At 72.0% G+C, this 50,472-nt stretch carries 46 protein-coding genes (1 of these 46 cut by a window edge); 17 read left to right on the top strand and 29 right to left on the bottom strand.

Going from position 1 to position 50,472, the window contains the following annotated elements; all coding sequences use genetic code 11:
* Positions 1-347: 347 nt before the first annotated feature.
* Together ACFU5F_RS15485 and ACFU5F_RS15480 are read right to left on the bottom strand one after the other, a co-directional pair.
* Positions 348-2,165 carry a hypothetical protein gene (locus ACFU5F_RS15485; protein WP_383887068.1) on the bottom strand — a complete coding sequence of 606 codons (1,818 nt, stop codon included), beginning with the start codon at positions 2,163-2,165 and terminating at the stop codon, positions 348-350.
* A 526-nt stretch (positions 2,166-2,691) separates the two neighbouring features.
* Positions 2,692-3,465 (bottom strand): PH domain-containing protein, encoded by a 774-nt coding sequence (locus tag ACFU5F_RS15480; RefSeq protein WP_383887066.1) that lies wholly within the window; start codon positions 3,463-3,465, stop codon positions 2,692-2,694.
* Between the two features lie 197 nt (positions 3,466-3,662).
* On the opposite strand from ACFU5F_RS15480, the gene deoC reads away from it, so the two are divergent.
* The 3 genes from deoC to ACFU5F_RS15465 are packed head-to-tail and all read left to right on the top strand — an operon-like array spanning position 3,663 to position 6,938.
* Positions 3,663-4,616 carry a deoxyribose-phosphate aldolase gene (gene deoC / locus ACFU5F_RS15475; RefSeq protein ID WP_383887078.1) on the top strand — a complete coding sequence of 318 codons (954 nt, stop codon included), beginning with the start codon at positions 3,663-3,665 and terminating at the stop codon, positions 4,614-4,616.
* Between the two features lie 5 nt (positions 4,617-4,621).
* Complete coding sequence (locus ACFU5F_RS15470; protein ID WP_383887064.1) at positions 4,622-6,058, top strand: aldehyde dehydrogenase family protein; 1,437 nt, start codon at positions 4,622-4,624, stop codon at positions 6,056-6,058.
* Positions 6,051-6,938, top strand: a complete 888-nt coding sequence (locus tag ACFU5F_RS15465) for an aldehyde dehydrogenase family protein (protein ID WP_383887062.1) — start codon at positions 6,051-6,053, stop codon at positions 6,936-6,938. The genes ACFU5F_RS15470 and ACFU5F_RS15465 overlap by 8 nt, the downstream gene beginning before the upstream one ends.
* Before the next feature lie 98 nt (positions 6,939-7,036).
* Here the strand turns inward: ACFU5F_RS15465 and ACFU5F_RS15460 are convergent, their stop codons facing one another.
* Positions 7,037-7,444: a hypothetical protein gene (locus ACFU5F_RS15460; RefSeq protein WP_383887060.1), complete on the bottom strand. Its 408-nt coding sequence runs from the start codon at positions 7,442-7,444 to the stop codon at positions 7,037-7,039.
* Positions 7,445-7,584: 140 nt separating this feature from the next.
* Here ACFU5F_RS15460 and ACFU5F_RS15455 point away from each other — a divergent pair, with 140 nt between their 5' ends.
* Positions 7,585-8,214 (top strand): uridine kinase, encoded by a 630-nt coding sequence (locus tag ACFU5F_RS15455; RefSeq protein ID WP_383887058.1) that lies wholly within the window; start codon positions 7,585-7,587, stop codon positions 8,212-8,214.
* A 256-nt stretch (positions 8,215-8,470) separates the two neighbouring features.
* On the opposite strand, the gene ACFU5F_RS15450 is transcribed toward ACFU5F_RS15455, so the two are convergent.
* Positions 8,471-9,229, bottom strand: a complete 759-nt coding sequence (locus ACFU5F_RS15450) for a SigE family RNA polymerase sigma factor (RefSeq protein ID WP_383887056.1) — start codon at positions 9,227-9,229, stop codon at positions 8,471-8,473.
* Between the two features lie 307 nt (positions 9,230-9,536).
* Between ACFU5F_RS15450 and afsQ1 the strand changes: the two genes are divergently transcribed.
* The 5 genes from afsQ1 to ACFU5F_RS15425 all read left to right on the top strand — a co-directional run bounded on the left by afsQ1 (position 9,537) and on the right by ACFU5F_RS15425 (position 13,523).
* A complete protein-coding gene (gene afsQ1, locus ACFU5F_RS15445) occupies positions 9,537-10,214 on the top strand; it encodes a two-component system response regulator AfsQ1 (RefSeq protein WP_013001223.1) in 678 nt (225 codons plus the stop codon).
* Entirely contained in the window at positions 10,211-11,812 is a 1,602-nt protein-coding gene (locus tag ACFU5F_RS15440) for an ATP-binding protein (RefSeq protein ID WP_383887053.1), read from the top strand. The genes afsQ1 and ACFU5F_RS15440 overlap by 4 nt, the downstream gene beginning before the upstream one ends.
* 50 nt (positions 11,813-11,862) lie before the next feature.
* Positions 11,863-12,501 (top strand): hypothetical protein, encoded by a 639-nt coding sequence (locus tag ACFU5F_RS15435; RefSeq protein ID WP_383887077.1) that lies wholly within the window; start codon positions 11,863-11,865, stop codon positions 12,499-12,501.
* A 212-nt stretch (positions 12,502-12,713) separates the two neighbouring features.
* On the top strand, positions 12,714-13,196 hold the full coding sequence (locus ACFU5F_RS15430; protein ID WP_383887051.1) for a VanZ family protein: 483 nt from the start codon (positions 12,714-12,716) through the stop codon (positions 13,194-13,196).
* Positions 13,197-13,322: 126 nt separating this feature from the next.
* Entirely contained in the window at positions 13,323-13,523 is a 201-nt protein-coding gene (locus ACFU5F_RS15425; protein WP_383887049.1) for a PspC domain-containing protein, read from the top strand.
* 95 nt (positions 13,524-13,618) lie between these two features.
* Here ACFU5F_RS15425 and ACFU5F_RS15420 read toward each other — a convergent pair whose 3' ends face one another.
* Complete coding sequence (locus tag ACFU5F_RS15420) at positions 13,619-13,990, bottom strand: ATP-binding protein (RefSeq protein WP_383887047.1); 372 nt, start codon at positions 13,988-13,990, stop codon at positions 13,619-13,621.
* 133 nt (positions 13,991-14,123) lie between these two features.
* The gene (locus tag ACFU5F_RS15415) at positions 14,124-15,287 is read right to left on the bottom strand and encodes an adenosine deaminase (protein ID WP_383887045.1); all 1,164 of its coding nucleotides are present in this window, start codon (positions 15,285-15,287) and stop codon (positions 14,124-14,126) included.
* Between the two features lie 113 nt (positions 15,288-15,400).
* Here ACFU5F_RS15415 and ACFU5F_RS15410 point away from each other — a divergent pair, with 113 nt between their 5' ends.
* Positions 15,401-16,171, top strand: a complete 771-nt coding sequence (locus tag ACFU5F_RS15410) for a prolyl oligopeptidase family serine peptidase (RefSeq protein ID WP_383887043.1) — start codon at positions 15,401-15,403, stop codon at positions 16,169-16,171.
* A 95-nt stretch (positions 16,172-16,266) separates the two neighbouring features.
* On the opposite strand, the gene ACFU5F_RS15405 is transcribed toward ACFU5F_RS15410, so the two are convergent.
* Entirely contained in the window at positions 16,267-17,238 is a 972-nt protein-coding gene (locus ACFU5F_RS15405) for a LysR substrate-binding domain-containing protein (protein ID WP_383887041.1), read from the bottom strand.
* Positions 17,239-17,301: 63 nt separating this feature from the next.
* Here ACFU5F_RS15405 and ACFU5F_RS15400 point away from each other — a divergent pair, with 63 nt between their 5' ends.
* Together ACFU5F_RS15400 and ACFU5F_RS15395 are read left to right on the top strand one after the other, a co-directional pair.
* A complete protein-coding gene (locus ACFU5F_RS15400; protein WP_383887039.1) occupies positions 17,302-18,594 on the top strand; it encodes an MFS transporter in 1,293 nt (430 codons plus the stop codon).
* A 157-nt stretch (positions 18,595-18,751) separates the two neighbouring features.
* Positions 18,752-19,756, top strand: a complete 1,005-nt coding sequence (locus ACFU5F_RS15395) for a sigma-70 family RNA polymerase sigma factor (protein ID WP_383887037.1) — start codon at positions 18,752-18,754, stop codon at positions 19,754-19,756.
* On the opposite strand, the gene ACFU5F_RS15390 is transcribed toward ACFU5F_RS15395, so the two are convergent.
* From ACFU5F_RS15390 to ACFU5F_RS15325, 14 genes are all read right to left on the bottom strand, one after another.
* Entirely contained in the window at positions 19,649-20,035 is a 387-nt protein-coding gene (locus tag ACFU5F_RS15390) for an STAS domain-containing protein (RefSeq protein WP_383887036.1), read from the bottom strand. The genes ACFU5F_RS15395 and ACFU5F_RS15390 overlap by 108 nt on opposite strands.
* Before the next feature lie 55 nt (positions 20,036-20,090).
* On the bottom strand, positions 20,091-21,374 hold the full coding sequence (locus ACFU5F_RS15385) for a thymidine phosphorylase (RefSeq protein WP_383887075.1): 1,284 nt from the start codon (positions 21,372-21,374) through the stop codon (positions 20,091-20,093).
* A 78-nt stretch (positions 21,375-21,452) separates the two neighbouring features.
* Positions 21,453-21,845 carry a cytidine deaminase gene (locus ACFU5F_RS15380; protein ID WP_383887034.1) on the bottom strand — a complete coding sequence of 131 codons (393 nt, stop codon included), beginning with the start codon at positions 21,843-21,845 and terminating at the stop codon, positions 21,453-21,455.
* Positions 21,842-23,116, bottom strand: a complete 1,275-nt coding sequence (locus tag ACFU5F_RS15375; RefSeq protein WP_383887032.1) for an ABC transporter permease — start codon at positions 23,114-23,116, stop codon at positions 21,842-21,844. Before ACFU5F_RS15375 ends, ACFU5F_RS15380 begins: the two co-directional genes overlap by 4 nt.
* A complete protein-coding gene (locus ACFU5F_RS15370; protein WP_383887030.1) occupies positions 23,113-24,249 on the bottom strand; it encodes an ABC transporter permease in 1,137 nt (378 codons plus the stop codon). The genes ACFU5F_RS15375 and ACFU5F_RS15370 overlap by 4 nt, the downstream gene beginning before the upstream one ends.
* On the bottom strand, positions 24,249-25,817 hold the full coding sequence (locus ACFU5F_RS15365) for an ABC transporter ATP-binding protein (protein WP_383887073.1): 1,569 nt from the start codon (positions 25,815-25,817) through the stop codon (positions 24,249-24,251). The genes ACFU5F_RS15370 and ACFU5F_RS15365 overlap by 1 nt, the downstream gene beginning before the upstream one ends.
* A gap of 302 nt (positions 25,818-26,119) precedes the next feature.
* Positions 26,120-27,172 carry a BMP family protein gene (locus ACFU5F_RS15360; protein WP_383887028.1) on the bottom strand — a complete coding sequence of 351 codons (1,053 nt, stop codon included), beginning with the start codon at positions 27,170-27,172 and terminating at the stop codon, positions 26,120-26,122.
* 331 nt (positions 27,173-27,503) lie between these two features.
* A complete protein-coding gene (locus ACFU5F_RS15355) occupies positions 27,504-28,562 on the bottom strand; it encodes a BMP family protein (RefSeq protein WP_383887027.1) in 1,059 nt (352 codons plus the stop codon).
* Positions 28,563-28,865: 303 nt separating this feature from the next.
* Positions 28,866-30,119: an amidohydrolase gene (locus ACFU5F_RS15350; protein WP_383887025.1), complete on the bottom strand. Its 1,254-nt coding sequence runs from the start codon at positions 30,117-30,119 to the stop codon at positions 28,866-28,868.
* A 611-nt stretch (positions 30,120-30,730) separates the two neighbouring features.
* Positions 30,731-31,033, bottom strand: a complete 303-nt coding sequence (locus ACFU5F_RS15345) for a low temperature requirement protein A (RefSeq protein WP_383887071.1) — start codon at positions 31,031-31,033, stop codon at positions 30,731-30,733.
* 229 nt (positions 31,034-31,262) lie between these two features.
* On the bottom strand, positions 31,263-32,369 hold the full coding sequence (locus tag ACFU5F_RS15340) for a hypothetical protein (protein WP_383887023.1): 1,107 nt from the start codon (positions 32,367-32,369) through the stop codon (positions 31,263-31,265).
* A 55-nt stretch (positions 32,370-32,424) separates the two neighbouring features.
* Positions 32,425-33,363: an N-acetylneuraminate synthase family protein gene (locus ACFU5F_RS15335; protein ID WP_383887021.1), complete on the bottom strand. Its 939-nt coding sequence runs from the start codon at positions 33,361-33,363 to the stop codon at positions 32,425-32,427.
* A gap of 14 nt (positions 33,364-33,377) precedes the next feature.
* Positions 33,378-34,928, bottom strand: coding sequence for a cytidylyltransferase domain-containing protein (locus ACFU5F_RS15330; protein WP_383887019.1), 1,551 nt, complete (start codon positions 34,926-34,928; stop codon positions 33,378-33,380).
* Positions 34,929-34,963: 35 nt separating this feature from the next.
* Complete coding sequence (locus tag ACFU5F_RS15325; RefSeq protein ID WP_383887017.1) at positions 34,964-36,325, bottom strand: DUF6716 putative glycosyltransferase; 1,362 nt, start codon at positions 36,323-36,325, stop codon at positions 34,964-34,966.
* A 198-nt stretch (positions 36,326-36,523) separates the two neighbouring features.
* Between ACFU5F_RS15325 and ACFU5F_RS15320 the strand changes: the two genes are divergently transcribed.
* The 4 genes from ACFU5F_RS15320 to ACFU5F_RS15305 all read left to right on the top strand — a co-directional run bounded on the left by ACFU5F_RS15320 (position 36,524) and on the right by ACFU5F_RS15305 (position 41,202).
* Complete coding sequence (locus ACFU5F_RS15320; RefSeq protein ID WP_383887015.1) at positions 36,524-37,501, top strand: glycosyltransferase family 2 protein; 978 nt, start codon at positions 36,524-36,526, stop codon at positions 37,499-37,501.
* A complete protein-coding gene (locus tag ACFU5F_RS15315; protein WP_383887014.1) occupies positions 37,498-38,832 on the top strand; it encodes an alpha-2,8-polysialyltransferase family protein in 1,335 nt (444 codons plus the stop codon). Before ACFU5F_RS15320 ends, ACFU5F_RS15315 begins: the two co-directional genes overlap by 4 nt.
* 8 nt (positions 38,833-38,840) lie before the next feature.
* Positions 38,841-40,037 (top strand): acyltransferase family protein, encoded by a 1,197-nt coding sequence (locus ACFU5F_RS15310; RefSeq protein ID WP_383887012.1) that lies wholly within the window; start codon positions 38,841-38,843, stop codon positions 40,035-40,037.
* Positions 40,038-40,227: 190 nt separating this feature from the next.
* On the top strand, positions 40,228-41,202 hold the full coding sequence (locus ACFU5F_RS15305; protein ID WP_383887010.1) for a class I SAM-dependent methyltransferase: 975 nt from the start codon (positions 40,228-40,230) through the stop codon (positions 41,200-41,202).
* Positions 41,203-41,301: 99 nt separating this feature from the next.
* Here the strand turns inward: ACFU5F_RS15305 and leuE are convergent, their stop codons facing one another.
* Together leuE and ACFU5F_RS15295 are read right to left on the bottom strand one after the other, a co-directional pair.
* Positions 41,302-41,955, bottom strand: coding sequence for a leucine efflux protein LeuE (leuE, locus tag ACFU5F_RS15300; protein WP_383887008.1), 654 nt, complete (start codon positions 41,953-41,955; stop codon positions 41,302-41,304).
* 153 nt (positions 41,956-42,108) lie between these two features.
* Positions 42,109-43,689: a methylmalonyl-CoA mutase gene (locus tag ACFU5F_RS15295; protein WP_383887007.1), complete on the bottom strand. Its 1,581-nt coding sequence runs from the start codon at positions 43,687-43,689 to the stop codon at positions 42,109-42,111.
* A 218-nt stretch (positions 43,690-43,907) separates the two neighbouring features.
* On the opposite strand from ACFU5F_RS15295, the gene ACFU5F_RS15290 reads away from it, so the two are divergent.
* Positions 43,908-44,834: a L,D-transpeptidase family protein gene (locus tag ACFU5F_RS15290; RefSeq protein ID WP_383887005.1), complete on the top strand. Its 927-nt coding sequence runs from the start codon at positions 43,908-43,910 to the stop codon at positions 44,832-44,834.
* 294 nt (positions 44,835-45,128) lie between these two features.
* Here the strand turns inward: ACFU5F_RS15290 and ACFU5F_RS15285 are convergent, their stop codons facing one another.
* From ACFU5F_RS15285 to ACFU5F_RS15260, 6 genes are all read right to left on the bottom strand, one after another.
* A complete protein-coding gene (locus ACFU5F_RS15285; RefSeq protein WP_383887003.1) occupies positions 45,129-46,445 on the bottom strand; it encodes a hypothetical protein in 1,317 nt (438 codons plus the stop codon).
* Positions 46,445-47,131 (bottom strand): RNA polymerase sigma factor, encoded by a 687-nt coding sequence (locus ACFU5F_RS15280; protein ID WP_383887001.1) that lies wholly within the window; start codon positions 47,129-47,131, stop codon positions 46,445-46,447. Before ACFU5F_RS15280 ends, ACFU5F_RS15285 begins: the two co-directional genes overlap by 1 nt.
* 330 nt (positions 47,132-47,461) lie before the next feature.
* Positions 47,462-48,559, bottom strand: a complete 1,098-nt coding sequence (locus ACFU5F_RS15275; RefSeq protein WP_383887000.1) for a hypothetical protein — start codon at positions 48,557-48,559, stop codon at positions 47,462-47,464.
* Positions 48,556-49,146: an RNA polymerase sigma factor gene (locus ACFU5F_RS15270; RefSeq protein ID WP_383886998.1), complete on the bottom strand. Its 591-nt coding sequence runs from the start codon at positions 49,144-49,146 to the stop codon at positions 48,556-48,558. Before ACFU5F_RS15270 ends, ACFU5F_RS15275 begins: the two co-directional genes overlap by 4 nt.
* Before the next feature lie 273 nt (positions 49,147-49,419).
* Positions 49,420-49,824: a hypothetical protein gene (locus tag ACFU5F_RS15265; protein ID WP_383887070.1), complete on the bottom strand. Its 405-nt coding sequence runs from the start codon at positions 49,822-49,824 to the stop codon at positions 49,420-49,422.
* A 162-nt stretch (positions 49,825-49,986) separates the two neighbouring features.
* A protein-coding gene (locus ACFU5F_RS15260; protein ID WP_383886996.1) for a hypothetical protein crosses the window boundary here: on the bottom strand, positions 49,987-50,472 show its 3' portion. 108 nt of this gene lie beyond the right edge of the window; 486 of the gene's 594 nt are visible here — the last part of the coding sequence; its start codon lies off the right edge, out of view — the gene reads right to left on this strand; the stop codon is at positions 49,987-49,989.

Genomic DNA, 50,472 nt, shown 5'->3' with positions numbered 1-50,472 from the left:
GGCCCCGGCGGATCACCGGCCGGGGCCCCCGTGCGTCCGGGCGGTCATCCGGGCCGGGCCTTCGTGCGTCCGGGCCGACGATCACAGGCCGAGGCCCGCGCGTGTACGGGCCGGTGGCCGACCGGGGAACTCGTCGCGCGCCACGGGCCGGCCAGGAAAGCCCTACGAGCCGAGACGCCCTGGACACCGCCCTACAGCCCAGGGACCGGCCTGAACACCGCCCTAAGGGCCAGTGACCCGCCGGGGAAAACGCCCTGCGGGCCAGGAACGCCCAGGGCACCGCCCGTACAGCCCAGGGGCCGACCTGAACACGGGCCTACAGCCCAGCGGCCGGCCGGGGCACCGCCCTACGGGACCAGCACCAGCGCCGCCGCCCACGCCACGGCCAGCACCAGGCCCAGCGGCCACAACGGCGCCCCCCTCCCCTCGTGCTTCCCCGCGGGCCGCAGCGCGGGCTCCTGCCACATCGCGGTGATCTCGGCCGCGGTCCGCTCGTAGGGGTGGACCAGGCGCAGTCTGCGCTCCGGCCGGCGCCAGCGTTCCGACCGGACGGACCAGGACGTGAACGACTCCTCGTAGCTGTCCACCGTCAGCACTGCGCCGGCGCACCGGACCGTTCTGAGGTCGTCCCACCCGATGTGCCGGGCCCGGCGCCAGCCGCTCAGCCACAGGCCCGCGCGGTCGGCCGTGATACGCCAGGCCAGCAGCTGCGGCAGGGTCAGGACGCCGACGAGGCCGACCGGACCGCCGACGAGGTACCGCGCCGTTCCGTCCGGGTACAGCCCGACGGAGGCCACCACGACCACCGTCAGGAGGGCGGTGGTCCAGTCGGCCCCTCCCGCCCGCCAGCGCCGTACCGGCTGCGGGTCCTCGCGCAGCCGCTCCAGGCTCCGCGTCGCCGCCTCGGCACGCAGTTCCTCGTCGACCGCGTGCCGCTTCTCCCCGGCCCGCTCCGCGGCGGCCCGGCGCCGTACGGCACGCTCGGTCAGCGGACGTACCGGGCCGCTGGAGGACGCGACGACCGGTTCCGCCGGTGAACGGCCCCCGGCCGCGTCCGCACCGTCCCGCTCGTCCGGCTTCCGCAGATCCGGCGGCCCCTGCGGCCCGTCCGGCTCCTCCGGCGCGTCGAGCCTCTCCGCCGCGCTGACGATCACGATCTCGGCGCCGTCGTGGGGCGGCCCGTACAGCACGGCCTCCCGCAGGGCTCCGGGCTGCTCGTCGTCATCGTCGGCATCCTCGATCGCGTCGAGGAGCTCGTCCCGCGCCTCCCGCCCTACGCGCTCCTCGGCCCCCTCGGACTCGTCGGCTCCCTCGGACTCGTCGGACTCGTCGTCGCCGTCGTCGTACCACTCCTCGGTGGCGACGGTGAACAGCGGCCGCAGTGCCTCCACGTCGTCGGCGGCGAAGACCTCGGTGTCCCCGTCGGCGCCGTCCCGCACGAGCACCCGCAGCACCGGCACGGGGGCGCCCCGCAGCGCGGCGGCCCGGCGACGCCCCAGCCGGCCGGAGAGCAGCGAGGTGAACCCCCAGCCGACGACGAACCAGCCGACGAGCGTGACCGCGTCCCGGTCGGTGAGGGCGTCCCGGCCGGAGGTGAGGGCGAGCAGCCCCGCGCCCAGGAGGGCCAGCACGAGCCCGAACCCCGTGAGGAACCGGCCGCGGCGCACCGGCCCCGCCCCGTCCGGCACGAGGGCCGTCGCCCCCGCGGCCGCGGCCAGGGCCCACTGCCGCTGCAGCCGCCCCTTGCTCAGCCGGATCTCGGCGGCGGCCCAGGTGAAGGTCAGGGCGATGAGGCCCAGCAGGGTCGGCACGTCGTGTGTCTTCCCCTCCCAGGCCAGCAGGAGCGTGAGCAGGGGCGCGGAGAACCGGACGACCTCGGGCCTGACCAGGGTCCACACCAGCTGCAGTGGTACCAGCACGGCGAGGGCGGCGGGCACCTCCGCGAAGTTCGCCAGCCAGAAGCCGATGACGAGGCCGCCCGGGACCACGGCGAGCAGGTGCAGGGGGCGCGCCCGGGCCGGCACCCACAGGGGCGGCCGGGTCCGTGCCCAGGCCTCCAGCTTGTCCCCGCTCCAGGCGACGCAGCCCTCGGGCACGGCGGTCGCGGCCAGTGCGCGCGGTGTGGTGGGCCCGGCCTGCGGCCAGGGCTCAAGGTTCGTGGTCATCGTCTCGTGGACACTCCGCCGCCGTCGTGGATAGGCCGTTCGCCGCGCGCGATCCGACGCGATCCAAGCGGACAGGGCTGTGAAGGCGGGACACACGGGCATGTTCCGGACCAACACGCCCGGACCCGCGGGGTGTTGACCGTCGCATACTTCCCGGACGTCTGGTCCGGCGCGTTTCCCGCCACCATAGAACAGATGTCTGGGACCGATCCGGAAAGCGCCTCGCCCGGGCGTCCGCCACCCCCCGCGGACACCGTCCGGTAAAGCGCGGACACCGTCCGGAACGAGCACAGCCACCCCGGCCCCGGGGGACCACCACCGTCGCCGTCCCCCCGGCAGGGAGCCGACCGCTACGGCCTGGCACCGACAGCGACCGCCGAGAGCCGACAGCGACGGCCGCATCCCGGCCCCGGGGGACCACCACCGTCGCCGTCCCCCCGGCAGGGAGCCGACCGCTACGGCCTGGCACCGACAGCGACCGCCGAGAGCCGACAGCGACGGCCGCAATCCCGGCCGCGCGGGTCCGTCACCCGATCGCGATCAGCACCAGCAGCAGCACGGCCCCCGCCACCACGGGCCCCACGACCTCCCAGGCCCACCGCGCGCTCGGCTCACCCTGGGACCCGAGTGCCTTCGCCCGCGCCTCGCACAGCTCCCGCAGATCGGCCATGACCTGGTCGGTCTCCGCCCGCATGGGCCGCCCGGCCGGGGCGGCCCGCCCCACGCTCCCGCCCCCGTACTCGGCCCTGTTCTCACCCTTGGCCGCCCGGCGCTCCTCCCGGGCCTGGTGCCGGGCGGCCTTCTTGCGGCCGCGCAGCGAGACGGGGATCGCCCAGAGCTGGTACTTGGCGCCGCTCGTGTCGATCACCTCGTTGGTGTAGCCGGAGCGCAGGGACACGACACTCGCCCAGGGCAGCTCGACCACCCGGAACGGGTTGCGCACCCGCAGCCGGTCGTCGTTGGCGAACACGGCGGGCCGCACCGAGAACGCGACCACCAGGGGTACGGCCACCAGCATGGACGCCAGCGCCAGCCAGGGCGTACGCCCCTCCCCCGACGCCACCGCGTCCCCGCCGAGCCACGCCATCAGCCCGAGCAGCAGCACCCCGCCCGTCAGTCCGGCGGGCGAGCGGTAGACCCGGTCCTTGTACACCGGCTTGGCGGGCTTCGACGCGGGGGCCGCCGCTGCCGCCGGAGCCTGCTCGGTCTTCGGGGTCTCCGAAGCCGTGCCGGCCTCCGCGCGCTCACGAGCCGCCGAGGTGTGCTCCGGCTCGGGCGACGATTGATCCGAGGTGCTCATACGTCCGATTCTGCCCGACGCCCCGGAACTGTTCGCAGCCCACCCGGCCCGCGCCGCGCGGGAGCGCAGGGAACCGCGCGACCGGCCGCCCGCCGCACGCCCCGCTCCGCCACCCGGTGTCCCCGGGTCGCGGGCACCGGCAATCAATCCGGGGGCTGTACACCAGCTACGCGCGTAGATATGCTCGTCTGGTGACCATGTCCACAGCTGCACCCCACGCTCTCGCCGACGTCACCGCGTCCGACAGCACGCTGCGCCGCTTCCTGCACGGGCTGCCCGGCGTCGACCCGGTCGGCCTGGAGGCGCGTGCCGCCTCCCTCGGCACCCGTTCCATCAAGACGACCGCCAAGGCGTACGCCATCGACCTGGCCATCTCCATGGTCGATCTGACGACCCTGGAAGGCGCGGACACCCCGGGCAAGGTCCGGTCCCTCGGCGCCAAGGCGGTCCTCCCCGACCCGGGCGACCGCACGACCCCCGCCACGGCCGCCGTCTGTGTCTATCCGGACATGGTGCCCACGGCCAAGGCCGCCGTCGCCGGCTCCACCGTCAAGGTCGCCTCCGTCGCCACCGCCTTCCCGGCCGGCCGTGCCGCGCTCGCCGTGAAGCTGGCCGACGTCCACGACGCCGTCTCCGCCGGGGCCGACGAGATCGACATGGTCATCGACCGGGGCGCGTTCCTCGCCGGGAACTACCTCAAGGTCCACGACGAGATCACCGCCGTGAAGGAGGCCTGCGGCTCCTCGGCCCGCCTCAAGGTCATCTTCGAGACCGGCGAGCTGTCGACCTACGACAACATCCGCCGCGCCAGCTGGCTCGGCATGCTCGCGGGCGCGGACTTCATCAAGACCTCGACCGGCAAGGTCGCGGTGAACGCCACCCCCGCCAACACCCTCCTCATGCTGGAGGCCGTCCGCGACTTCCGCGCCCAGACCGGCGTCCAGATCGGCGTGAAGCCCGCCGGCGGCATCCGCACCACCAAGGACGCGATCAAGTTCCTCGTCCTGGTCAACGAGACCGCGGGCGAGGACTGGCTGGACAACCACTGGTTCCGCTTCGGCGCGTCCTCGCTCCTCAACGACCTGCTGATGCAGCGCCAGAAGCTGGCCACCGGCCGCTACTCCGGCCCCGACTACGTGACGGTGGACTGATCCCCATGGCTTCCGCATTCGAGTACGCACCGGCCCCCGAGTCCCGGGCGGTCGTCGACATCGCCCCCTCCTACGGCCTGTTCATCGACGGCGAGTTCACCGAGGCCGCCGACGGCAAGGTCTTCAAGACGGTCAGCCCCTCCTCCGAGGAGGTCCTCTCCGAGATCGCCCGCGCGGGCGAGGCGGACGTGGACCGCGCGGTGGCGGCGGCCCGCAAGGCCTTCGAGAAGTGGTCGGCCCTCCCCGGCACCGAGCGCGCGAAGTACCTCTTCCGCATCGCCCGCATCATCCAGGAGCGCAGCCGCGAACTGGCCGTCCTGGAGACCCTGGACAACGGCAAGCCCATCAAGGAGACCCGCGACGCCGACCTCCCCCTGGTCGCCGCGCACTTCTTCTACTACGCGGGCTGGGCCGACAAGCTCGACCACGCCGGCTACGGCGCGAACCCCCGCCCGCTGGGCGTGGCGGGCCAGGTCATCCCCTGGAACTTCCCGCTCCTGATGCTGGCGTGGAAGATCGCCCCGGCGCTGGCCACCGGCAACACGGTGGTCCTGAAGCCCGCCGAGACGACCCCCCTGTCGGCGCTGTTCTTCGCGGACATCTGCCGCCAGGCGGGCCTGCCGAAGGGTGTCGTCAACATCCTCCCGGGCTACGGCGACACGGGCGCGGCCCTCGTCGCGCACCCGGACGTGAACAAGGTCGCCTTCACCGGCTCCACGGCGGTCGGCAAGCAGATCGCGCGGACGGTCGCGGGCACCCGCAAGAAGCTCACGCTCGAACTGGGCGGCAAGGGCGCGAACATCGTCTTCGACGACGCCCCCATCGACCAGGCCGTCGAGGGCATCGTGACCGGCATCTTCTTCAACCAGGGCCAGGTCTGCTGCGCGGGCAGCCGCCTGCTGGTCCAGGAGTCGATCCAGGACGAGCTGCTCGACTCCCTGAAGCGCCGCCTGTCCACCCTCCGTCTCGGCGACCCCCTCGACAAGAACACGGACATCGGGGCGATCAACTCCGAGGAGCAGCTCACCCGGATCACCTCGCTCGTCGAGCGCGGCGAGGCCGAGGGCGCCGAGCGCTGGTCCCCGGCCTGCGAACTGCCCTCCGCGGGCTACTGGTTCGCCCCGACGCTGTTCACGAACGTCACCCAGGCGCACACCATCGCGCGGGACGAGATCTTCGGCCCGGTCCTGTCCGTCCTCACCTTCCGCACCCCGGACGAGGCCGTCGCCAAGGCCAACAACACCCAGTACGGCCTCTCGGCGGGCATCTGGACCGAGAAGGGCTCCCGGATCCTGGCCGTCGCGAACAAGCTGCGCGCGGGCGTCGTCTGGTCCAACACGTTCAACAAGTTCGACCCGACGTCGCCGTTCGGCGGCTACAAGGAGTCGGGCTTCGGCCGCGAGGGCGGCCGCCACGGCCTGGAGGCGTACCTCGATGTCTGACCGCCTGTCTGTTTTCAAGACCTACAAGCTGTACGTCGGCGGGAAGTTCCCGCGTTCCGAGAGCGGCCGGGTGTACGAGGTGACCGACGCAAAGGGCAAGTGGCTGGCGAACGCGCCCCTCTCCTCCCGCAAGGACGCCCGGGACGCGGTGGTCGCCGCCCGCAAGGCGTTCGGCGGCTGGTCCGGCGCGACGGCGTACAACCGGGGTCAGGTCCTCTACCGCGTCGCCGAGATGCTGGAGGGCCGCAAGGGCCAGTTCGTGCACGAGGTGTCCGACGCCGAGGGCCTGTCGAAGTCGAAGGCCGTCGCCCTGGTGGAGGCGACCATCGACCGCTGGGTCTGGTACGCGGGCTGGACCGACAAGATCGCCCAGGTGATCGGCGGCGGAAACCCGGTGGCGGGCCCGTACTTCAACCTCTCCTCACCGGAACCGACGGGCGTGGTGACGGTCCTGGCGCCCCAGGAGTCGAGCTTCCTGGGCCTGGTCTCCGTGCTGGCCCCGGTGATCGCGACCGGCAACACGGCGGTCGTGATCGCGAGCGAGCGGTCCCCTCTCCCGGCACTGTCGCTCGGTGAGGTGCTGGCCACCTCCGACGTCCCCGGGGGTGTCGTCAACGTCCTCTCCGGGCGTACGGCGGAGATCGCGGCGCCCCTCGCCGCCCACCAGGACGTCAACGCGATCGACCTGGCCGGCGCGGACGACGTCCTGGCGAAGGAGCTGGAGATCGCCGCGGCCGACAACCTCAAGCGCGTCCTGCGTCCACAGCCTGTGGACGACTGGTCGGCCACGCCCGGCCTCGACCGCATGACGGCGTTCCTGGAGACCAAGACGGTCTGGCACCCGACGGGGTCGCTGGGCGCTTCGGGCTCCGCGTACTGATCCGGGACGCGGGGAACCGCGGGACCCTCGGGACGGAGTGAACCGTCCGGGCCGGTCCCGCGGTTCCCCGCGCGCGTCACGGGGTGCGCAAGGGGTGCTCAGCGCAGCCCGCCCACCACCTGCCCCAGCACCGGGATGCTCCCGATCGACGGCGCCTGCGCCACCGGTCCGGTCAGGGCGGTGGACGTCAGCGGCTGGAAGTCGGCCAGTTGCGTGCCCACCCCGTTGTCGAGCGGGTCGACGCCCGTGCCCGCCAGCGGGTTGGGCTTGAGCCCCGCGACCGGGCCGGTGACGTACCCGACGGTGCCGGTCAGGGCCTGCAGACCCGCCTGCGGGTCGACCTGGCCGAGCGAGGTGGGCCGGGTGCGCAGCACGTCCACGACCGGGGCGGCGCCGTCGGCCGCCGCGGCCGTACCGGCACCCGCGCCGAGCGCGAGCCCCGCGGTGGTGACGGCCAGCAACACGCGCCGGGCGCCGGGGGTCTGGGGAGCCAAGAGTCGAGCCATCAGCGGTGCCACCTTGTCCTGTGCGTTTCCGTTTCGGAAAGTAATCATAGAGACACAAACGGTAGTTGAGATGTGATGTGCGCTCCAAGGGCGACCCGCCGACTCGGCGGGAGCCGCGTGATGCCTCACACTGGACTCTCGTGAGTTCGCATCCTCCGATACCGACCCGGGTCGTCCTGCTGACCGGTCCGTCCGGCTCAGGCAAGTCCCTCCTCGCCGCCCGCTCCGGCCTGCCCGTGCTGCGGCTGGACGACTTCTACAAGGAGGGCGACGACCCGACGCTGCCACAGGTGGAGGGCAGTACGGACATCGACTGGGACCACCCGCTGTCCTGGGACGCGGACACGGCCGTCGCGGCGATCGAGGAGCTGTGCCGCACAGGCCGTACGACCGTGCCGGCGTACGACATCTCGCTCAGCGCGCGGACCGGCGCGGAGGCCCTGGCCATCGGACCGACGCCGGTGTTCATCGCCGAGGGCATCTTCGCCGCCGAGATCGTCGGGCGCTGCCGTGAACTGGGGCTGCTGGCGGACGCGCTGTGCCTGACCCGCGGCGCGGTGAAGACGTTCCGCCGCCGCTTCCTGCGCGATCTGCGCGAGGGCCGCAAGTCGGTGCCGTTCCTGCTGCGGCGCGGCTGGCGGCTGATGCGCCTGGAGCGCTCGATCGTGGCCCGTCAGACGGAGTTGGGCGCCCACCCGTGCGACCGGGACGAGGCGCTGGGGCGCCTGGCGGCGGCCGCCGCGGGCCGCGGCGCGGCGGCGACGGCCTGAGGCCGGGCGACGGGCGACGAACACCGGGGCACACATGAAAACGGGACTGGACGGACCCCCCGGCCCTCCAGTCCCGCCTTCCCCCGTATCCCCCGTGCTTCCCCCGTGTTCCCCCGTTGCACCGTCGTGGTCCCCCCGGACCCCGCCGGTCACCCCCCGGCCGTCACGTCGGCGCTCCCCCGCGCCACCGTGACGTCCCTGGCCTCCCCCGTGCTCCCCCCGCTTTTCCCCCGTTACCTGCTCCCCCCACAGACCTTCAGGCGACAAGCTCCCCGAAGGACTCCTCCTCGTCACGGCCGAAGCTGAGGACCTCGTCCTCGCGCAGCCGGCGGAGCGACCGCCAGATGCTCGACTTCACCGTGCCGACACTGATGTCGAGGATCTCTGCGATCTCCGGGTCGGTGCGGCCCTCGTAGTAACGCAGGACCAGCATCGTCCGCTGGAGTTCGGGGAGCCGGGCGAGCGCCTGCCACAGGACGGCGCGCAGTTCGGTGCCGCGCATCGCGTCCGTGTCGCCGGCGGTCTCCGGCAGCTCCTCGGTCGGGTACTCGTTCAGCTTGCGGCGGCGCCACGCGCTGATGTGCAGATTGGTCATGGTGCGGCGGAGGTAGCCCCCGACCGCGGCCTTGTCACTGATCCGGTCCCAGGCCCGGTAGGTCGAGAACAGCGCGCTCTGCAGCAGGTCCTCGGCCTCGAAGCGGTCCCCGGTCAGGTGGTAGGCGGTTGCGTACAGGGAGGCACGACGCTCCTGGACGTAGGCGGTGAACTCCGCCTCCGACACAGACCTGCGCTCCCCCGTGTCCTCCCCGTACGCGGTCCCCGTTCCCCCGTGGGTGACCCCCGTGGTGCTTGCCCCCACGTGCGCGTCAACCACCGTCATGTACGTGGTGTGCTGACGCCCGGTGCCGCGAGCGCACCCCCGCCCGCTCACGGCACCGGACTTCTCCGTGCTCCGGACGACGTCGTGGAGACGCGTGACAACTGCGCCAGTGCTGTTGCCGTGCAGCGTGTTCATCTCGCGCCCCCCGTCGTGGACTTCCGGTTGTGGTGCTGTGCAGTGGTGCTGTTCGTGCTCCCCGGCTCCGCCCTGTGGTGCTGTCGGGCGGCGTTTCCTTGCCTGTGCCGAGAAGATTGCCCGTTCACCTTCATGGCCGTGTCCGCCGACTGTCACAGAGCTGTCACAGGGGTCGGGCCCAGCCGGGGCACAGGTCGATCACAGAGAAGAGTCGTACGGCTACGCGAACGGCACGATCGTGTGCGGGTGTCGGGCGGGAGCGCTCCAACGGTCGATTCGGCGCCATGCCATGGGCCAGAATGAGCCCGTGCCTTCCCTGTTGCTGATCGAGGACGACGACGCCATCCGCACGGCCCTGGAGCTCTCACTGACGCGCCAGGGGCACCGTGTCGCCACCGCCGCCACCGGCGAGGATGGCCTCAAGCTGCTGCGCGAACAGCGGCCTGATCTGATCGTTTTGGACGTGATGCTGCCTGGGATCGACGGCTTCGAGGTGTGCCGGCGCATCCGGCGCACCGACCAGCTGCCGATCATCCTGCTCACCGCGCGCAGCGACGACATCGACGTCGTGGTGGGCCTGGAGTCGGGCGCGGACGACTACGTGGTCAAGCCCGTGCAGGGTCGGGTGCTGGACGCCCGTATCCGCGCGGTGCTGCGGCGCGGCGAGCGCGAGGCGAACGACGCGGCGACCTTCGGCTCCCTCGTGATCGACCGCGCGGCCATGACCGTGACGAAGAACGGCGAGGACCTCCAGCTGACGCCCACCGAGCTGCGGCTGCTGCTGGAGCTGAGCCGCCGCCCCGGGCAGGCGCTGTCCCGGCAGCAGTTGCTGCGTCTGGTGTGGGAGCACGACTACCTGGGCGACTCCCGCCTGGTGGACGCGTGTGTGCAGCGGCTGCGCGCCAAGGTCGAGGACGTGCCGTCCTCGCCGACCCTGATCCGTACCGTGCGCGGCGTGGGCTACCGGTTGGACACTCCTCAGTGACGAAGGCTTCGGGGGGGATCCGCGGCTGGGCCGCGGCTCGCAGGAAAGTACAGTCCCGGATCCGTTTCACCAGTCTCCGGCTGCGGCTGGTGGTCGTCTTCGGCCTGGTGGCGCTCACGGCCGCCGTGTCGGCGTCCGGCATCGCGTACTGGCTCAACCGCGAGGCCGTGCAGACGCGTGCGCAGGACGCGGCGCTCAACGACTTCGAGCGGGAGATGCAGAGCCATGTGAGCACGCTGCGCCCGAACCCGACGCAGGACCAACTGCGCTTCGCGGCGCGGAAGATGGCGGACGGCGGCGAGCGGTCCAGCGTGCTGCTGGTCGCCGAGGACGCCGACGGCCGGACGGTCTCCGGGGCCTCCACCGACAACGCGCTCACCGGCTTCACGCTGGAGGACGTGCCGGCGTCCCTGCGGAAGGCCGTCAACAAACGGCAGAAGCTCACCTCCGGCAACAAGCACGCGTACCACGTGTACTGGCAGCGGGTCATCGACGGCGACACCCCTTATCTGGTGGGCGGCGCGAAGATGATCGGCGGCGGGCCGACCGGGTACATGCGCAAGTCCCTCGCGGAGGAGGCGAAGGACCTCAACTCGCTGGCCTGGTCACTCGGTATCGCCACGGGTCTGTCGCTGATCGGCTCGGCGCTGCTCGCGCAGGCGGCCGCGACGACGGTCCTGAAGCCGGTGCAGCGCCTCGGTGTCGCCGCCCGGCGGCTCGGCGAGGGCAAGCTCGACACCCGGTTGCGGGTCTCCGGCACGGACGAACTCGCCGACCTCTCCCGGACCTTCAACCTCGCGGCGGAGTCGCTGGAGAAGAAGGTCGACGACATGAGCGCCCGCGAGGAGGCGTCCAGACGCTTCGTCGCCGACATGTCGCACGAACTCCGGACACCGCTGACGGCGATCACCGCTGTCACGGAGGTGCTGGAGGAGGAGCTGGACGCCGACACGGGCAGCCTCGACCCCATGATCGAACCGGCGGTACGGCTCGTCGTCAGCGAGACCCAGCGTCTCAACACCCTGGTGGAGAACCTGATGGAGGTCACCCGCTTCGACGCGGGCACGGCCCGTCTCGTCCTCGACGACGTCGACATCGCCGACCAGATCACCGCCTGCATCGACGCCCGCGCCTGGCTGGACGCGGTGGACCTGGACGCCGAGCGCGGAATCATCATCAAGCTCGACCCGCGCCGCCTGGACGTGATCCTGGCGAACCTGATCGGCAACGCGCTCAAGCACGGCGGCTCGCCGGTGCGCGTCCTGGTGCGCGAGGGCGACGAGAACGACGCGGACCTGCTGATCGAGGTGCGGGACCACGGCCCGGGCATCCCCGAGGACGTCCTCCCGCACGTCTTCGACCGCTTCTACAAGGCGAGCGCCTCCCGCCCCCGCTCCGAGGGCAGCGGTCTCGGCCTGTCCATCGCCCTGGAGAACGCCCACATCCACGGCGGCGACATCACCGCCGCCAACTCCCCCGAGGGCGGCGCGGTCTTCACCCTCCGCCTGCCCCGGGACGCGGCCTCGCTGATCGCGGACGAACGGGACGGCTACCGGGCCGACGACGACCCGCAAGGTCCCGAGGGGGCCGGTCAGTGACGATACGAGGCACCCGGCGACGGGAAGACGGGGGAACGCGGGGCGTGCGAGTGCCAGAGGTTCGGGAAGGTGCCGCACGCGCGCGCGGCGTACGGGTGCTGGCGGCCACGGGGGCGCTTGCCGGACTGCTGGCCGGCTGCGGCATCCGGGCCACCCAGGTGCCGACGGACTTCGGCCCGGCGCCCTCGATGGTGCCGTGCGAGCTGTCGGCGACGGACATCACGACCCAGACGACGCCCTCCGGCATGCCGGTGGAGGTGTTCCTGCTGTGTTCCGGTGCGCTCGTGCGGGTCAACCGCTCGGTGGAGGTCGCCGAGGGCACCGAGGAGGCCCGGCGGCGCGCCGCCGTCGCCCAGGGCCTGCTGGACGCCCTCTCCACCGACCCGACCGCCATAGAGGACGAGGCCGGCTACAGCACCGCCGTCCCGCCCGGCCTCACGGTGGCGGGGCCCAGGCCGGACGACCCCGAGGACGCCCTGCGCCTGTCCACCGCCCCCGACGCGCTCCCCCGGTTCGCCCTCGCCCAGATCGTCTGCACCTTCGCGGACTCGGCGGCCGCCGGCGACAACGGTTCGGTGGTCCTCGGCAGCACGAGCGCCGAGACGCTGCGCCGCTACGAGTGCGACCCGGAGACCCAGTCGGCCCCGGGGGCGGGGAACCCGCCGTCGACGGAGGTCAACGGCTCCTGAGCCGAGGGGGTCGAGGGGATTCCTAGCCGGATGACCTGTGGCTGCAGCGCCCCGTGCCTGGATCACTGCGGAAGGGCAGGCGAACGAGCCTCGAAAAACTCCCTGCAACCGATCGTGCCGGGGGCCGCGTCTTGGGGGGCGTGCAGCCTCAAGGTACGAACGGCGGTAGCGCCGGGATCCGTGTCCGTGCGGCGGGGGGTGTTCTCCTCGCCGTGCATCTCGCGGTCGTTGCCTGGATCACGCTGCGTCCGCTGGACGTCACCTGGATGAGTCCCGCGAATCTGCGGCCGTTCGCGGGGATCAGAGCGGATCTGGCCCTGGGGTGGCCGGAGGCGGCCCACCGGATCGGTGAAGGGCTGGCACTCCTCGCTCCTCTGGGTGTCCTGCTGCCGATGGCGCACGGAAGGCTGGCCGGGTCGCCGCTGGCGTCGCTGGCCCGGTCGGTGGCGGCCGGGGCGCTGTTGTCGCTGGCCATCGAGTTGTTGCAGACCGGGGTGCCGGGGCAGGTCGTCGACATCGACTCGATCCTGCTGAACTCGGTCGGCGTCGGACTCGCCCATCTCGCGGTGGTGCCGGTCGTCAGGTCCGCGCTGCGGCGGAGGGAGCGCACCCGGGTGGGTGCGGCGCGCGTGCGCCCCGAAGAGGTGTCTCAGGGTCGGACCCCGACGATTCCCAGGGTGGGGATGGCTCCGTAGAGGGACGCTTCGTCCGCTTCGTCACCGTAGCGTCGAAGGTGTGGAAAAGAGAGCGGTGTCCCCGAGCAGGGTCCCGCCCCACCGTCGGCCCGTGGGCCGGCGTCCTACACCGACGAAGGAGCCCTCATGAGCCGCCTTGCCCGCCCCACCGAAGGCCGGATGATCGGCGGAGTGTGTGCCGCGCTGGCACGGCGCTTCGGCACCTCCGCGACCACGATGCGCGTGATCTTCCTGGTGTCGTGCCTGTTGCCGGGCCCGCAGTTCCTGCTCTACATAGCCCTGTGGATCCTCTTCCCCGGAGAGGGCAAGGCCCGCACGGCCTGGTGACACGTTTCGGCCCGTGGTTCACACGGCCCGGTGCCGCGCGCACCGACGGGGCGCACCCCGCAGGGATGCGCCCCGTGCCGATGTCGTGGTGCTGCTCAGGCGCCGCCGAGGGGAAGGCCGTTGACGCCGAGACCCTTGGTGGGGAGGGCCTGGCCGACGGGGAGGCCGCCGAGCAGCCCGGCGACGGGGGCGGTGGGGCCCTCGGCGAGGACGTTGGCGGCGGCGGGCTGGGCGGCCTCCAGGCCGGCGCCGAGCGCGCTCTGGCCCTGGGCGAGGGCACCGGTGGCGGTCGGCAGCGCCTTCGTGACGTTCTCCACGGGCAGCGCCTGGGTGACGGTGCCGAGGGCCTGGGAGGCCTCGGGGGCGACCGGCGCGCTCGGGGCGGCGTTCGCGGCACCCGCGCCCGCAGCGGCGATGGCGGCACCGACGACGGCGACACCGAGGGTCTTGGCAGCAGACTGCTTCATGTTGAATGCGTCCTTGGAATGCGTTTGACGGGTGGTGAGCGGTGCCGAAACGTAAACACCAAAGTCCCGCCGGAGGCAAACATCGAAAAGCGGCCGCGTCGCCGTGGACACGACCGCTCCCCGAGACCTCCGTTCAGCTCGATTCTTCGACAGAACCGCTGGTGGAGGCCGTTTGCCGGAACAGCCATTCGGATTTCAACTCGGCGTACCCGGGCTTGATGACGTCATTGATCATGGCCAGTCGTTCATCGAAAGGAATGAATGCTGACTTCATAGCATTGACCGAGAACCACTGCATGTCGTCGAGCGTGTAGCCGAAGGCGTCGACAAGATGCTCGAATTCACGGCTCATGCTCGTGTACGACATCAGGCGGTTGTCGGTGTTCACGGTGGCCCGGAAGTGCAGGCGCCGCAGCAGCCCGATGGGGTGCTCGGCGTACGAACGGGCGGCGCCGGTCTGCAGGTTGGAACTGGGGCACAGCTCCAGCGGGATGCGCTTGTCGCGGACGTACGAGGCGAGGCGCCCGAGCTTCACGGAGCCGTCCTCGTGGACCTGGATGTCGTCGATGATGCGGACGCCGTGACCGAGCCGGTCGGCGCCGCACCACTGCAGCGCCTGCCAGATCGAGGGCAGTCCGAACGCCTCACCGGCATGGATCGTGAAGTGGTTGTTCTCGCGCTTGAGGTACTCGAAGGCGTCGAGGTGCCGGGTGGGCGGGTAGCCGGCCTCCGCGCCCGCGATGTCGAAGCCGACCACACCGAGGTCGCGGTAGCGGTTGGCGAGTTCGGCGATCTCCAGGGAGCGGGCCGCGTGGCGCATGGCGGTGAGCAGCGCGCCGACACGGATGCGCCGGCCGTCGGCCCTGGCCCGGCGCTCACCCTCGCGAAAGCCCTCGTTGACGGCCTCGACGACCTCTTCGAGACCGAGCCCGCCTTCGAGGTGCTGTTCGGGGGCGTAGCGGACCTCGGCGTAGACGACGCCGTCGACGGCGAGGTCCTCCGCGCACTCGGCGGCGACCCGGACGAGCGCGTCGCGGGTCTGCATGACGCCGACGGTGTGGGAGAAGGTCTCCAGGTACCGCTCCAGCGAGCCGGAGTCGGCGGCCTCCCGGAACCAGACGCCGAGCCGGTCGGGGTCGGTCTCGGGGAGCTGGGAGTACCCGCTGTCGCGAGCGAGTTCGACGATGGTTCCGGGACGCAGGCCGCCGTCGAGGTGGTCGTGCAGCAGAACCTTGGGCGCCCGGCGGATCTGGTCCGGATCCGGGGTGTTACCGGTCGGGTCGTTCTGGTTCGTCATTTTCGTACGATACCTCCTACGCGCGTAGAGCACCTGTCGGATGATCGCGTCGATACGTAACGGTGACCCACAGGACGGGTGGCGTACACCATCTCTTCTGACACTGTTCTGTCATGGCGCAGCAAGCAATGCCGGTCCGTACGCCCCGACTTGGGCGGACGATCGGCCCGGAGCCGAGCACGGTCGGCGGGGTGGTCCTTCTCCTCCCGGCCGGTGACGAGGCATCCACCCGCAGACCCTCCCCCATGCTGGCCGCGGCCTCCGTGCGCGCCCTCGGCCGCCGGCTCGCCCGCGCGGGCCGTACGGAGGGGCTGGCGACCCATGTCGTGCACTACCGCTACCGGGGCTGGAACGGTGCCGAGGCGCGGCTCGCGCGGGATGCCGAGTGGGCCGTGGACGAGGTGGTGCGGCGGTACGGAGACGTGCCGGTGTGTCTGGCCGGGCTCCACATGGGGGCGCGGGCGGCGCTGCACGCCGGTGGGCACGAGGCCGTCAACTCGGTGCTGGCCATCGCCCCCTGGTTGCCCGAGGAGGACGTGGCGGCGCCGCCCGAACCGGTGAAGCAGTTGTCGGGGCGCCGAGTGCTGATCGTGCACGGGACGAACGACGAGCGGGTGGATCCCGAGCTGTCGTTCCGGTTCGCGGCGCGGGCGAAGAAGACGAACCCCGACATCTGCCGGTTCGAAGTGCACGCGGACCGGCACGGGTTGACCCAGTACCGGGACGAGGTGCACGCGCTGGCCGCGGACTTCGTGATGGGGGTGCTGTTCGGGAGGGCGTTCGCCCGGCCTGTGGAGGACGCGCTCGCTGCTCCGCCGCCGTTGGGGTTGCGGATGCCGCTCGCCTCCGGCTTCGGGGGGCATCACTCGCGTCAAAGTGGTTGATGTCGTCTCGCGGCTGCGGGCCGTGGGTGACTGATCGCGCCCACGCGGCGGAGCCGCATATCGATACAGCCCCGCGCCCCTGACTCTGCTGCGGCTCAGCTGGGCAGCAGGTTGCCCCGTCTCGACAGCAGGAACTTCTTGAAGGCCGCCACCGGGGGTGTGTCCGGGTGGCCGTCGAGCCAGGCCACGCCGATCTCGCGGGCCGCTCTCGGGGCGGTGACCGTCAGCTCGACGACTCCCGGCCGGGGGACGGCCGGAGGGGGCAGGAGCGCCACGCCCAGGCCCGCGGCCACCAGCCCTCGTAGCGTCTCCGCCTCCTCTCCCTCGAAAGCGATGCGCGGTTTGAAGCCGGCCGCCTCGCAGAGGTCGTCGGTGATGCGGCGCATGCCGTAGCCGGGCTCCAGGGTGACGAAGGTTTCGTCGGCGGCCTCGGAGAGGCGGACACGTTTGCGGGCGGCGAGGCGGTGGTCGGCCGGGACGACGAGCCGGAGCTTCTGTTCGTCGAGGCGGCGGGCCACCAGGTCGGGGGCGTCCGGGACGGGGGACGTGAGACAGAGATCGAGTTCGCCCGCGCGCAGGCGTTCGAGCATCGCCTCGCCGTAGTTCTGGACGAGGCTGAAGCGGACCCGGGGGTGCTCGGCACGGAAGGCCTGCAGCAGGCCCGGCACGGTCTCGGCGCCCATGGTGTGCAGAAAGCCGAAGGCGACCTTGCCGGTGGCGGGGTCGGCGTCCGCGCGGACCTCGTCGGCGGCGCGCTCGATCTCGGCGAGGGCTCGCTCGACGGAGGCGTGGAAGGTGCGCCCGGCGTGGGTGAGGGAGACCGTGCGCCCCCGGCGGGCGAACAGGTCCACGCCCAGGTCCTGTTCGAGGCGGACCATCGCCCGGGACAGCGTCGACTGCGGGACACGCATCTCGCGCGCGGCCCTGGTGACGTGTTCGGTGCGGGCGACCCCGGCGAAGTAGGCGAGGCGGGGGGCGAGCCTCAGGACGATGTCCTCGATGCTCTCGATGTCTTCTGTGTCACCGGACGGTGACAGGCGCGGCTCTGACCTCTGCTGATGCATCACGGGAACGATTATGGGGGTTCCATGCATTGGACGGATGAGCGGCGGCGTCCGTAGTTTCGAAGCATGCCTTCCGCAAGTACCGGGGCGTCCACCACCGTGGGCGCCGCCTCAGCCGTGGCCCCCACCGCCTCCTCCCCGTCCGCCGCCGACACCCGAGTGGCCCCGGGCGGGCCCGGCTACCGCCGGATGAGCCTGGCGCTGTTCCTCGCGGGCGTCGCGACCTTCGCCCTGCTGTACTCCACGCAGGCCCTGCTGCCGCTGATCTCGGACGGCTTCGGGAGCACGGCGAGCGCGGCGAGCTGGACGGTGTCGGCGGCGACCGGGGCGCTGGCCCTGTTCGTCCTGCCGATGAGCGCGCTGTCCGAGCGGTTCGGGCGGCGCACGGTGATGACTGCGTCGCTGGTGGTCGCGGTGACGGTCGGGCTGCTGATCCCCTTCGCGCCCTCGCTGGGCGCCCTGGTGGTGCTGCGGGCCGTGCAGGGTGCGGCGCTGGCCGGGGTGCCGGCCTCCGCTACCGCGTACCTCGCCGAGGAGGTCCGGCCCCGGGCCCTCATCACGGCGATCGGTCTCTTCGTCGCCGGCAACAGCGTCGGCGGGATGAGCGGCCGTGTGGTCACCGGATGGGTCGCGCAGGAGTGGGGCTGGCGGGTCGCGCTCGGCGTGCTCGGGGTGATCGCCGTGGGCTGCGCGGTCGCCTTCCGGCTGCTGCTTCCCGCGCCGAGGCACTTCGTGGCGGGGTCGCTGCGCCCGGCGGTGCTGGCCCGCACGGTCCGCGCCCACCTCTCCAACCCGCTGCTGCGGCGGCTGTACGCCATCGGCGCCCTGTTCATGACGGTCTTCGGCGGCGTCTACACGGTCATCGGCTACCGCCTCGCCGGGGAACCCTTCTCGCTGCCCCAGGGCATCATCGGCTCGATCTTCCTGGTCTACCTGGTGGGCACGGTGTCGGCGTCGACCGCCGGGAAGTTGGTCGGCCGCCTGGGCCGGCGTGGTGCCCTCTACCTGGCGGGTGCCACGACGGCCGCCGGACTGCTGGTCTCGCTGTCCGACTCCCTCCCGGTGGTGCTGCTGGGGCTGGTCCTCATCACCGCCGGCTTCTTCGCGGGCCACGCCGCCGCGTCGTCGGCGGTCAGCCACACCGCGAAGGAGGGCCGCGCCCAGGCTTCGGCGCTCTACCAGTCCGCGTACTACGTGGGCTCCAGCGCGGGCAGCACGCTGGGTGCGATCGCCTTCCACGCGGGAGGCTGGGGCGGCACGGTCGTCCTGGGCCTGCTGGCCGTGCTGGGGGTCGTGGGCATCACGGTGGCGGGCACCCGCGCGGCCCGCGCCCGGCGCGCCCTGACCCCGGCCTGCTGATCCGTCGGCGGCCCCGCGGCACCCCGCAGCGGTTCCCGCGAATGGCTCCCGACCCTTGTGACCTGCCCCTTCCGCCCTTCCCCAGGCCATTGTCAGTGGGCTGCGGTAGCTTCCGAGGTGTTGGTACGCACAGGGATGCCACAGGGGTGGGTTGGCCATGGGTGACGGTACGGCGACGGCGACGGCGGAGCTCGATGTCCGGTTGGAGAAGCACCGGGTCGAGCTGACCGGGTACTGCTATCGGATGCTGGGCTCGTCCTTCGAGGCGGAGGACGCCGTGCAGGACACGATGATCCGCGCCTGGCGCAGCTACGAGAAGTTCGAGGGCCGGTCGTCGCTGCGGTCCTGGCTGTACCGGATCGCCACGAACGTGTGCCTGGACATGCTGACCGCGGGGAACAAGAGGGCCCGGCCCATGGATCTCACCGATGCGACGCCCCTGGCCCAGGCCGCCCTCTCCCCCCGGCCCGACAACACCTGGCTGGAGCCCGTGCCGGACGCCCGGGTGCTGCCGACGACCGACGACCCGGCGGAGGCCGCCGTGGCGAAGGAGTCGGTGCGGCTGGCGTTCGTCGCCGCGCTGCAGAAGCTGCCGTCGAAGCAGCGGGCCGTGCTCATCCTGCGTGAGGTACTGGCCTGGAAGGCGAGCGAGGTCGCCGAGCTGCTCGACACCTCCGTCGCCTCGGTGAACAGCGCCCTCCAGCGGGCCCGCGCGACCCTCGCCGAGGGCGGGCAGGCCGCCGCCGACGTCTCCGACCCGCTGGACGAGGAGCAGCAGAAGCTGCTGGACCGCTATGTGGCCGCCTTCGAGGGGTACGACATGGCGGCGCTGACGGCCCTGCTGCACGAGGACGCGGTCATGACGATGCCGCCGTTCGACCTCTGGCTGACCGGCACGGGCGACATCACCGGCTTCATGACGACGCTCGGCGCGGCCTGCGCAGGCTCACACCTGGTACCCGTCGCGGTGAACGGCCTGCCGGGCTTCGCGCAGTACAAGCCGGACCCGGACAGCGGCGGGTTCACCGCCTGGGCGGTGCAGGCGCTGGAGATCTCAGAGGGCCGGATCGCCGGATTCCACTGCTTCCTGGACACCGCCCGCTGGTTCCCCCTCTTCGGCCTCCCCCTCCACCTCGAAGGCAAGCCCGACCAGCCGCAGTAGCGCGCGCAGCGCGGGGGCGGGGTCCCGTAGGCGTATCCGGCCCCCGGCCCGCCGTGCGGCGAGCTGCATCCGGGCCAGGGCGTCGACGGCGGCCAGGCCCGGCGGGCCGATACCGGCGACGTCGCACACCACGGTCCCGCCCCCGGTCTTCTCCAGTCGCGCGCGTACCTCGGCACAGAGCCGAGGCACCTCGTCCCGGGTGAGAGGGCCTGGCAGCACGAGTACGGCGGGTGTCGTCGCGTCCACGATCGGTAGACCGGGGAGAGCCCCGGAACTCATCGCGGAGGCGACGACACCCGCCGTGGCCTGCCCTGATCCGTCGGGCGCGGTCGCCTCAGGCGATGCGGTCCAGCACGATCGGCCTCGGCTCGTACGCGGTGCCGGGGGCGCCGATGTCGTACGAGCCCGCGACGGCGTCCAGGGCGTAGTCGAAGCGCTCGGGCGTGTCGGTGTGCAGGGTCAGCAGGGGCTGGCCCTCGGTGACCGTGTCGCCGGGCTTGGCGTGCAGCTCGACGCCCGCGGCGGCCTGCACCGGGTCCTCCTTGCGGGCGCGACCGGCACCGAGGCGCCAGGCGGCGATGCCGATGTCGTAGGCGTCGAGGCGGGTCAGGACGCCGGAGGCGGTCGCCGTCACCACGTGCTGCTCGCGCGAGGTCGGGAGCGGGGCGTCGGGGTCGCCGCCCTGGGCCGCGATCATGCGGCGCCAGGCGTCCATCGCCGAGCCGTCGGCCAGCGCCTTCGCCGGGTCGGCGTCCTTCACGCCGGCCGCGTCGAGCATCTCGCGGGCCAGGGCGACGGTGAGTTCGACGACGTCCGCCGGGCCGCCGCCCGCGAGGACCTCGACCGACTCGCGGACCTCCAGGGCGTTGCCCGCCGTCAGGCCCAGCGGGGTCGACATGTCCGTCAGCAGGGCGACGGTCTTCACGCCGTGGTCGGTGCCGAGGCCCACCATCGTGGAGGCCAGCTCGCGGGCGTCCTCCAGGGTCTTCATGAAGGCGCCCGTGCCCACCTTCACGTCCAGGACCAGCGAGCCGGTGCCCTCGGCGATCTTCTTGGACATGATGGAGGAGGCGATCAGGGGGATCGCCTCGACCGTGCCCGTGACGTCACGGAGCGCGTAGAGCTTCTTGTCCGCCGGGGCCAGGCCGTCGCCCGCCGCGCAGATGACCGCGCCGACCTCGTCCAGGACGTTCAGCATCTCCTCGTTGGAGAGCAGGGCGCGCCAGCCGGGGATGGACTCCAGCTTGTCGAGGGTGCCGCCGGTGTGGCCGAGGCCGCGGCCCGACAGCTGGGGGACGGCCGCGCCGCAGGCCGCCACCAGGGGGGCGAGCGGGAGGGTGATCTTGTCGCCGACGCCGCCCGTGGAGTGCTTGTCGGCGGTGGGGCGGGACAGGGACGAGAAGTCCATGCGCTCGCCGGAGGCGATCATCGCGGCGGTCCAGCGGGCGATCTCCCGGCGGTCCATGCCGTTGAGGAGGATCGCCATGTTGAGGGCGGCCATCTGGTAGTCGGCGACCTCGCCGCGGGTGTACGCGTCGATGACCCAGTCGATCTGCTCGTCGCTGAGTGCGCCGCGGTCCCGCTTGGTGCGGATGACCGAGATGGCATCCATGGACAGCTTCGTCATGGCTTTCCTTCCGAGGTTCTGCAGAAAGTGTGCGGCCCCCCTGAGCAACTCAGGGGGGCCGCACAGGAGTTACTTGGTGAGATGGTCCGGGCCGAACGCCTGGGGGAGCATCTCCGAGAGCGGCAGGATGCCCGCCGGGGTCTCCAGCAGTAGGTCCGGGCCGCCGAACTCGTAGAGCAGCTGCCGGCAGCGGCCGCACGGGACGAGGATGTCGCCCTTGCCGTCCACGCAGGTGAAGTGGGTGAGACGGCCGCCGCCGCTGTTCTGCAGCTCCGAGACCAGCCCGCACTCCGCGCACAGGCCGAGGCCGTAACTGGCGTTCTCGACGTTGCAGCCGGAGACGATCCGGCCGTCGTCGACGAGGGCGGCCACGCCGACCGGGTAGCCGGAGTACGGGGCGTACGCCCGGGACATGGCGTCCCGGGCCACCGTGCGCAGCCCGGCCCAGTCGACGGCGGTCACTTGCCCTGTCCCTTCCGGTACGGCAGGCCGTCCGCCTTCGGCATGCGCAGCCGCTGGGCCGAGAGCGCGAGGACGATCAGGGTGATGACGTACGGCGTGGCGGCGACGACCTGGTTCGGGACCTCGTTGGTGGTCGCGTACCAGGTGTAGACGAGGGCGCCCACCACGAAGGTGATCGCGGCCGGGACGTACTTCTTGCGGACGGCCTGCCAGATCGCGCCGATGACCAGGAGCAGGGCGCCGAGCAGCAGCAGGGCGTGGACGTTCTCGGAGCCGCCGCGCAGGTTGAGGCTGTCGGTGTAGCCGAAGAGGCCGGCGCCGAGGGCGAGACCGCCCGGCATCCAGTTGCCGAAGATCATCGCGGCGAGACCGATGAAGCCGCGGCCGCTGGTCTGGCCCTCCAGGTAGAAGGGGTTGGCGACGATGGAGAGGAAGGCTCCACCGAGGCCGGCCAGACCGCCGGAGATGATCACGGCGAGGTACTTGTACGTGTAGACGTTGACGCCGAGGGACTCGGCGGCGATCGGGTTCTCGCCGCAGGAGCGCAGCCGCAGGCCGAAGGCACTGCGCCACAGGATCCACCAGGTGGCGGGGATCAGGGCGACGGCGACGAGGGTCAGCCACGAGACGTTGGTGACCAGACCGCCGAGCAGGCCGGCGAGGTCCGAGATGAAGAACCAGCCCTTGGAGTTGAGTTCCGTCAGCGCGTCCGACAGTCCGGGGATGGTGAAGTCGCCGATGGACTCGACCGGCGGGGACTGCTTGGCGGAGCCGCCCTGGTGGCCCTCGAAGGCGAGGGGCGCGAGGTAGCGGGTGGCGCCGAGGGCGAGGATGTTGATGGCCACACCGGAGACGATGTGGTTGACGTTGAAGGTGACGGTGACGAAGGCGTGCAGCAGACCGCCGATGCAGCCGCCGATGATGCCGACCAGGACACCGGTCCACGGGCCCCACTGGAAGCCGGCCCAGGCGCCGAACCAGGTGCCGAGGATCATCATGCCTTCGAGGCCGATGTTGACGACGCCCGCGCGTTCGGCCCACAGGCCGCCGAGACCGGCGAGGCCGATCGGGACGGCCAGTTCCAGCGCGGTGGACATCTGGCTGACGTTGGTGATGCCGTCGGCGCCGGTGATGATGCGGACGATCGAGGTGAGTGCGAGGACGCCGGCGATGACCAGCAGCAGGACGGGCAGCGACAGCTTGCGTCCGGTCGGGGCGGCCGGCTGCAGCGAGGGCTGGTTGACGTCGGTCGCGGTGGTGCTCGTGGTCATCGGCCCGCCACCTCCTTCTTGACGTTGTTGTTGTCGGAGGCGTCCGCGCCCAGGACGTGGCCCGCGGCCAGCTCGGCGCCGACCCGGCGCTGCTGACGGCGCAGGCCCCACTCGCGCACGGTCTCGTAGGAGACGACGACCGAGAGCACGATCAGGCCCTGCATGATGACCGCGATCTCCTTGTCGTAGCCGTGGAAGTCCAGCTCCGGGGACGCCTTGTCGAGCCAGGCCCACAGCAGGGCGGCGAAGGCGATGCCGACGGGGCTGTTGCGGCCGAGGAGGGCGATGCCGATGCCCAGGAAGCCGATCCCGGTGGGGAAGTTCAGGCTGTACGTGTGGGTGTCGCCGAGCAGGATCGGCAGGCCCGCGAGGCCCGCGACACCGCCGGAGATCAGCATGGCCGTGAGGACCATGCGCTTGGGGTCGACACCGCTGGCCGTCGCGGCCGACTCCGAGGCGCCGGAGGCGCGCAGGTCGAAGCCGAAGCGGGTGCGGTTGATGACGATCCAGTAGCCGACGCCGAGCAGGACGGCGAGCAGCACCAGGCCGTAGATCTCGCCGGCCGCGCCCATGTCGATGCCGGGGACCCAGCCGGACTCGGCCATCTCACCGGTGGTGTTGTTGTTGCCGACCTTGACGCCGAAGACGTTCGGCAGCCAGAGGTAGCCGATGACGGAGGTGGCGATCGCGTTCAGCATGATCGACGCGACGACCTCGCTGACGCCCCGGGTGACCTTGAGGACACCGACGATGCCGGCCCAGAAGGCGCCCGTGAGGATCGCCGTGAGCATCAGCAGCGGGATCTGCAGGGCCGCGGGCAGGTCGACGTGGGCGCCGACGATCGCGGCCATCATGGCGCCGAGCAGGTACTGGCCGTCGACACCGATGTTGAACAGGTTCATCCGGAAGCCGATGGCCACCGCGAGGGCCGCGACGTAGTACAGCGAGGCCTGGTTGATGATCCGGACCTGGATGTCGGAGAACGTGGCCTGCTCGAACATGATCGTGAACGGCTCGACCGGGTTCTTGCCGGAGGCGAGCAGCACGATCGCGGTCAGCACGAAGGCCACGGCCAGCGCGAGGACCGGTCCGGCCACCGCGAGGAGCACGCGCTCCTTGTCGAACTTCTTCATCAGCGGGCCTCGTCTTCCTCGGACCCGGACGTGTCCGCCGAGGTCTCGGGGGTCTCTTCGTGTGCGAGGTGGCCGGTGGCGGCACCGGTCATGGCCGAGCCCAGCTCCTCGGGGGTGATGGTGGCGGGGTCGGCGTCGGCGACCAGCTTGCCGTTGTAGATCACCCGGAGCGTGTCGGACAGGCCGATCAGCTCGTCCAGGTCGGCGGAGATCAGCAGGACGGCCAGGCCCTCGCGGCGGGCCTCGCGGATCTGGTCCCAGATCTGGGCCTGCGCGCCGACGTCCACACCGCGGGTGGGGTGGGCGGCGATCAGGAACCGCGGCTTGTGGCTCATCTCGCGGCCGACGATCAGCTTCTGCTGGTTGCCGCCGGAGAGGGAGGCGGCGGTGACGTCGATGCCGGGGGTGCGGACGTCGTACTCGGCGACGATCCGGCGGGTGTCCTCCTGGGCGGCCTTCGGGTCGAGCCAGACGCCCTTGGCGTTGGGCCGCTCGGTCACATGGCCGAGGATACGGTTCTCCCAGAGGGGTGCCTCCAGCAGCAGACCGTGCCGGTGGCGGTCCTCGGGGATGTAGCCGATGCCCTGTTCACGGCGCCTGCGGGTGGGCCAGGCGGTGATCTCGTCCTCGGCGAGCGCGATCGTGCCCGAGTCGGCGGACTTCAGGCCGATCAGCGCGTCGACCAGCTCGGTCTGGCCGTTGCCCTCGACACCGGCCAGGCCCAGGACCTCGCCCGCGTGGATGGTGAAGGTGATGTCGTCGAGCAGGGCCTTGCCGCCGACGGCCTCCAGACGGAGGTCCTTGACGGTGAGGACGGGACGGTCGGTGACCGTGGACTCGGCCGTCTCGGGGGTGGGCAGCTCGCTGCCGACCATCAGCTCGGCGAGCTGGCGCGGGGTGGTCTCGGCGGGGACGGCCGTACCGACGGTCGTGCCGCGCCGGATGACGGTGATCTCGTCGGCGACGGAGAGCACCTCGCCCAGCTTGTGCGAGATGAAGATGACCGCCAGGCCCTGTGCCTTGAGTTCGCGCAGGTTGGCGAAGAGGGAGTCGACCTCCTGGGGCACCAGGACGGCGGTGGGCTCGTCCAGGATCAGGGTGCGGGCGCCGCGGTAGAGGACCTTGAGGATCTCCACGCGCTGGCGCTCGGCGACGCCCAGCTCCTCGACCAGGACGTCCGGGCGCACGCCGAAGCCGTAGCGCTCGGAGATCTCCTTGATCTTGCGGCGGGCCTTGGCGCCGATGCCGTACAGCTTCTCGCTGCCGAGGACCACGTTCTCCAGGACCGTGAGGTTGTCGGCGAGCATGAAGTGCTGGTGGACCATGCCGATGCCACGGGTGATGGCGTCGGCCGGGGACGAGAACGAGACCTGCTCGCCGTCGACCGCGATGGTGCCCTCGTCCGGCTTCTGCATGCCGTAGAGGATCTTCATCAGGGTCGACTTGCCGGCGCCGTTCTCCCCGACGAGGGCGTGGACGGTGCCCTTGCGCACGGTGAGGTGGATGTCGTGGTTGGCCACGACGCCGGGGAATCGCTTGGTGATCCCGGCGAGTTCGACGGCGGTCACCTGACCGTTGACCGCCACGTCGGCCGGAGGGCTGCTGGACGCGTTGATGGCGCACTCTCCTGGGAAAGGGGGTCGTCTACGCGCGTAGCGCCCCTACGGCATCGGAAGCGGGCGACACGCCCGAGCGGTGCCGGGGGAACCGGGGCGAGACACCCCGGTTCCCCCGGGGCCGCTCGGACAACGGGGCACAGGGAGCGACACTCCCCGTACCCCGTCGAGCGCGCGTAACCCCGCGGTTACTGGAGACTCCGGAGGTGCCTGAACACCACCGGAGCCGTGCGACTGCTCGTGGTACAGCCGGCTCAGCCGGTCTTGACCTTGATCTCGCCGCTGATGATCTTCTCCTTGGCCGTGGCGATGGCCTCCTGGAGCTCGGTGTCGCTCGTGAACTTCGGGTGGGAGTCGGCGAGGCCGACCTCGCCGGTCTTCAGATCGCCCCTGACGATACCGGTCCCGGGCTTGCCGTCCTCGACCGACTTCGCCAGGTTGTACACCGCCTTGGCGACGTCCTTCGTCGCCGAGGTCAGGATGGAGTCCTTGTACTTCGCGAGGGCCTCCTGCCGGTACTGGTCGGAGTCGACGCCGATCGCCCAGATCTTGTTCGCGGCGGCGGCCTCGATCACACCCTGGCCGGACAGACCGGCCGCCGCGTAGACGACGTCGGCCTTCTTCTCGATCTGGCCCTCGGCGGCCGTCTTGCCCTTGTCGGGGCTGGAGAAGCCGCCCTCCTCGGCCGTCTGGGTGAGGTACTGGGTCAGCACCTTGACCTTGGGGTCGGTGTCCTTGACACCCTGCGCGAAGCCCGCCTGGAACTTGTGGATCAGCGGGATGTCCACGCCGCCCACGAAGCCGACGGTGTTCGTCTTCGTGGTCTTGGCCGCGGCGACACCGGCGAGGTACGAGGCCTGCTCCTCGGAGAAGACCAGGTCCGCGACGTTGTCCAGCTGGACCGTGGAGTCGTCCACGATGCCGAAGGTGGTCTCCGGGAACTGCTCGGCGGCGGCCTTCACGGCCGTCGCGTACGCGTAACCCACACCGACGACCGGGTTGTAGCCCTGCTTGGCCAGGGAGACAAGGCGCTGCTCCTTGTCCGCGTCCGTCTCGCCCTCGGTGGGCTCGATGTCCTGGGTGTCGTACCCGAACTCCTTCTTCGCCTTCTCCAGGCCCGCGAACGCGGCGTCGTTGAAGGACTGGTCGCCCTTGCCGCCGACGTCGTAGGCGATCGCGAGGCCCTTGTCGCCCTTGGCGTCGGCGGAGGACGAGGCGTCCGTCGACGTACCGCCGCAGGCGGAGAGGGCGAGGGCGAGGGAGGCGGTCGCTGCGCCTGCGACCGCGAGGCGGGAAACCCGGCGCATGTGTGGTGCTCCTGTCGTACAGCGCCGGGGGGTACTGCTCAGTGGTGCTTCACAGCATCGGCGCCTTATATGGCTTTCGCCGCAGAGTAACGCGCGTAGACCCTTGGGGTGAAGCCTGGGGGACCACGTTGTTATGGGGCCGTGTTCCAAGGGTGTGCGGGGGTGGTTGGGGGTGTTGGGGGCCAAGTGTCGGGTGCGGGCGCATCGTGGCTGGTCGCGCAGTTCCCCGCGCCCCTTTCGGGGCTGCCCCCGGACCGCGCGCCGGGAAAACGCGCAGCGGGCGGGTGCACAAGCACACCCGCCCGCTGCCGGCGTTCGTCGCGGATCGGACCTACTCGGTCTTCACCTTGATGGAGCCGTCGATGATGCCTTCCTTGGCCTTGGCGACCGCGTCGGTCAGGCCGGCGATCTCCGCCATCTTCGGGTTGGAGTCGGCCAGGCCGACGCCGTCCACCTTGAGGTCGAAGGTCTGGACACCGGTGAGCGGCTTGCCGTCCTCGACCGACTTGGCGAGGGCGTAGACCGCGCCGCCGACGTCCTTCAGGGCGGAGGTCAGGATGTAGTCCTTGTACTTCGCGAGGGCTGCCTGGTTGTACTGGTCGGAGTCGACACCGATCGCCCAGACCTTGGCCGCGGCAGCGGCCTCGATGACACCCTGGCCGGAGAGACCGGCGGCCGCGTAGAGCACGTCCGCCTTCTTCTCGATCTGGCCCTCGGCGGCGGCCTTGCCCTTGTCGGGGCTGGAGAAGCCGCCCTCTTCGGCCGTCTGGGTCAGGTACTGCGAGAGGACCTTGACCTTGCCGCCGCTGGTGTCCTCGACGCCCTGCTTGTAGCCGGCCTCGAACTTGTGGATCAGCGGGATGTCCACGCCGCCCACGAAGCCCACGGTGTTCGTCTTGGTGGCCTTGGCGGCCGCGACGCCGGCGAGGTACGAGGCCTCCTGCTCGGCGAAGACCAGGGACGCCACGTTGTCACCCTCGACGACCGAGTCGACGATGCCGAAGGTGGTCTTCGGGAACTGCTTGGAGGCGGCCTCCATCGCGGGACCGTAGGCGAAGCCGACGCCGATGACCGGGTTGTAGCCCTGCTTGGCCAGGGACTCCAGACGCTGCTGCTTGTCGGCGTCCGTCTCGCCCTCGGTGGGCTCGATGTCCTCGGTCTTGTACCCGAATTCCTTCTGAGCCTTCTCCAGGCCCGCGAACGCGGCGTCGTTGAAGGACTGGTCGCCCTTGCCGCCGATGTCGTACGCGATCGCGAGACCCTTTTCGCCCTTGCTGGTCTCGCCGCCGTTGCTGCTGCTCTCGCTGCTGGTACCACCACAGGCCGTGGCGGCGAGCGCCAGCGACGCGACCCCCACCGCGACGCGGGTCAGTTTGGAAATCCGACGCATCTTGAAGTTCCCCATCTTCTGCAAAGCCCCGCGACCGGGTGCTCAGTTCGGCGCACATTAACGCGCGTAGACCCTCCTGGGAACGGGGTTTCGACTGGCCGTTATCCATTCGTGCCGGTGGCCGTTACGTCCTCGTGAACCATGGGATCGAAAGGGATCTCCTGGACACTGCGCCTCTCCCGCCCCTCGCGTTCCGTGTACGGGGGACGACTTCAGCGTGACGGTGCGCGCTCCGTACGGTGGTCGTACGGTCACGCGCACCAGGCTGCCGCGAGGGTGGGCGGGGCGCAACCGGAGCAGGCTCTAGAGGCCGGCGTGGTCGAGGGCGCGCATGCGGGCGTCGAGGAGGGCGGCCGCGGTGAAGAGTTCCACGCCCACGGTGATGGCGTGCTCGTCGGCGTCGAAGTCGCCCTGGTGGAGGTCGCGGACGGTGAGGTCGCCCGGACGGCGGACACCCAGCCGGGCCATGGCGCCGGGGACGTGCTCCAGGTACCAGGAGAAGTCCTCGCCGCCGAGGCTCTGCTCGGTGTCCTCGACGGACTTGGCACCCCGGCGGGCGACCATCGAGTCGTGCAGCAGTTCGGTGACGACGGGGTCGTTGACGACCGGCGGGACGCCCCGGATGTAGTTGATCTCGGGCTTGGCGCGGTGCATGACCGCGACCTCCTGGACCGCCTCGTGGATCAGGTCGGGGGCCTGCCGCCAGGCGTTGATGTCCAGGCAGCGGACGGTGCCGGAGAGCTCCGCGTGCTGCGGGATGACGTTCGGCGCGTGGCCCGACTCGATGCGGCCCCAGGTCACGACGAGCCCGGCACGGGCGTCGAAACGGCGGGCGACCAGCGCGGGCACGTCCGTGACGACGCGGGCGGCGGCGGTGACGAGGTCGGTGGTCAGGTGGGGGCGCGCGGTGTGGCCGCCCGGCCCGTCCAGGGACAGCTCCAGCCGGTCGCACGCGGAGGTGATGGGGCCGTGGCGCAGGCCGATGCAGCCGGCGTCGACCCTCGGGTCGCAGTGCACGGCGATGATGCGGCCGACGCCGTCGAGTGCGCCGGTCCTGATGACGTCGGCGGCGCCGCCGGGCAGGACCTCCTCGGCGGGCTGGAAGATCAGCCGGACGGGGCGGGGCAGCTGCCCCCTGCGGTGCAGGTCGGCCAGCACGAGGCCGGCGCCGAGGACGACGGTGGTGTGCACGTCGTGGCCGCAGGCGTGGGCGCGGTCGGGGACGGTGGAGCGGTAGTCGCAGTCCACCTTGGTGTCCGGGATGGGGAGGGCGTCGATGTCGGCGCGCAGCGCGAGCGCGGAGCTGTCGGCGCCGTTCCAGTCCCCGATGTCACAGATGAGTCCGGTGCCGCTGTCGAGCACGCGCGGGCTGAGACCGGCCTTCTCCAGGCGGGCCTTGATCGCGGCGGTCGTGCGGAACTCCTGGTTGCCGAGCTCCGGGTGCATGTGCAAGTCGCGGCGGAAGGCGACGAGTTCGGCACGCAGGGCTTCCGGCAACGTACCGGGGAGCGATGTTTCGGCTTCCCCCGGCAGATCTGCCTCGGACTCTCGGGACATCAGTTGGTTCACCCTCTGAAGGGTAGGGCGATCGGGCGACCTTCTCACCCTCGATCAACAAAAAATCAGCCCGTGAGGGGAAGATTTCCGGTCGCACGACGCATACGTATTGGCAGGGGTGGGTATACCCGGCCGCCTCTTCGCGGGCGGGCTGACCTCGGAGAAGAAAGCGCCGGGGTTGCCCGCGAATCCCTCTGTCCAAACGTCCGGGGGTGCCCGGACGATTCCCACACTCCACGGATACCACGTCCGGCCCACCGCACTGTCCCGGAACCATCACCGCCGCGTGATGGTTCGGCCACGACATGTGTGCGACGAGGTGGGTGGGGAGACGGCGTGACGGCACCGCAGAAGGGCTTTGGCCTGCGGCTGCGGGGGTGAGGCGTGGGGTCACGGAGGTGGGGCGCGGGAGGGTGGCGCGGGGGTGGCAGTGGTGACAGGGATCACGGGGTGATAGGGCGGCGCGAGGGTGATGCGGGGGCGCGCAGCGCTTTCGGGGGCGCCGCCTCGGATCCCCGTGCCCCGTACGCGGCGGGGTCCCGGCCCGACCGTGGATCAGGAGGGCCGTGGTGCGCGGGCGTGGATCAGGAGGACCGTGGTGATCGTGGCTGTCAGGGCGGCGAGGGCTGCCAGGGCCGGGACGAGGGCGACCAGAGGGCCTGCCGCCAGGCAGAGGGTGCCGCCAGGCAGAGGGTGCCGCCGGTGAGCAGGGCCGGGGCGCGGCGGCCCGTGGTGCGGAGCAGGATCGCGGCGGAGCCCGGCAGGAACAGGCCCGTACCGCCCGCCAGGGCCCAGGCGGGCAGGTCGCGCAGGGGCTCGGCCAGGCCGTAGTGGTCCGTGTCGGCGACCTGGTGCAGGGTCGTCTTCAGGCCGAGGGCGGTGATGACGACGCCGGCCACCAGCGGGCGGTGCAGGAAGGTGTACGCGTCGCGGGCCAGGATCGTACGGTCGTCGCCGGTCAGTTCGGCCGGACGGTGTTCGGCCGGCTCGCTCGTCCGCCGTGGGCGTGAGCCGCGCGCGTTCGCCGTGTGTCGTCACCGCTCCCCCTTCGGGGGCGGCGCCTCGCCTCCCCCGGCCAGGCGGCACGAAGGCACGGACCGACGGGGGAAGCGACAGCTCCGGATACGCCCGGAGGGGAACCGCTCAGACCGGCACGACCGACGTCAGCCGGTGGACGTCCCGCGCCGTGCCGGTGACCCCGGACAGGAAGCCCTGGGCGCGCGGGGAGGCGTTCTCCGTCAGCCAGCTCGGGTCGATGTCGCAGACCGCCACGCGTACGTCCGTACCGGCGAGCGCGAGCGGCAGGGTGTGGACCACCGTCGAGGGGAAGCTGAGGATCGTCCGGCCGATGGGGCCCCGGCGGGCGATGAGTTCGAGGGGGAGGTCGGGGCGCATGATCTCCAGGCCCGTCGCCGCGGCGAGGGTGTGCAGTTTCTCGGCGCTCTCGCGGCGGTGGGCGAAGTAGCGGGTGGCGCCGTGGGCGGTGGCGAGGGAGCGGACGGCTTCGAGATAGCGGTCGCCGTCCACCACGCCGGTCTCCACGAGGGACGTGCCCACGAGGTCGGCGCCCTTGGTGATGCGGGGCGGGCCGAAGCGGGCCCGGGTCCAGGCGAAGTCGTTGGCGGTGACGAAGACGCCCTCGGGGGTCTCGTCGATCGGCATCGAGGAGAAGACCTCGACGCGTCTGCCGGCGGCCGGGGTGAGGCGTTTGCGGGCCTTGGCGGAGACCGGGGCGAAGATCAGGTCACGGGGTCCGGGGCGGCCGCCCTTGCGGTGCCAGCGCACGAGGCGTTCGCCGCGGGCCAGCTGGGAGACGAACTCCATGGTCGCGGTGCCGTCGTCGACGACGACGACGTCCCGCGCCCGGGTGATGGTCAGCAGGAGCTGCACGTACCGGGAGAAGGGGTCGCCCAGCACGATGCGGCTCGCGGCGCGCAGCAGCGGGGCGAGGCCGCCGATGGTGCGGAAGGGGGCGGCGGTGCCGCCGCGCGCCTCCTCCCAGCGCACGTCGTGGCCCTCGTCCCGGGCCAGCTCCGCCATCCGGCGCAGCTGGCCGCGGGTCATGGGGTCGTTGGGCGACAGCACCACGAGGGTGAGTCCCGCGCCGCCCCTTCGGAAGGGCCCCACGCCGGGGTCCTCGGGGGTGCCTAGGGCGTGGGCGTGCGCCCACTCCAGCACGTTGAGCAGCTGTACCGGGCTCTCGACGAAGGCGAGAGTGTGGGGGCCGGCGGTTCCGGCGCGGGGGCTCATCGACGTACGACCGTCCCGTAGTGAGGGAGACCCGTGGTCAGGGTGGGAAGGTGGCTCAGACCGCGACCGGCTCGCCCGCCGCCGCCGCGATCTCCGCCTCGGCGACGACGCCGGAGACACGGCGCAGCTTCTTCATGGGGCCCAGCTCGGACTCGTAGACCTTCTTGACGCCGTCGCCGAGGGAGGCCTCGATGGTGCGGATGTCGCGGACGAGGCGGGTGAGTCCGCCCGGCTCGACGGAGGCGGCCTGGTCGGAGCCCCACATCGCGCGGTCGAGGGTGATGTGGCGCTCCACGAAGGTGGCGCCGAGGGCGACGGCCGCGAGGGTGGTCTGCAGGCCCGTCTCGTGGCCGGAGTAGCCGATCGGGACGTTGGGGTACTCGGCCTGGAGGGTGTTGATGACGCGGAGGTTCAGTTCCTCCGCCTTGGCCGGGTAGGTCGAGGTGGCGTGGCAGAGCAGGATGTTGTCGCTGCCCAGGACCTCGACGGCGTGGCGGATCTGCTTCGGGGTCGACATGCCGGTGGAGAGGATGACCGTGCGGTTGGTGGAGCGCAGGGCGCGCAGCAGCTCGTCGTCGGTGAGGGAGGCGGAGGCCACCTTGTGGGCGGGGACGTCGAACTTCTCCAGGAAGGCGACGGCCTCGGTGTCCCACGGGGAGGCGAACCAGTCGATGCCCTTCTCCTTGGAGTACTCGTCGATCTGGCGGTACTCGTCCTCACCGAACTCCACGCGGTGGCGGTAGTCGATGTAGGTCATGCGGCCCCAGGGGGTGTCGCGCTCGATGTCCCACTGGTCGCGGGGGGTGCAGATCTCGGGGGTGCGCTTCTGGAACTTGACGGCGTCGCAGCCGGCCTCGGCGGCGGCGTCGATCAGCTTGAAGGCGTTCTCCAGCTCACCGTTGTGGTTGATGCCGATCTCGCCGACGACGTAGACGGGGTGGCCGGGTCCTGCGGTCTTCGAACCGAAGGTGCGCAGACGGGAGTTGGTGCTCATGACGGAGGATTTCCTTAACTGGTGAGGGAGTCGAGAGAGTCGAGGGAGGGGCCGAGGATCCAGCCGGCGATCTCCCGGATCGCGCCGTCACCACCGGGGACGGTGGTGACCGCGCGTGCGGCGCCGCGCACGACGTCGTGGGCGCTGCCGACCGCCACGGGCCAGCCCACGAGGGCGAAGCACGGGAGGTCGTTGACGTCGTTGCCGACGTAGAGCACGCGCTCCGGCGCGATGCCCTGCTCCTCGCACCACTGCTTCAGTGCGAGGTCTTTGCGGTCGATGCCGTGGAGCACCGGGAGCTTGAGCTTCCGGGCTCGGGCGGCGACGACCGGGTTCTGTTCCGAGGACAGGATCAGCATCTCCAGGCCGCTCCTGCGGAGGGCCGCGATGCCGAGTCCGTCGCCGCGGTGCACGGAGACGAACTCCCGTCCGTCGGAGTCGATCAGCACCCGGTCGTCGGTCTGGGTGCCGTCGAAGTCGAGGACCACGGCGTCGATGTCGTCGTGGGTGGGGAGGGCGCCGGGCCGGTGCGCGTCGAAGAGGGGCGCGAGGGCCTGGGCGCGGGCGAGGTCGTGCGGGTCGTCGATCTCCAGGACCCGCGCGGGGTCGGTGCGCACGAGCTCCGTCCGGCCGAAGAACCGGTGCTGGTACTTGCGCAGCCCGGCCGCGTCCATGGCGTAGGCGGCGCCGGTCTCCAGCAGGTCCTGCGGGCGGTCCTGGCGGCGGGGGCGGAAGGACTTGTCGTGGTTGACGCCGTGGCCTCCGGCAGTGGGGCCGGGGGTGAAGTGGGCGTCACCGGACGGGTCGTCGCCCGGCGCGGCGGTGGCGGCTGCGCCGGGGCGGGCGGTGCCGTACGCCGGGGGCGTGTGGCCGGCGGCCCGCACCTCGGGGCGGGTCTCGTCGGTCTCGCCGCCGTACGCGGGCGCCGGCGCGACGGCGGGGCGCGGGGCACCCTCTTCGGCCTGCACGCCGCCGGATGCCGCCAGGGGCTCGCGGTACGCCGGCGCGGGCCCTTGGTGGGCGGCCGCGGGTCCGTGGTGGGCGGCCGCGGCCTCTCCGTACCCGTTCGTGCCGTCCGCCGGCTCGTCCGTCGTGTCGCGCCAGACGAAGCCGTGGAACGGGGCGACGGTGAGCGCGGTGTCCGCGCCGTGCTCGACGAGGGCCCGGGCCACGCCGTCGATGTCCTCACGGAGGATGAACGGGCTGGTGCACTGGACGAGCAGGACGACGTCGACCGTGGCGCCGTGGAGGGCCTCGTGGGCGTCCAGGGCGTGCAGGACGGCCGCCTCGGAGGTGGCGGTGTCGCCGGCGATCGCGGCGGGGCGGAGCACGACCTCGGCGCCGGACTCGCGGGCGGCGGCGGCGATGGCGTGGTCGTCGGTGGAGACGACGACGTGCGTCACCAGCCGGGCGGCGAGGCACTCGCGGACCGCGCGGGTCACCAGCGGCACACCGCCGACGGGGGCGAGGTTCTTCGCGGGGACGCCCTTGGAGCCGCCGCGCGCGGGGATCACGGCGAGGACGCGGCGCGCGGAGGCCGCTCGGTCCGCTTCCGGGTGGGGCATGGGCTGTACTCCTTGCGCAGTGGACAGGTGGCGGCTCACAGCTCCCCCATCCGGCGGATGACGGGCGCGACGCGCTGCACTCCGTGGCGGTAGGCGCCGCGCGCCGCCCGGCGCACGATCTGCCGTACGGGCCCGGCCTGCCGGTCGGCGGCGGGTGCCCCGGGCAGCGGTGCGCCGTCGGGGCCGAGGTGGTGGCGGGCGAGGATGCCGGGGAGGTAGCCGGGCGCGGTGACGGGCGTGTAGTACGGCGCGAGCGGCGGCAGTTCGGGCCCGGCGACCAGCTTCGCGACGCGGGCCCGGGCCGCGTCGAAGGCGGTGGCGTACGAGCCTGCCCCCGAGTTCGTCCCGGAGGTGCCCCCGGCCATCACACCCTGCCGGGCCACCCACCGCGGGTCCGGCGCCGGCTCGTACCCGGCGTCGAGCTGGTCCCAGGAGGCGAGGCAGCCGGAGCCCACGAAGTGGTGGTTGCCGAGGGTCTCGCGGATGCCGAGGTCGGTGAGGACGACGGTGGGGATCCGGCGGTGCAGCGACTCCAGGGCGGCCGTGGAGCTGACGGTGACCAGCAGGTCGGTGGTGTCGAGGACCTCGCCCATGTTCCCGTAGGCGAGGCGGAAGTTGGCCGGCAGACCGCCGGGCAGCTTCTCCGCCAGCTTCTGGTAGGGCAGCTCCTCGATGTGCGTGGTGTGCTCGCCCGGTTTGGAGCGCAGCTTCAGCAGCACCTCACGGTCGGGGTGCAGCCGCGCGTGCCCGATCAGGCGGTTCAGCAGGTACGTACGGTCCCTGCGGTTGTCCGGGACGGACGGCTGCACGGCGAAGACGACCGTGTAGGGGCGCCGCTCCGCGGCCGGGTCATCGGCTCCGGTGTAGGGCCTGCCGCCGAGGAAGGGCAGCGCGACCTCGGTGACCGAGGAGGCGTCGGCGCCCACGCCCTCGTAGACCGCCCTGAACCGGTCCGCGTCCTGGCGGGAGTTGGCGAGGACGAGGTCCGCTCCGTGCCGCAGCAGCAGACCGTCGGCGAGCTTCTCGTAGACGACACCGACGTAACCGGTGACGACCACCGGCCGCTTCGTACGCCCGTCCCAGGCCCGGCGCAGGCCGTGCAGCATCGCCTGGACACCCCCGCCGACGAGGGAGAGCAGGACGATGTCGTACGCGGCCTCCTTCATGGCGCGCAGGAATTCGAGGCCGGTCACCTCGCGCAGGGAGTCGGAGCGGACGCCGACCTCCCGCAGCTGACGGGCCGTGGGAGTGGCCCGGCCGCGCAGGAGGAAGCCGTCCAGGCGGACCTCCGACGCCTCCGGAGCGAGCCGGTGCGCGGTGAGCGCGCCCCATTTCCACCGGGTGTCGGAATCCGCGAGTACGGCGACTCGCAGGGTGTTCGTAGCACTTGCTGGCACATCGAAGACGCTAGGAAGCGATTCCGTTGAACGGCCCAACCCGAATACAACAAAGGGTTAACAGCACGCCGCCGAACGGCGAATCGGGACGCGAATGACGGCGGAATGCGCCTGGTTCACGGTTCCGCCACGCGTCGTTCACCTGACATCAAGCGGGTGGTCAAGACGAATGCCGGAGGGCCCCCTAACGTCACGGGGGTGGTCAAGCTCTCCGTCATCGTGCCGTTCTACAACGTGCAGCAATACGCGCCCGACACCCTGAAGAGCCTCGGAGCAAATGCTCGTGAGGACTTCGAATTCATTCTCGTCGACGACTGCTCGCGCGACGAGACACCGGACATTCTCGCGCGCGCGGAGCGCGAGTTGCCGGGGGCGGTGTATGTCAGACACGAACAGAACGGAGGACTGGCGACCGCGCGCAACACGGGCATCGACAACGCCCGCGGCGAATACCTGACATTCCTGGACGGGGACGACTGGCTCGCCCCCGGCTACTTCCCCCGGCTGCTGGCCGCCATCGAGGACCTGGGCTGCGACTTCGTGCGCACGGACCACGTCCAGTGCACCGGGCGGGCCCGTTCCGTCCACCGGGTGCCCAACGGGCGCCGGGGCGTGGTGATGAACCCGCGGGACGCGATCCTGCCGGCCGACCGCTCCACCTCCGTCGACTACGCGTTCGCCTGGGCGGGCATCTACCACCGCCGGCTGGTCGACAAGGGCGTCCTGCACTTCACCCACGGGCTGCGTACCGCCGAGGACCGGCCGTGGATCTGGAAGCTCCACCGGGAGGCCGAGTCCTTCGCCACCGTGGGGCTGCTGGGCGTCTTCTACCGGCGCGGAGTGGCGTCCTCCCTGACCCAGATCGGCGACGTACGGCAGCTGGACTTCATTCGCGCGTTCGACCAGGTCATCGCGGAGACGGCGAAGGACCGGGACGCGGACAGGCTTCTCCCCAAGGCCGTGCGCACCTATTGCGCGATCATCTCCCACCATCTGGGATCCATCGAAAGGTTCGAGCCGGCGGTGGCACGGAAACTGAAGTCGATGAGCGCCGTCGCGCTGCGCCGCATGCCGCAGGACGTGCTCGACGAGGCGCTCGACTCCATGGACGTCCAGCGCGCCACCCGGCTGCGCCGGCTGCGCCGCCGTCCCGCCGCCACGGGGGTCGCCGCATGACCACGCAGATCTTCATGGCGTCCACGCTGTACGGCACGGCCACGCTGGCCGCCGCCCTGGACACCGAGTGCTTCCGCCCCGCCGCCCGGCGCATCCTGCTGGTCTCCGACAACGGGGCGACGCCGGAGACGGCCACCGGCCTGGACGAGATGCCCGGCTTCGAGCGGCTGAGCACCCGCTTCGACGAGGTGATCTCCTGGAACGAGACCATCTCCCCCTTCCACCCCGGCGGCTGGTCCCCGCGCCAGGACGACGTACCGCTGTGGGAACGGCATCTGCGGCTCCTGTGGAACCTGGGGGACGACGACGTCGAGCTGGCCGTGGAGTCCATCCAGGTCCACCCGGCGCTCGGCTTCACCCAGATCTTCACCGGCGCCCCCGTGACCGTGTACGCGGACGGCCTGATGAGCTACGGCCCCACCCGCAACAAGATCGACCCGCTGGTCGGCACCCGCATCGACCGTCTCCTCCACCTGGACCTCGTCCCGGACCTCAAGCCCCTGCTGCTCACCGAGTTCGGGGTCGAGCCGGAGATCGTGCCGACGGACGCCTTCGTGAAGGTGCTGGCGGAACTCGCCGACACCGGTGACGGGTCGCCCGCCGTCGAGGAGCCCGCGCTGCTGCTCGGCCAGTACCTCTCCGCTCTCGGCATCCTCACGGCCGAGGAGGAGGAGAACCTCCACGTGCGGATGCTGGCGGGCGCGGTGGCGCTCGGGCACACCAAGGTCGTGTTCAAGCCGCACCCCAGTGCCCCGGCCCGCTGGTCGCGCGGTCTGGAGAAGGAGGCGGAGCGGCTCGGCGCCGAGCTGACCGTGCTGGACACGCCGGTCCTCGCCGAGGTGCTCTACCAGCGGATGCGTCCGGCCCTCGTCGTCGGCTGCTTCTCCACGGCCCTGCTCACCGCCTCCGCGCTGTACGGCCTGCCGGTCGCCCGCGTCGGCACCGGCACGCTGCTGGACCGGCTCGCCCCGTACGAGAACAGCAACCGGGTGCCCGTCACGATCGTGGACGCGCTGCTGCCGGAGCTGGGCGACCGGGACGCGGTCGCCTCGCAGCGGCCTGGCACGGCGGTCGCCGACCTCGACGCCCTGGTCCGGGCGGTCGGCTTCGCGATGCAGCCGAAGATCTACCCGTCGCTGCGGGGCGCGGCCGAGGCGTATCTGACGAGGCAGCTGAACGCGCACACCCTGCGGTACTTCAAGCGGCGCCGGCTGACGTCGCTGGGGCTGCCCGGCGGTGTCCCCGTCCAGCTCGCGTTCATCCCGCGCAACGCCACCGTGCGAAGAGTCGCGCGACGGGCCCGGTCCCTCAAGCGAGCGGCCCTGGGGTGAGCCCTCCGGTGACCACCTCGACGACAGCGGATGATCGTGTCGAGTCCCGGGTGGGGGTGGACGGGGGCAGGTCGCGCAGCACCCCGGGCCCCGGTCGGGGCCAGCGCTCCGGCGGGGACCCGCGCTCGGGCGAGGGCCCGGCCGAGGCTCGGCCCCGGCTGTACGCCCTCGACGGGCTGCGCCTGCTCGCCGCCCTCTCCGTCGCGGCCTATCACTACGGTGGGCGCGACGGAGAGATCGGCAAGGCGTGGGGGGCCTCGCCCGCCGTGCAGTTCCCCACCGCCCACGGCTGGTTCGCGTACGGCTGGGCCGGGGTCCAGGCGTTCTTCGTGATCAGCGGGTTCGTGATCTGCGCGAGCGGCTGGGGGCGTTCGCTGCAGTCGTTCCTCGCCTCCCGCGCGGCTCGTCTGCTACCCGCGTACTGGGCGGCGGTGATCCTGGTCGCGGCCGTCTTCGCCCTCCCGGGCATCGGCTTCGCGCGGGTGTCCGTCAGCGAGTTCCTGGTCAACCTCACGATGCTGCAGATGCCGCTGGGTGCCGATCGGGTCCTGGGCGTGTGCTGGACCCTGTGGGCGGAGGTCCGCTTCTACGTCCTGTTCGCGCTGTGCGTGGTGGTGCCCGGGGTGACCCGCAGACGGGTCATCTGGTTCTGCGGCGGCTGGACGCTGGCCTCGGTGCTGGCTCCGGCCGCGAAGGAGCCGCTGCTGGACATGGTCCTGATGCCGCAGTACGCGTCGCTGTTCATCGGCGGCCTGGGCCTGTATCTGGTGCACCGCGACCGCCGGGACACCGCGGCCTGGCTGATCGTGGTGTTCAGTCTGCTGCTGAGCCAGTACCGGACGGTCGAGGACATGTGGCACGCCCCCGGCCCGGAGTTCTTCTCCTACCGCTCCCAGCTGGGCATCGTCCTCGCCGTCTGCGTCGGCTTCGTGGCCGTGGCGGCGGTCGCACTGGGGCTCCTGCGGCGCGTCGACCGGCCCTGGCTGGCCACCGCGGGCGCCCTGACGTACCCGTTCTACCTCGTGCACGAGCACCTGGGCTGGCCCGTGGTCCGGGGGCTGCACCAGGGGCTGGGCGTTCCGTCGTCGGTGACCGTCGCCCTCACCCTGGCGCTCATGCTGGCGCTCGCCTGGCTGCTGCACCGCTGGGTCGAACGGCCGTTGCAGCCCTGGCTGCGCGAGTCACTCGGGGGACGCCGTGGCTGAACCTTTCCTGAACCTGGAATTGGCCGACTGTTCATCCGGACCGAGGATTCGGCATCGCCTTTCCGGTAAGGCTCCGCAGCATCCATGAATGGTCCCTGGCCGTCGCACGGGTCCACCGACCTGTTCACCCCCTCACCCGTTCGCCTGTTCGCCCGTTCGTCTCGTCGACGCGAGAGAGTCTTCTGTCCTCATGACCTCTGAAACGACTCCCGAAACGACCTCCGGAACGGCCTCCGGAACGACCTCCGGAACGGCCTCTGAACACGAAACGATCCGGCTCCCCCGTGAACTCGACGACGTTCCCGGCTGGTTTCCGGTGCTCGACCAACTGCTTTTCGACTGGCTGCTGGACCGGCAGGAGAACGCGGAGGAAAAGGGCGATCTCCTGGAGGTCGGGGTCTACATGGGCAAGAGTGCCGTCTTCCTCGGCCGGCATCTGCGGGAGGGCGAGGCCTACACGGTCTGCGACCTGTTCGAGAGCGACGCACCGGACGACGCCAACGCGGCGGAGGCCACCAAGTCGTACCGCAGCACACTCACCCGCCGGGCCTTCGAGGCGAACTACCTCTCCTTCCACGACGAGCTGCCCCGCGTCCTGCAGGGCCCCAGCTCGATCGTCCCCGGCGAGGTCGAGCCGGGCTCCTGCCGTTTCGTGCACATCGACGCCTCCCACCTGTACGAGCATGTCGAGGGCGACATCACCGCCGCACGGGAGGTCCTGCGCCCCGGCGGCCTGGTCGTCCTCGACGACTTCCGCTCGGAACACACCCCCGGGGTCTCCATCGCCGCGTGGGAGGCCGTCCTCAACCGGGGTCTCAACCCGGTCTGCCTCAGCACGCAGAAGCTCTACGGCACGTGGGGCGACCCGGAGCCCGTCCAGGAGGCCCTCCTGGAGATGGTGGGGCGACGGAACGACTGCCACCTCAGCAACCAGCGGGCGGCCGGCCATCGCATCATCCGCCTCAAGTCCAAGGGCATGAAGGCCCCGGTCTTCCCGAAGTCCCGCCACTGGACACCCCAAGGCCCTCCGGCGCCGGCCCCGCAGCCCTCGTCCCGCCCCCGCCGACCCCGGAACCCCGCCCGCGAACTCGCCGTGGACCTCCTGCCCCCGCTGCTGACGAGGACGATCAGAAGGGCGAGGTCGGGAGGAAGGCGAACGGGCTGAGGCGCGGACGGACCGGCGCACGGGGGTGGTGGGCGTCGCGCCCCGTGAGGGGCGCGGGGAACTGCGCGAGCAACCACACGCGGCCGTCGGCCGCACACGCTAGGCGCTGCTCGCCAGCGACAGCTTGACCGCGAACCCGAGGAACATCGCCCCCGCCGCCGAGGTGGCGCCCGCCGACAGCACCCTGCGCCGACGGAAGGTGGCGGCCAGCCTGGTGCCGCTGAATATCAGCGCGCTCAGGTAGAGGAAGCTGGCGAGCTGGGCGAGCACGCCCAGCACGACGAAGGAGAGGGCCGGGTAGGCGTACGCGGGGTCCACGAACTGCACGAAGAAGGCGACGAAGAACAGGATCGCCTTGGGGTTGAGCAGACTGGTGATCATCGCCCGCCGGAACGGCCGTTCCCCTTCGACCGCCTCGGTCCCGGCACCCTCGGCCGACCGCTCGTGACGGCCGCGCCACATCCCCCACGCGGCCCGCAGCATCCCCACCGCCAGCCACGACAGATACCCCGCGCCCGCGTACTTCACGATGCCGAACAGCACGGCGTTGGCCTGCAGCAACGAGGCCACCCCCGCCGCCGACAAGGTCATCAGCACGGCGTCCCCGACCCACACCCCGGCGGCGGCCCGGTACCCGGTCCGTATCCCGCGCCGGGCGGCCACGGACAGCACGTAGAGGGAGTTGGGGCCGGGCAGGAGGACGATCAGGACGAGCCCTGCCAGATAGGTGGGCAGGTCAGTGACACCGAACATGGAAAGGAGTGTCGCACGGGGGTACGACACCCGGCCCGGCGATAGCGGCCGGAACGCGGAGCGCGCGAACGCGCCGCCGCAGAACGCCCCGCTTCAGAACGCGTCGCTTCCGAACCCGTCGCTTCCGAACCCGTCGCTTCCGAACCCGTCGCTTCAGAACGCGTCGCTGGGGACGTACGTGCCCCAGACCTCCCGCAACGCGTTGCACACCTCGCCCACGGTGGCGCGGGCCTTGAGGGCCTCCCGCATCGGGTAGAGGACGTTGTCCTCGCCCTCCGCGGCCTTCTTCAGGGCCGCCAGCGCGGCATCGACGGCCGCCCGGTCCCGCTCGGCCCGCAGCTTCGCCAGCCGCTCCGCCTGCTGGGCCTCGATGGCCGGGTCCACCCGCAGCGGCTCGTAGGGCTCCTCCGCGTCGAGCTGGAACCGGTTGACGCCGACCACGACCCGTTCACCGGAGTCGGTCTCCTGAGCGATCCGGTAGGCGGAGCGCTCGATCTCGCCCTTCTGGAAACCGTGCTCGATGGCGGCGACCGCGCCGCCCAGGTCCTCGACCTTCCGCATGAGTTCGACGGCCGCCGCCTCCACGTCGTCGGTCATCCGCTCGATGACGTACGAACCCGCGAAGGGGTCCACCGTGGCCGTCACATCCGTCTCGTAGGCGAGCACCTGCTGCGTACGCAGCGCGAGGCGCGCGCTCTTGTCGGTCGGGAGGGCGATCGCCTCGTCGAAGGAGTTGGTGTGCAGGGACTGGGTGCCGCCCAGCACCGCCGCGAGGCCCTGGACGGCCACCCGCACGAGGTTCACCTCCGGCTGCTGGGCGGTCAGCTGCACCCCGGCCGTCTGGGTGTGGAAGCGGAGCATCAGGGACTTGGGGTTCCGCGCGCCGAACTCCTCGCGCATCACCCGGGCCCAGATCCTGCGCGCCGCACGGAACTTGGCGACCTCCTCCAGGATCGTGGTGCGGGCGACGAAGAAGAACGACAGACGGGGGGCGAAGTCGTCGACGTCCATCCCCGCCGCGACCGCCGTGCGCACGTATTCGATGCCGTCGGCCAGGGTGAACGCGATCTCCTGCGCGGGGGAGGCCCCCGCCTCGGCCATGTGGTAGCCGGAGATCGAGATGGTGTTCCACTTCGGGATCTCGGCCCTGCAGTACTGGAAGATGTCCGCGATCAGGCGCAGGGACGGCTTGGGCGGGAAGATGTACGTCCCCCGCGCGATGTACTCCTTCAGCACGTCGTTCTGGATCGTGCCGGTGAGCCGTTCGGCCGGTACTCCCTGCTCCTCGCCGACCAGCTGGTACATCAGCAGCAGCAGGGCGGCGGGCGCGTTGATCGTCATCGAGGTCGAGACCTTGTCCAGCGGGATGCCGTCGAACAGCACCCGCATGTCCTCGACCGAGTCGATCGCCACACCCACCTTGCCGACCTCGCCGTGCGCGAGCGGGGCGTCGGAGTCGTGGCCCATCTGGGTGGGCAGGTCGAAGGCGACCGACAGCCCCATCGTGCCGTTGGCGATCAGCTGCCGGTAGCGCGCGTTGGACTCCACCGCCGTACCGAACCCCGCGTACTGACGCATCGTCCAGGGACGGCCGGTGTACATCGACGGGTAGACACCACGGGTGTAGGGGTAGGCGCCCGGTTCGCCGAGACGGTCCGCCGGATCCCAGTCCCGCAGCGCCTCAGGCCCGTACACCGGCTCGATGGGCAGTCCGGACTCCGACTCGCGCGCCATGGTGTGTGCCTCCGTCTCGTCGTCGGCTCGGATGCCCGCTTGTTACTCGCCAGTACTGATCCTCGCGACGGACTGTAGCGGCGAGTCAGCACCCGGTGGAGTGGCCCCGGCTGGGACCTTGCTCACAACCATGCCCGTTTGTTCGCGACGGGTCACGTCCGGGAAACCTGTCCCGAGAGTGACCGGACGCGGCCGATCATGAGACGACGGGGGCCCCGATGCGTACCAAGGACATGCGGAGATCGATGGCCGCGCTCGCGGCACTCACCCTGGCCGGCGCCTGCACGGCCACGGGGATCGAGGTGCACGGCGACCAGCGCGGGCCCGTACACGTCGACGTGACGGACACACCGAGCGGCACCCCCAAGGAGGGCGGGGACGCGATCGGCGGCGAGAGGTCCGGTGAGGACGCCGACGGTGACCGCGGCGGTGACAGCGACGGCAAGGGGAGACGGGGGCAGACCCCGCCGCCCAGGGCCTCCCCCTCCCCCACTCCCACTCCCGCCGTCGCCCCCACGGTCCTCTGGGCCAAGGGGGACGAGGGACTGGACGTACGGGAGCTGCAGGCCCGGCTGCGGCAGATCGCGTGGCTCTTCGTGGGGCCCACGGGGACGTACGACGACCTGACCGTCCAGGCGGTCAGGGGCTTCCAGGGCAAGCGCGGACTGCCGCGGACCGGGAAGACGGACAGCGTCACCTGGGCGCGGCTGCTGGCCATGACGCGGGAGCCCGGCAAGTGGGACCTGTACGCGTACGGCGGGCAGCCGGCCGCGTCGCCCGACCCGCGCTGCCTGACCGGACGGGTGCTGTGCATCAGCAAGACGAGCCGCACGCTGCGCTGGATGGTGGACGGCCGGACCCTGACGACGGTCGAGGTCCGCTTCGGCTCGGAGTACACACCGACCCGCGAGGGCCTCTTCCACGTCTACTTCAAGTCCCGTGACCACTGGTCGACCCTGTACGACACCCCGATGCCGTACGCGATGTTCTTCAGCGGCGGCCAGGCGGTCCACTACTCCGCCGACTTCGCGGCGCGCGGCTACTACGGGGCCTCGCACGGCTGCGTCAACGTCCGGGACAAGGCGGCGATCGCGCAACTGTTCGCGCAGGTCAGGAACGGCGACAAGGTCGTCGTCTACTGGTGACGACAGCGAAGGAAGTGACGTGTGTCACAGGACGCATAGCGGGAGGGTGTCCGGCGCGTCAGGAGGAGTACGGGGGTCACGGGGGACCACGGGGGAATCACGGGGGTAATGGGGCGCGGGCGGGACCGGGGGAACGTGTCCCGCCCGCGCCGAGGTGCACGAGCCGTAGGTACGGGGGGAACCCCGGCTCTGTGCGACGGCCGATGACCAGTCGGCTCACTCATTACTGCGCCGGGGCGGCCCAAAGTGTTACCCGTTCCGCGAAAGAATTCGTAGCGGATACGAAGACGCAGGTCAGGCCGGGTGTGTGAGCGTCACACCGGTGGGGGCGGGGCTCGTGCGGGGGGAGCCGATCGGGGTCACCGCCGCGAACCGACCGCGGTGACCGTTGCCGCCGTCGCCCTTGCCGCCCTTGTTCCCCGTGCCGCCCTGGTGGCTCTTGTTCTTGCCACCCTTCCCGTTCCCGTTCCCGTGCCGGTGGCCGCTGCCGTCGCCCTTGGCCTTCCCGCTGCCGTTCCCGTGGCGGCCCTTGCCGTTCCCGTCTCCGTTCCCATGGCGGCCCTTGCCGCGGTGGGAGTCGTCGTCATCGTCGGAGCCGTTGCCGGTCCGCGCGCCCTGGTCACCGCCGCCCGTCGGGCCGCCGGTGTCCGACGCGCCGGTCCCGGTGCCCCCGCCCGCTCCCGTGCCGCCCCACCGCTTCTCCTTGCCGGAGTTGCCGGAGTTGCCGGGGATGCCCGTGCCGCCCGCCAGGAGGCCTTCGCAGTACCGCTTCAGCTGCCCCCTGCCCCGGCCGCCCGCCGCGTCCTCCAGGGAGCGTCGGCGGTCGGCGTCCAGCTCCTTGCCGTCGCGGACGTCACGGCAGGCGGAGAGCATGTTCTTCCGCCACTGCCGGGTGGACTCGCCGCCCTGCCCGCCGTCACCGGACCGCTCGTCCTCGTCGGTGCCGCCGGTTCCGTCCCCGGCGGGGGAGTCGCCCTTCGGGGTGGCGTCCGCGGACGGGTCGGGCGTCACCCCGCCCCACGCGCCACGCCTGTCGTCGCCCTTGCCGTTCGGCGTCGGCGACATCAGCGGCCGGTCCGGCGACCGGCCGGCGGAGACGGTGGCGGAGGGTTCCGCTTCCTCGCCGCGGAACGCGCTCAGCGCGCCGCCGCCGGCCACCACCGTGACCCCGCCGAGCATCCCGGCGGCCACCGCGGCGACCAGCCCGAACCGCACGGGGCGGCCCCAGCGGGCCCGGCGGCCGTCCGGCCCGGAGGGCGTCCGCACGGGACGGCCGAGGTGCACGAGACCCGCGTCGGCCGTGGGCGAGGCGGTGGCGTGCGGGCGGCCGCCACGACCGTGATCCGCGGCCCGGCCGCTCTCACCGGAGTGGGCCGCAGGGCTCGGGCGGGCCGTACGGGCGGTCCGGAAGGCAGCCAACGCGGCTTCCTCACCAGGGAGTTCGGGATCCCGCGTGGGCTCCGGCGCGACCTCGGCGGCCAGGGCGTCGAGCGCCTCGGCGAGCCTGTCGGCACGAGCGCGGGTGTGAGCGTCGACGGCTTCGAGCGGTTCCCCGCTCAGCAGCCGCTCCGCGGCGTCGCGGTTCAGCCACCTGTACTGCTCGTCGGCCATCACACATCCTTCTGCGTCCGCGAACGCGTATGCGTCACACCGGCGGACGTGGCCGTGCGCACACGCGCGGCTCTCGGCCGGGGTACGGCGTCCAGCGGGTCGCCGGATTCCGGGTCGGCCTCCGAAGCCGTCTCCGGATTCTCCCCGATCAGTTCGGCGAGGCGTTTCAGCCCCCGGTGGGCGGCCGTCCGTACGGCGCCCGCGCGCTTGCCCAGGGTCTCCGCGGCGGTCTTCGCGTCGAGGCCGACCACGACACGCAGGACCACCGCCTCCGCCTGGTCCTGGGGCAGCTGGGCGATGAGCGAGAGCGTGCGGCCGGTCGCCAGGGCCTCCATCGCCTCGCCGGCCGTGTCGGACTCGGCGGGTTTGGCGGTCAGCTCGGTCTCGTCGCCGCCTATCGCGGGCCTGCGGCCCCGCATGCGTATGTGGTCGAGGGCCCGGTTGCGGGCGATCCGTGCGGCCCAGCCGCGGAACCGGTCGGCGTCTCCGCTGAACCTCTCCAGGTCACGGGCTATCTGCAGCCAGGACTCGGAGGTGACGTCCTCCGCGTCCGCGTCACCGACCAGCGTCCGCACGTACCCGAGCAGCCGTGGGTGCACCGAGCGGTACACAGTCCGGAACGCGGTCTCGTCCCCGTCCTGTGCCGCAAGCACCGCGGCGGTCAGCTCCGCGTCGTCCCCCAGCACCCACGCGCCCCTTCCTCGAGCGATGGTCGCGGTCGTCCCGGGACCGCTGTGGTTGCGGTGGTCTTCCGCCATCCACGATCCGGCGCGAAAGGCACGTTACGGCCTGAAACCGCTGACCGTCCATGTCCGTAGAACATGCAACTAACTCGTGATGCAGAGAGGTGTGACAGAAAACGCGAGGGCGGCGCTGTAGGTAGTACGGGTCGCCGCGCGGCCCGTGCCGCGCGACGGTCGGGGCCTCTCCTGTGGGGGGTGGCGGCCCCGGCCGTTGCCATCGGCGGAGTCGGCCGGGTGTCTTGCGAGTACGGGGGTCTTGCGAGCACGCCGGCCTCACTTCGTTTCCGGGGCCCGCACCTCGCCGCGCGGCTTCCGACCCGTACCGCCGGGGCCGCGTTCCGTGCCGGGCGGGTTCCTTACCCCGTCCGGTGAGCCGGGCTCGTTCGACGAACCGGGCTCGTCCCGTGAACCGGGCCCGGTGGGCGCCCCCGACGCGCCGGGGCGCGGGGACGGTCCCCGCGTCCCACCGTTGCCACTGCCTTTGCCCATGCCGCCGCCATCGCCGTTGCCGCCGCCATCGCCGTTGCCGTTGCCGTGGAGCCCGCTGCCGTCGGCGTGCTGCCGGCCGGGTGTGTCGGGCTGCCGGGACGCGGCCGGTTCCCGGTCCGGACCACGGCGGTCGGCCGTGGCGGGGCCGGGACGGACGGGAGCGCCGTCCGTCGTACGGGGACGCCGGTCCCCGCCCCCCTCGCCCGCGCGCTCGCGGCCGGCACCCTCGTCGTCACGTGCGGCCGAGCCGATCGCCGCGAAGGCGACTCCGCCGAGGGCGAGACTGGCCAGCAGCACGGCCAGGGTGGTGCGGATCGACAGCTGCACGCGACGGCGCGCGTTCGGCCGCCAGTCGTCGCGCCGCCGGGTACGAGCCGTGCGCGCCCCCGTCTCCCACACCGCCCGAAAGGCCGCCACCGCCCGCGCCTCCCCCGCGCTGCCGGCCCCCGCACCGGCGCGGACGGCGGCGGCGAGGAGGGCCCCCGGGCCGGCGGCGCCGGAGGCGTGGCCGTCGCCGACGGTGTCGCTCGTAGCCCGGCAGGCGCCGGGCCGTCGGTCGTCAGGGCCCTCGCCGTCACGCCGGTCCCCGCCCGGACCGGCACCGGCGCGCCGGCCGCTGCCGGGCCCCGGGTCATCCCCCCGGCAGCCGCCGTCGGAGGCTCGGCCGTCGGCGCGTACGCCCTCACGGCCGCCGCCGGCATGCCGGTCACCGGCCCGACCGGCACCGGCCTCTCCATGGCCGCCACCATCGCCCCGGCCGCTGCCGGGCCCCTGCGCCGGATCCGTCCTCCCCGACGGCATCTCGTGCCCTTCCCTGTCGGCGTGCGCGTGGCCGCGGTGGCCGGTGTCCTCGGCGCCCGGGCCGTCGTCGCTGTCGGTCATCTCGACTCCCCCAGCGTCCGGGAGCCGTCATCCGTCACACCCTCGGTCCGCAGGAGCTGCGCGAGGCGTTTCAGTCCCCGGTGCGTGGCCGTACGGACCGCGCCGGGGCGTTTGCCCAGGACACGGGCGGCGGCGGGACCGTCGAGGCCGACGACGACACGCAGCAGTACGGCCTCGGCCTGATCGCGCGGCAGCCGGGCGACGAGGGCGAGCGCCTGTTCGGTGGAGAGGGTCTCCAGGGCCTGGTCCTGGGTGCTGTGCGTGCCCGGCAGTTCCAGCAGGTCGTTCTCCAGGGCGGTCGCCCGGGGCCGCACCTTCTGGCGCCGCAGATGGTCCAGGGCCCGGTGCCGGGCGATGGTCGCGCTCCAGCCCCGGAAGCCCGCGCCGTCCCCCTTGAACCGCCCGAGGTCCCGCGCGATCTCCAGCCAGGCGTCCGAGGCGACGTCCTCCGCGTCGTCCCCGACGATCCCGCGCAGGTACCCCAGCAACCCGGGCTGCACGAGCCGGTACGCCACCGCGAACGCGGCCTCGTCCCCGGCCTGGGCCCGCGCGACGGCCGCGCCCAGCTCCCCGTCGTACGCCTGCACGCGCCGAGGTTCCCCTCCCTGGCCGCAGGCTGCCCGAGCCAGTGCCGCGTCGGTGCCGGGATGGCGGTGCGGGGACCGTCCCGGCCGCCGCCAAGCCCCCATGGTCATCTGCGTCGCGCTCCGCGGAAGTGTCACACCGTCAACCGCCGCCACGGTGCCCCTTCCGACGGCGCGCGGCGCCCGTCCGGTGGCGCGGACAGACACGCGAGGGACCCCGCTCACCCGCGGCGGCGAACCTGCCCACGTCAGCCGGACGACGCGAACCTGCCCACGTCAGCCGGACGACATCGCGTCACGGCACAGCAGCCGCAGCGAGCCCTCACCGGCGAAACAGCGCCGGGCCTCGTCCAGCGGATCCCAGTACCGGCCGTCCCGGGTCCGTACCCAGAACTCCCCGCCCGACTGGACCCACTCGCCCCCGGCCCATCGCACGACGACCTCGCCCCCGTACGCCCCGAACCCCCGCAACGCCCGCTCCACGGCGGCGTAGGGCGCGCCCTCCCGTCGTATCTCCTCGATCATCCGGTCCACCCGCCACAGGCTCTGCGTCGAGTAGTCGAGACGCACCCGGGCGCCTTCCCGCATCATCGCCACCGCGTCGGCCGCCCACCGGAGGGGTTTCGCCGCGCTCGCGGGCCGGCTGTCGTGGCCGCCGGGCGTGCCGAGGCTCCCCGGCACGCCGGGGGCGCCGCCCGAACTGAATGTCTGCTGTGCGCTCACACTCGGGAAAGCGCCCGCTCCCCACGAGACGTTTCGCGATTTCGGTGTGTGCGCGACACCGGCGCAGGACCGCCACACCCGGCCTCAGGACACCCACAGGACCCGCCAGGAAAGCGAGGTTTACCGCCGCGCCCCACGCGCCCGCCGTGACACGACCGCCCGCAGCACGCGCCGCCCCTCGGTGGCCGCGCCCAGGGCCTGCCGCACCCCCGCCGCCCCGTGCTGCGCGAGCAGTTCGAGCACGACGACCTGACGGCGCAGTTCGGCGGCGACGAGGTGGGAGGCGCCCTCGGTACGGCCCGCACGGCAGTCCGCCACCGAGTCGTCTCCCCCGGCGTCCAGCGGATCGAGCAGCTGATGGATCCTCAGGGCGGAGACGGAGCAGATCTCCGCCCACTCGCGCAGCGCGTCCCCGGACCGCTCGCCGGGCACCGCGTCGAGCATCCGACGGGCCAAGAGAACCGCCTCCACACCCGAGTCGGCGGCACCGCCACCGGCATCCACCTCCACGTCGGCATCGGACGAGGCCAGTTCACCCCGCACCTTCGCGACCTTCTCCCCCCACGCCTCTCCGTCGTCCACCAGCCCCGCCCAGAGCGGACGCAG

It is taken from the genome of Streptomyces sp. NPDC057438, from assembly GCF_042802995.1.
Lineage (GTDB): Bacteria > Actinomycetota > Actinomycetes > Streptomycetales > Streptomycetaceae > Streptomyces.
Note: the sequence above shows the minus strand (reverse complement) of the source record. Positions and strands in the feature narration are given on the sequence as shown.

Bases quoted from the DNA above. Each gene is read 5' to 3' on its own strand.
- ACFU5F_RS15485 (WP_383887068.1), bottom strand. From the start codon at position 2,165: ATGACCACGAACCTTGAGCCCTGGCCGCAGGCCGGGCCCACCACACCG.
- ACFU5F_RS15480 (WP_383887066.1), bottom strand. From the start codon at position 3,465: ATGAGCACCTCGGATCAATCGTCGCCCGAGCCGGAGCACACCTCGGCG.
- deoC (WP_383887078.1), top strand. From the start codon at position 3,663: ATGTCCACAGCTGCACCCCACGCTCTCGCCGACGTCACCGCGTCCGAC.
- ACFU5F_RS15470 (WP_383887064.1), top strand. From the start codon at position 4,622: ATGGCTTCCGCATTCGAGTACGCACCGGCCCCCGAGTCCCGGGCGGTC.
- ACFU5F_RS15465 (WP_383887062.1), top strand. From the start codon at position 6,051: ATGTCTGACCGCCTGTCTGTTTTCAAGACCTACAAGCTGTACGTCGGC.
- ACFU5F_RS15460 (WP_383887060.1), bottom strand. From the start codon at position 7,444: ATGGCTCGACTCTTGGCTCCCCAGACCCCCGGCGCCCGGCGCGTGTTG.
- ACFU5F_RS15450 (WP_383887056.1), bottom strand. From the start codon at position 9,229: ATGAACACGCTGCACGGCAACAGCACTGGCGCAGTTGTCACGCGTCTC.
- ACFU5F_RS15425 (WP_383887049.1), top strand. From the start codon at position 13,323: ATGAGCCGCCTTGCCCGCCCCACCGAAGGCCGGATGATCGGCGGAGTG.
- ACFU5F_RS15420 (WP_383887047.1), bottom strand. From the start codon at position 13,990: ATGAAGCAGTCTGCTGCCAAGACCCTCGGTGTCGCCGTCGTCGGTGCC.
- ACFU5F_RS15415 (WP_383887045.1), bottom strand. From the start codon at position 15,287: ATGACGAACCAGAACGACCCGACCGGTAACACCCCGGATCCGGACCAG.
- ACFU5F_RS15410 (WP_383887043.1), top strand. From the start codon at position 15,401: ATGGCGCAGCAAGCAATGCCGGTCCGTACGCCCCGACTTGGGCGGACG.
- ACFU5F_RS15400 (WP_383887039.1), top strand. From the start codon at position 17,302: ATGCCTTCCGCAAGTACCGGGGCGTCCACCACCGTGGGCGCCGCCTCA.
- ACFU5F_RS15395 (WP_383887037.1), top strand. From the start codon at position 18,752: ATGGGTGACGGTACGGCGACGGCGACGGCGGAGCTCGATGTCCGGTTG.
- ACFU5F_RS15390 (WP_383887036.1), bottom strand. From the start codon at position 20,035: ATGAGTTCCGGGGCTCTCCCCGGTCTACCGATCGTGGACGCGACGACA.
- ACFU5F_RS15375 (WP_383887032.1), bottom strand. From the start codon at position 23,116: ATGACCACGAGCACCACCGCGACCGACGTCAACCAGCCCTCGCTGCAG.
- ACFU5F_RS15370 (WP_383887030.1), bottom strand. From the start codon at position 24,249: ATGAAGAAGTTCGACAAGGAGCGCGTGCTCCTCGCGGTGGCCGGACCG.
- ACFU5F_RS15360 (WP_383887028.1), bottom strand. From the start codon at position 27,172: ATGCGCCGGGTTTCCCGCCTCGCGGTCGCAGGCGCAGCGACCGCCTCC.
- ACFU5F_RS15355 (WP_383887027.1), bottom strand. From the start codon at position 28,562: ATGCGTCGGATTTCCAAACTGACCCGCGTCGCGGTGGGGGTCGCGTCG.
- ACFU5F_RS15350 (WP_383887025.1), bottom strand. From the start codon at position 30,119: ATGTCCCGAGAGTCCGAGGCAGATCTGCCGGGGGAAGCCGAAACATCG.
- ACFU5F_RS15340 (WP_383887023.1), bottom strand. From the start codon at position 32,369: ATGAGCCCCCGCGCCGGAACCGCCGGCCCCCACACTCTCGCCTTCGTC.
- ACFU5F_RS15335 (WP_383887021.1), bottom strand. From the start codon at position 33,363: ATGAGCACCAACTCCCGTCTGCGCACCTTCGGTTCGAAGACCGCAGGA.
- ACFU5F_RS15330 (WP_383887019.1), bottom strand. From the start codon at position 34,928: ATGCCCCACCCGGAAGCGGACCGAGCGGCCTCCGCGCGCCGCGTCCTC.
- ACFU5F_RS15315 (WP_383887014.1), top strand. From the start codon at position 37,498: ATGACCACGCAGATCTTCATGGCGTCCACGCTGTACGGCACGGCCACG.
- ACFU5F_RS15305 (WP_383887010.1), top strand. From the start codon at position 40,228: ATGACCTCTGAAACGACTCCCGAAACGACCTCCGGAACGGCCTCCGGA.
- leuE (WP_383887008.1), bottom strand. From the start codon at position 41,955: ATGTTCGGTGTCACTGACCTGCCCACCTATCTGGCAGGGCTCGTCCTG.
- ACFU5F_RS15295 (WP_383887007.1), bottom strand. From the start codon at position 43,689: ATGGCGCGCGAGTCGGAGTCCGGACTGCCCATCGAGCCGGTGTACGGG.
- ACFU5F_RS15290 (WP_383887005.1), top strand. From the start codon at position 43,908: ATGCGTACCAAGGACATGCGGAGATCGATGGCCGCGCTCGCGGCACTC.
- ACFU5F_RS15285 (WP_383887003.1), bottom strand. From the start codon at position 46,445: ATGGCCGACGAGCAGTACAGGTGGCTGAACCGCGACGCCGCGGAGCGG.
- ACFU5F_RS15275 (WP_383887000.1), bottom strand. From the start codon at position 48,559: ATGACCGACAGCGACGACGGCCCGGGCGCCGAGGACACCGGCCACCGC.